Here is a 56,699-nt window from a genome sequence, read left to right as displayed (position 1 = left end):
TGAAAATTTGTCGATTAGTTGTAGCATTCATCGCGGTGCTAATCGCCATGCCCTCACTTGCTAACAGCGCTTACAATATGAGGCAAGGTGTTACAGACATTAGTCATCAAGTGTATGAGCTTCACATGACCATATTTCTAATATGTTGTGTCATTGGAGTGATTGTATTTGGGATTATGTTTTGGGCGCTTATAAAACACAGAAAGTCAAAAGGCGTTGTTGCAGCGCAATTTCATGAAAGCACCAAAGTGGAAATACTTTGGACTGCAATTCCCTTCCTGATACTCATTGGTATGGCAATACCAGCCACAAAAACGCTTATTGCTATGGAAGACACGAGTAAAGCTGATCTGACCATTAAGGTCACAGGCTCTCAGTGGAAATGGCACTATGAGTATATGGGGCATGATGTTGAGTTCTATTCTTTGCTCTCTACTTCGAAAGATGAAATTAGTGATCTTAAAGAAAAAAATGAAAATTACCTGCTTGAAGTTGATAAGCATTTAGTTATTCCTACAGATAGGAAAGTCCGCTTTTTGATGACCTCGGATGATGTCATCCATTCTTGGTGGGTGCCTGATTTTGCGGTGAAGAAGGATGCCAATCCGGGATTTATAAATGAGGCATGGGCAAAGGTAAACGATGAGGGAATTTATAGAGGCCAATGTGCTGAATTATGTGGCAAAGATCATGGCTTTATGCCAATCGTCGTCGAGGCCGTAAGTCCTGATAAATTTGATAGTTGGCTTAACGATGCTAAAGCTGAAAAAGCAAAAGCAGAGGCGGAGTCACAGGCAGTTGCGCAACAAACTCTTTCGAAAGAAGAGTTAATGGAGGTTGGGGAACAAACTTACATGGCTTATTGCGCAGCTTGCCATCAACCAACTGGGCTTGGGCTACCAGGAGTCTTCCCTGCAATGAAAGGAAGTAAAGTCGTCACTGGAGATATTAAAGCTCATATAGATATTCTACTTTTAGGTCGCCCAGGAACTGCGATGCAATCTTTCGCAAAGCAATTAACAATTAAGCAGATCGCGGGGGTGATCACCTATAAAAGAAATAGCTGGGGTAATGACACTGGCGATGTTATTCAGCCAAGCCAAATACAGCGTGAGATAGATGCACTAGAGGAGGGTAAGTAATGAGTGCCATCGTAGACGAACATTCACACCATACAGCTCCCAAAGGCTTAAAGCGCTGGCTGTTTACCACCAATCATAAAGACATTGGAACACTGTATTTATTGTTCTCACTAACCATGTTTTTAATTGGCGGTGCTATGGCGATGGTGATCCGAGCCGAGCTTTTCCAACCTGGGTTACAGCTTGTAGATCCGCATTTTTTTAATCAAATGACGACCGTGCATGGACTAATAATGGTATTTGGCGCAGTAATGCCCGCATTTACAGGTCTTGCCAACTGGATGATCCCAATGATGATTGGTGCTCCTGATATGGCGTTACCGAGAATGAATAACTGGAGTTTTTGGATACTACCCTTTGCATTTGCAATTTTACTGATGTCATTATTTTTGGAAGGCGGCGGGCCTGCTTTCGGTTGGACTTTTTATGCGCCACTATCTACAACGTACAGCAATGACAATACTGCATTTTTTGTTTTTGCTGTTCATATAATGGGCATTAGCTCTATTATGGGTGCTATCAACGTTATCGTGACCATCGTCAATCTTAGAGCTCCAGGTATGACATGGATGAAGTTGCCTTTATTTGTCTGGACCTGGTTGATAACTGCATTTCTTCTGATTGCAGTTATGCCGGTACTTGCTGGCGCCGTAACTATGGTGCTGACCGACAAGTTCTTTGGAACGAGCTTTTTTGATGCAGCAGGTGGTGGTGATCCTGTTATGTTCCAGCATATATTCTGGTTTTTTGGTCATCCTGAAGTGTACATCATGATATTACCTGCCTTCGGCATAATCTCTACTATAGTACCGACATTTTCAAGAAAGAAACTATTTGGCTATGCATCAATGGTTTATGCAACCGCTTCAATTGCACTGCTGTCGTTCGTCGTTTGGGCTCATCATATGTTTACAACGGGTATGCCTTTAGCTGGTGAGTTGTTTTTTATGTATGCAACTATGCTCATTTCAGTGCCTACTGGCGTTAAGGTTTTTAATTGGGTAGCTACAATGTGGCGAGGTGCTATTAGTTTTGAGGTGCCTATGCTTTTTGCTATTGCATTCATCGTACTTTTCACAATTGGTGGATTTTCCGGTTTGATGTTAGCGATTACTCCCGCCGATTTCCAATATCACGATACCTACTTCGTTGTCGCGCATTTCCATTACGTGTTAGTTACGGGAGCTGTGTTCTCAATAATGGCCGCCGCATATTATTGGTTACCAAAGTGGACGGGGCACATGTTTGATATCAAATTGGCTAAATTTCACTTTTGGCTCTCCTTGGTTAGTGTGAACGTATTGTTCTTCCCAATGCACTTTGTTGGTCTTGCTGGCATGCCAAGGCGGATCCCTGATTATGCTCTACAGTTCGCTGATTTCAACGCGATCATTAGTATCGGAGGGTTTGCATTCGGTCTTTCTCAACTGTTGTTTGTTGCAGTGGTTTATAAATGTATAAAAGGTGGAGAGCAGGCCTCTGGGAAAGTATGGGATGGGGCAGAGGGATTAGAGTGGCAAGTACCATCTCCGGCTCCTTATCATACCTTTTCAACGCCACCGGAGATTAAGTAATGCAACATGGCCGCCTGCTTAAGAAGCTTATTTTGTTGACGCTAGGTATGTTTGCTTTTGCCTTTGCACTGGTTCCTCTATATGACGTTTTTTGTGATGTCACAGGCCTAAATGGTAAGCCATCCATGGAAATCGCAAAGCAGAGCGAGTCAATTGCACAAAGTCGACAAGTAGATGTGAGCTTCACAACGCATAGTCAAAGCCAGGCGCCATTTAAGGTCGATGCAGTCGAGCATTCGGTTAGTGTTCAACCCGGTAAGCTAACCGATGTCAAATTTATTGCAAAAAACTTGAGTGATAGTGAGCGTGTGTTGCAAGCGATCCCTTCAGTGTCCCCGGGGAAAGCTGCAAAGTATTTACACAAAATGGCCTGCTTTTGTTTTGATCAGCAATCAATGAAAGGCAAAGAAGAAGTTGAGTTTGTCTTGAGGTTTTATGTAGATACGGAGCTACCAAGTGATGTTGAGGAACTCACGCTTTCATATACGTTGTTTGATATTACAGAGCGAGTTAGCAAACAAGACAGTGATGGACTGAATATGCTAGTTGCTCGAGAGGAGTTCAAATATGAACCATGAACAAGAAAAATATTACGTGCCTGAGCAAAGTCCATGGCCAATCGTCGGGGCTTTTGCACTTTTCTTTATCGCTGTTGGCGCTGGCTTAACGATTATTCAACTTAAATCAACCAGTAATAGTGGAGTAATGCTACTGCTCGTGGGTATTGCTGTGCTGATCTATATGATTTTTGGTTGGTTCAGGAATGTGATCCAAGAATCTCAAAATGGGTTATATTCTGCCCAAATGGATCGTTCGTTCAAGCAAGGAATGGGATGGTTTATCTTTTCCGAGGTTATGTTTTTTGCTGCTTTTTTTGGTGCACTTTTCTATGCACGAATGATAGCTGTGCCGTGGTTAGGCGGTGCAAGTAATAATGCCAGTACCAATGAGGTTTTATGGCCTCAATTTGAAGCTGTATGGCCATTGCTCACAACTCCAGATGGAACTGTCACTCAAGCTATGGGTTGGCAGGGACTTCCACTGATCAATACGATTATTCTATTAGCATCATCAGTAACCCTTAGCTTTGCTCATGTAGCTTTAGAAAAAGAGCAACGGGCGAAAGTAAAGGCGTTCTTGGGATTAACAGTACTACTTGGCGTCGCATTCTTAACCTTGCAAGTGGAAGAGTATATTCACGCTTACCAAGATCTGGGGTTAACTCTCCAGTCGGGGGTTTACGGTAATACATTCTTTTTACTGACAGGATTTCATGGCTTTCATGTCACTCTTGGCGCGATTATTCTTTTCGTTATATGGATCAGGGTGTTGAAGGGCCACTTTACCGCTAAGAACCACTTTGCTTTTCAAGCTGGGGCTTGGTATTGGCATTTTGTTGATGTTGTTTGGTTGTGCCTGTTTGTATTTGTTTATGTGTTGTAACAACGGGTGAAGAGTGTAGTTTTATAAAGCCAAATTGAGCAGCAAGACAGATTAGAAGTACGACAGCTATTGATGCATAAACTCTTTGTTGCAATAGCCTCGCCATCGACTCTTGTTGCTCTGACTTGAGCATGACTAGCATAGCTCTAAATAGATTTAGAAAAACGAGTAGTAGCAGTACAACAATAATAATTTTAATCATAAGGGGTGTCCGATGGATTTAGGTGCACTTTTTAAAGGTAGATCAAAACCCCCCATATTGGCAGCATTAATAGTTGTTCTTTTATGTGGCTCGCTCTCTTATTGGCAGTGGCAAAGAGCACAGCAAAAACATGTGTTGCAGCATAAAGTTGAGATTGAAAAATCGCTAGGTGTAGCTAATGAGCAGCAAGTAACATCCCAGCAGCTAACGCAATATGTTAATGCTGAAGTGTCGATTACAGGGAATTTTGTAGGCGATGCGGTTTGGTATTTAGATAATCAAGTCGTGAAAGGCCGAGTCGGTTTTGATGTAATTGGCATTATTAAAATTTCCGAAACTGATGAGTATCTAGCTGTGAATTTGGGTTTTGTGCCACAGCAAGCTAGTCGCGTGCCTACCGTTTTCTCTCTTCCAAGTGGTACCGTTTCTCTACCTGTCTATATCAAATCTAGTGCTAGTAAGCGGTTCACCTTAGCTAAGTCTGCGGCAGAGGAGGCAACAAAACAATCTGTGATCCAATATATTGATGTTGATTACTTATCTGCGGAGTCAGGTAAACCTCTTTTACCTCTAATTGCCTACATGACTAAAAACAGATTTGCCGGGACTGAGCCCCATTATCAACCGGTAGTAATGTCACCGCAAAAACATGAAGCTTATGCTTTACAGTGGTTGCTTATTGCCTTGGCTGCGGTAGTAATTGGCTGGAAACTTTCAAAAAAGGAGAATAAAAATGTCTAAAAGTGCGGCATGGTTTATAGGGCTGTTCGTATTCCCCTTACTGTTGGCATTTGTTGCCCTGAAGGTAGGCTGGATACCACATAGCACGACTAATCACGGTGAATTTTTAAGTCAGGAGGTTCGCCAATCAGAGCTGGTTTTAGATACTGAGTGGAGTATCGTTTACCAGCGACCAAAACAGTGTAATAAGCAATGTTCTTTACTACTAGATAGCTTACCTAATTTGTATTTAGCGCTGGGGAAAAACCAGCAGAAAGTATCGCTTGTGGTATTACAAGAGCGAAATGAAAAAGGTATTGAGTACGCTACTTCTTTGCCGATATACCTCAACCAGTTAGACGAAAATTATCTCTATTTGGTTGATAAAACAGGGTTATTTGTACTCAAGTATGCACCAGTAGCAAGCTTAGAAGAAATGCGAAATGTGCAAAAAGGGCTACTGAGTGATTTGAAGAAATTATTGAATTACTCTCGTTCAAGTTAGGAGGTAAATATGTCCAAGGTAAAAATAAAAATCGCAATATTTGCCTGTTTCGTCGCAATAACTGTAGTGACACTTGGCGCCTTCACACGTTTAAGTGACGCGGGACTTGGGTGTCCAGATTGGCCTGGGTGTTACGGCTTTTTGACAGTACCAAATGAGACTCATGAACTATCTGCGGCTAAAGACAATTTTCCACATTTAGAAGTGGAAGCAGAAAAAGCTTGGATTGAAATGATCCATCGCTATTTTGCCAGCTTCCTCGGGTTACTTATTTTGGCACTTGCATGCATAAGGCTGTTCAAAAAGCAAAATACAGAAAGCCCTAACCGTCACTACTATCTACTGCTATTGCTTGTGTTATTTCAAGGGGCACTTGGGATGTGGACCGTGACGATGAATTTACAGCCAGTCATTGTGATGGGTCATTTACTAGGTGGGTTTAGTATTCTTGCATTGCTGGTGTTATTGGTTTTAAGGCTGAAATACAACACTATTACAGCTAGTGTAACCAGCCTTACCTGTCGTTTATGTTATGTGGCTCTTGGTGTGTTGATTATACAAATTGCGCTTGGTGGGTGGCTTGCAGCCAATTATGCTGCTCCACATTGTACAGGGCTGCCACTATGTGACAACCTTCAGCTTTTCTCTTGGCAGAGCTTATTTACGCTTCCTGAAGCTTCAGCGACCTACGAGTTTGGAGTGTTACCGTTTGAATCTAGAGTATCTATTCACTTTATCCATCGGGTTTGGGCAGTTGTTACCGTTTTAACGCTACTTGCTGCATGTTGGCCACTCCTTAGAGCTGGTCAAAACCACTTACTCCGACATTCAGCGCTTGTCGTTTTAGCTTTAGTTTCTATACAAGTTTTGGTGGGGGGGGCAATCGTACACTTCCAATTTCCTCTGTTGTTGACCTTATTCCATAACTTCATGGCAGCAATGGTGTTATTAGCAATGGTGAAATTGTGTTTCTTTATCAGCTTGGCGCAAAAAGTAGGAGTAAAACATGCTTCAATTAACTAGTTTTTCAGAGCTTCAAAAAGCAACTACTTTATTCAAAGCCTACTTTGGCATGTGTAAGTTCAAAGTAGTATGTATGTTGGTTATTACCGCTTGGGTCGGGATGATGTTAGCACCACAAAGTGATAAAACATTATTGGCACAATTAATGAGTTTGTTTGGCATTGGTTTGCTTTCGAGTAGTGCAGCAGCTGTAAATCATATCGTGGATAGAGAAATAGATAAAAAGATGGCGCGAACACGAAACCGACCGTTAGCGACAGACTCTGTTTCTGTATCATCAGCTTTAATCTTTGCGATAGGCCTCGCAATTTCTGGGTATGCTCTATTAACTATTTTCGCCAATCAGTTATGTGCGCTACTTACCTTAGCCGCGCTATTCGGTTATGCCGTGATTTATACGTTATTGTTAAAACGCGCAACACCTCAAAACATAGTAATTGGGGGGTTAGCAGGAGCGATGCCACCCCTGTTAGGTTGGGTCAGTGAGACTGGTCAGCTTGGTGCAGAGCCTTGGTTGTTAGTAATGATCATTTTTGCTTGGACACCTCCCCACTTTTGGGCATTAGCTATTGCTCGTAAACGAGACTACGAAAAAGCCGAAGTCCCCATGTTACCAGTAACGCATGGAAACGAATTTACAAAACTCTGTGTGCTATTTTATACCATCATTTTGACTTTAGTCTGTTTGCTCCCTTATCTAGTGGGAATGTCTGGTTGGATCTACTTGTTGGTCTCTGGTATGGCAAATGTCGCTTTTATTTACAAAGCGACAAAGCTTATGAGAACAAATAGTTTAGAGTATGCTATGAGGGTATTTTATTTCTCTATCTGGCATCTTTTGATAGTGTTCATTGCACTTTTTGTGGATAAAGCATTTATATGAAAAAATTTCTGTTAATTATCTCTATGTTAACTTTGTTTGGTTGTGGGCCTGCACCAGATGTGTCGGAAAAAGTGGTTTGGTACCCAAAGCCTAAGGACGTTAAAGCGTTTGAATTAAGGGATCAACACGGTGCGATAGTCTCAAACCAAGACTTTACCGATAAATGGAATTTGCTATTTTTGGGCTACACGAGTTGTCCCGACGTGTGTCCGATGACGCTGTTGAAATTAACTCACGTATATCAATCTGTAAAAAATAAAGGTGACTTACAAGTATGGTTTGTATCGGTCGATCCCAACCGAGATACTGAAGAAAAGCGTTTGGCCTACATCAAGCACTTTGATCCTGATTTTAAAGCGGTATCTGCCGAGCATTCTGCTTTATTTCCGTTTGTGAGAGATCTCGGTTTAATATACGCAATAAATCAGGAACAGACAGAAGAGTATTATGTTGATCATAGTGCGTCTGTAGCATTAATTAACCCAAAAGGTCAGCTTGAGGCTATTTTCAAACCTACACATACAGTGGGAGCTGTCCCTACAATCGATGACAAACTACTTCTTGCTGACCTTGAGAAGATCATCAATTAGTCTTATAGCGACACTGGTCGACCCTAGTGTCGCTGCACTATCTTACCTCTAACGCTTTAATTATTTGCGGATTTTTAATCAATCTTTGTGGCATTTTTACCATCACGGTCTAAGCTAATTTTATTACTCATTTTTACAAGGATAGTCTTCAGCTCATGTTGAAACTTCCACCTGAAATGGCGATTAACCATGTGGAAAGCCTGTACCATCAGATTTTCCAAGACTCTATGGAAACATCAGACATCACGATTGATATTAGTGAAGTGCAAAGGGCCGATACAGCATCTATACAACTGCTCTGTGCCGTACAGAAACACTTGCTCTCGTTAGAACATAAAATTGTATGGCATGGTGAAAGTGACGCTTTAGCGCAGGCTGTCAATGAGTTGGGATTAACCCATTATTTATTCCATAGTATTGAAAATTAAGAGGTGAATATGAAAAAGATTTTAGCTGTGGATGATTCGGCGTCAATGCGCCAAATGGTTGGCTTTACTTTGAAAAAAGCAGGTTTTGATGTTACGGAAGCCAAAGATGGCAGTGAAGCGCTATCTATTGCCAAGCAACAAGGGTTCGATGCCGTGATCTCTGATGTAAACATGCCTGTAATGGATGGGATCACACTTATTAAAGAGCTGCGTAGCCTACCCAACTATAAGTTCACCCCTTTACTAATGCTGACCACCGAGTCGGGGTTAGATAAAAAAACAGAAGGTAAAGCGGCGGGAGCAACTGGTTGGATAGTGAAGCCATTCAACCCTGAACAACTACTAGCGGTATTGAAAAAAGTCATAAGATAGATACAGAGAGGCGTCGATATGAGTATTGATTTAAGCCAATTTTTTGATGTCTTTTTTGAAGAAAGCTTTGAAGGCCTAGACATAATGGAAGCTGAGCTGCTGAATTTACAGCCAGGCCATGAAGACTCAGAAACGATCAATACTATATTTCGCGCAGCACACAGCATCAAAGGTGGCAGTGGAACATTTGGTTTTACTTCTGTCGCTAACTTCACGCATGTGTTGGAAACCTTACTCGATCAAATCAGGGATGGGCGTCGACAGTTGACCGCTGAACATGTCAATTTGCTGCTCCAATCCGTTGATTGTTTAAGGGCCTTACTAACCGCATTACAAGCCGAAGAAGAGCCAGATCTTTCCAATGCGAATGAGTTGAAAGTTAAATTTGAAGAGATTTTAGGTGGTAAAGAGAGTGTTAGCTCAGATACTGCCGATAGCATACTTCAAGGGCAAGAATCTCAAACCTATCAAATAGACTTTAAACCGCTCCCCCACTTGTTTAAAACCGGTAACGAACCGCTCTATATGTTAAGTGAGCTATCAGAATTGGGGGATTTAGAAACTCATGCGTTTTGTGATGCAATACCTGAAATTGATGACTTCAATCCAGAGGATTGCTACCTCAGTTGGCGGTTATACTTAACAACCAGTCATCCAGAGTCGGCGATTAAAGAAGTATTTGAGTGGGTTGAGGATGATGCTGAAATTTCTATCACCTTATGTGGTGGTTTATTTGAAGATGATGTGAGTGTCTCCACAACGCCAGCACCAGAGAGTGAGAAGAAAGAAGCGTCGAGCAACGACACTCAAAATATTGATGTACCAAAAACATCCTCAGCGACAGCGACAAAGGCTAAGCCTGAGGCTAGCAAGAAATCAGCAGAATCGACTTCGATCCGTGTTGGGATTGATAAAGTTGATTCGCTTATCAATATGGTAGGGGAGTTGGTTATTACCCAAGCTATGTTGACTCAATTAGGCGAGCAAGAACCGACCGAAAATACGCTTGCTGCGATGCAAGAAGGCCTCGCTCAATTAGCCCATAATACGCGAGATTTACAAGAAAATGTAATGCGGATCAGGATGTTACCTATTAGTTTTGTCTTCAGCCGATTTCCTCGTTTAGTAAGAGACACATCACAGAAGTTGAACAAACAGGTTGAGCTAAAACTGCTAGGAGAGCAAACAGAATTAGATAAAACCGTGATGGAAAAAATTTCCGATCCTATGGTTCATTTAGTAAGAAACTCTTTGGATCACGGTTTAGAAACACCGGAAGACAGAATAAAAGCCGGAAAAGATCCTGTGGGTACGGTGACACTGAATGCTTTCCACCAAGGTGGAAATATTGTGATTGAAATCATGGATGATGGCAGAGGCTTGAATACCGAAAAAATAAAAAGTAAAGCAATTGCCAATGGCCTAATTCAAGCAACTGATGAGCTGACTATTGAAGAGGTTAATGAACTTATTTTTAGGCCTGGGTTTTCAACAGCCGATGAAGTGAGTGATATCTCTGGTCGCGGCGTGGGTATGGACGTTGTTCGAAGAAATATTCAAGCATTAAACGGCAGCGTTGAAGTAACTTCAGCAAAAGGGGTTGGCTCAACGTTTACAATTAGATTGCCATTAACGCTGGCCATTCTGGATGGTCAACTGGTTAAAGTTGCAAAGCATACCTACATCATTCCACTTATTTCTATTGTTGAGTCTTTACAAATAGATATTAAAAAAGTGAGCAAAGTAGGTAATGGCTTAGAGGTGCTACGGTTACGAGATGAATACATACCAATACTAAGGCTATATCAATTATTTAATCATGGTGGTGCAATAGAAGAGTTGGATAAAACACTGTTAGTGGTTGTTGAGAGTGATAATCACAAAGTGGGGTTGTTGGTAGATGATTTACTGGCACAACAACAGGTCGTTATTAAAAGTCTCGAAGCGAATTATCAGAAAGTAAATGGGATCTCAGGGGCGACAATTTTAGGTGATGGTAGAGTCTCTTTAATTGTTGATATTAGTGGCCTTATCAAGCTAAGTGGCTTAAAGCGTCCAGGAACTCAAGAATTATTAGTAGAACAAGAGTTAGATGAGGTGGTGTCATGATCACTGAAAAAGCCTCGATTAATGAACAAGTCATGCTTGCAGACAGAGATGACGATACACAATTTCTCACCTTTATGATGGCGGGCGAAGAGTATGGCATGGATATTCTGGCCGTACAGGAAATCAGAGGGTGGGAAGAAGTCACTGCAATTCCAAATGCTCCTAAGTATGTGAACGGTGCGATTAATTTACGTGGCACGATAGTACCAATCATAGATTTAAGGATTCGATTCGGCTTACCGCAAATCGAATATGGAGCTCTAACTGTGGTTATCGTTGTCTCTGTTGTAATAAAAGAGGCAACAAAAATTATGGGGTTAGTTGTTGATGCTGTTTCTGACGTATACAGCATCAACGAAGAAACAGCGAAGGATGTTCCAGATTTTCAAGACTCGGAAAATAGTCAATTTGTACAAGGACTTGTAAATGTTGGTGAAAAAATGGTCGTACTTTTAAATTTGAAGAAGATATTAGATCTTGAAGTCAAGCAGAATGAGCAATTGGTTGTCGGGGGATAACATGAGCGATCAAGCATTAGCAAGTCAACTCAACAATAGGGTTCTGATTGCGGGTGCCATAATATTTGTGGGCTTGGCAATTAGTGTTCAAATGTTGAATATTAATATGTCTACACAAGCCTATGTGGCTATGGTTATAGCAGCTGTCAGTGTGGTGCTGGCAATTTTACTACTTAAGCAGAGCGCAAATATTCTGCTTTCTAAGTTACAAGATGTTGAGGAAATTGTTCCCGCGATAGAGAGTAAAGATGCTAGCTTACTCGATGCAAGTAATGCGTCACGTCAATCATCCTTATACAAAGCGGTTGCTAATTTATTAAATGGTGACGCAGTAGATAGTCAAGATCATAGCCATAGTTTGTTGCTAGCTTTAAAGGTCTGTCAGGCCAATGTTATGCTTGCAGATGCTTCTCTCAATATTGTGTATTTGAACGATTCCGTAACCAGTATGCTGCGTAAAAATCAGGCTAAGTTACAGCAAGAATTGCCTGGCTTTAATGTGGATAGTTTGATTGGTGCAAACATTGATACATTTCATAAAAACCCCAGCCATCAGAGAGGCATCCTAGCTAATTTGACCCGTCCATATGTCACACAAATCAAAGTGGCAGGTTTGACCTTTGATCTTATTGCCACGCCTGTTTTCGATGATGAAGGGCAAAGGATCGCGACTTTAGTTGAGTGGAAAGACCTTACAAGAGAATTAGCGCTAGAGAAAAAGCAGGCGGACTTGGCGAGTCACAATGCTCGTATATCGAGCGCGCTGGACGTTTGTCAGGCAAACGTAATGCTAGCGGACGAAGGATTGAATATTATTTATGTTAATGATTCGGTTGTGCGAATGTTGAGAGACAATCAAACGCAGCTTAGAAAATCATTACCGAACTTTGATGTGGATACGCTTGTAGGGCAATGTATTGATGTGTTTCATGCGAACCCTAGCCATCAAAGAAATCTGCTTGAGAAACTGAGTGATGTATACAGTACAGATATCAAAGTTGCTGGCTTCACCTTTGGTTTAATTGCGACCCCGGTGTTTGATGAAGAGAAAAAGCGGATTGGTACCGTTGTAGAGTGGGACGACAAAACAGAGCGTTTAGTTCGTGAAGAAGAAGAGAAAACTGCCGCAGCTGAAAACTTACGCGTCCGAAGAGCATTAGACAACGTTTCAACGAATACGATGATAGCAAATGAGCAGTTTGAGATCGTTTACTTGAATCGCGCAGTGAAAGATATGATGAGAAATGCTGAGAGCGATCTAAGGCGTGACCTGCCTAATTTTGACAGTAACCATCTTATGGGGGCGAATATTGATGTATTCCACCGCAACCCAAGTCATCAACGCAGTATGCTTTCTCGGCTCGAAACTGAGTATAAAACGGAAATCGTTGTCGGCGGAAGAACCTTTGGTCTAGTCGCCAACCCGATATTTGATGGCAATAATGAACGCGTGGGCACCGTTGTCGAATGGGAAGATAGAACCAAAGAAGTTACGATTGAGAAAGAGGTGAATGGCCTCGTTCAGTCGGCTAACGCTGGTAACCTTAGTGTTCGTTTATCAGAAGATGGGAAAGATGGCTTCTATTTAAGACTAACCAAAGGGTTAAATAGTTTAGTGTCTACTGTCGATGAGACTGTTACAGACATGGGGGATATGTTAGACGCATTGGCGACTGGTAATTTGACTAGGCGTATTGAAGGCGATTATCGCGGGGCTTATGAAAAGCTTAAAAAAGACGCAAACACCACTGCTGAGAAGTTAACCGAAATGCTTGGTCGCATACGTACATCTGCAAATCTAGTTGCCAGTGGTGCAGATGAAATATCTCAAGGAAACGCAGATTTGAGTCAGCGGACCGAGGAGCAAGCCTCCTCACTAGAGGAAACCGCCTCTAGCATGGAAGAAATGACGAGTACCGTTAGACAAAATGCAGATAACGCGAAAGTCGCGAATGAATTGGCTGAAGATACTTGTGACAAGGCGACTAAAGGTGGTGAAGTAGTCACACGCGCAGTTGAAAGCATGTCTGAAATTAATGATTCAAGTAAGAAAATTGCCGACATTATAGGTGTTATTGATGAAATTGCTTTCCAGACAAACCTATTGGCATTAAACGCAGCCGTTGAAGCTGCTAGAGCCGGAGAACAAGGTCGAGGCTTTGCAGTGGTCGCGGGTGAAGTGCGTAATCTAGCTCAGCGTTCTGCAGCTGCGGCGAAAGAAATTAAGGACCTGATCAGAGACAGTGTAAGTAAGGTTGAAGATGGTAGATTACTGGTTAATGAGTCTGGTGAAACGCTAAAAGAAATAGTTGAGTCTGTTAAGCGGGTGACAAACATGATTTCTGACATTGCTGAAGCGTCGATTGAGCAGAGTTCAGGTATTGAGCAGGTTAATAAAGCAGTGTCACAAATGGATGAAATGACGCAGCAAAATGCTGCCTTAGTTGAAGAAGCGTCAGCCGCAGGGGAATCGATGGCTGAGCAAGCAAATGATATGAGAAGATTATTAAACTTCTTCACTCTTGATGAATCTTCACACCGTAGCTTAGAAATAACTGAGTCGCCGAAGAGCTTTAAAGCGCCAGAAAAGCAGTTACCAAAACGGACAATGAACTCCAGTAAGCCCCCGCAGCAAAACTCGAGAAGTAATCAGTTTGCAGATGATTCGGAAGAGTGGGAAGAGTTTTAGGGTTAGGCAATAGACCAATTCCTTAGTGGGGTTGGTTGAAGGAATACGACGATGCGAGAGTTTCTGTTGACCGATAAGGATTTTTCCGAAATTTCGGCTCGGGTCTATGACACATGCGGCATAGTACTCGGGCCGCATAAAAGGGAAATGGTTTACTCAAGGTTGGCAAGGCGCATAAGAGCCAATGGGCTAAAATCATTTGAGGCGTATTTATCTTTTTTAGAAGAAAATCAAGATGTTGAATTTAGTCATTTTATCAATGCAATTACGACTAATTTAACTTCATTTTTTCGGGAAAATCATCACTTCGAATTTCTAACAAAGAAAATAGTTCCCGAAATTATTGCCAGACACAAGCACGACAGAAGAGTCAGGATCTGGTCTGCCGGGTGCTCCACAGGTGAAGAACCCTATAGTATTGCGATGACCATTGCGAATGCTTTTCCAAGTGGTTGGGATGTCAAAGTACTGGCAACAGATTTAGATTCCAATGTCTTGGGCAAAGCGAGTCTTGGAGAATATACGGCAAATAACGTCACGGGTTTAGATGAAGATAAGCTCAAAAAATGGTTTCTTAGAAGTGCTGATGGAGCAATGTATAAAGTGAAGCCTAAATTGCAATCCTTCATCCATTTTAAACGACTTAATCTTCTAGAACCATGGCCAATGAAAGGGCCCTTTGACGTTATTTTCTGTCGTAATGTCTTAATTTATTTTGATAAAGAAACCAAAGACAAACTCTTTGAGCAATATCATGACATGTTAGTTCCCAATGGTTACTTACTTATCGGGCATTCCGAAACGATGGGGAAAGAGCACCTAGAATTTAAAAACCTAGGTAAAACCATTTATCAAAAAGGCCAGTTGAATGAGAGAGTTTAGACCTGTTCTCAGAGGATTCGAACATGTAAAACGCTTTTGGGATTCAGGACGTTCTAAAGTCGTTGCAAAAGTACTACCTGGGGAGTTTTATGTATCTAAGCAGGACGAATTGATTTCGACGGTATTAGGGTCTTGTATTGCAGCTTGCGTATATGACGAGAAATTGGGGATAGGTGGTATGAATCACTTTATGTTACCCGGAGCGAAAGCGCTACGAGAAGTACATGCGGATGACCTAAATTGTCGTTATGGTAACTGGGCGATGGAGTATCTGATAAATGAAGTACTCAAAAATGGTGCGTCTAGAAGCAATTTAAAAATCAAACTTTTTGGCGGTGGAAAAATTATTAGCGCAATGACTGATATTGGGGAAGGGAACATCAGGTTTGCTCAAGCCTATGTGGAAGAGGAAAGTTTGAATTTAATTTCACAGGATGTAGGTGGCCCCTGGCCAAGAAAAGTTATCTTTCATCCTCAAAGTGGCAAAGCGCAAGTGAAAAAGTTACGAACCATGCACAATAACACAATTGAACAACGTGAAGTGCGTTACTTACATGACATTGAGGCTCAAGACAATAAAACGGATATTGAGCTATTTTAGGTGTGAAATATGATCAAAGTTCTGATTGTTGACGACTCGCCGTTAATTCGTGGGTTGTTAAAAGAAATACTAGGTCAGGCGGATGGTATTAAAGTCGTTGGCACCGCGGAAGACCCTTATGAAGCTAGAGAGCTCATTAAATCTACTTCGCCTGACGTATTAACTTTGGATATAGAAATGCCAAAAATGAATGGCATTAATTTTCTTAAAAACTTAATGCGTTTAAGGCCTATGCCTGTTGTGATGATCTCTACGTTGACCCAAGAGGGCTCACCCGCCACGATAGAAGCACTAGAGTTAGGTGCAGTTGATTTTATTTCTAAGCCCACCAGCAATGTTGCTGATACCTTAATGTCTTATTCCGATTTACTGGTTAAGAAGATTAGAGTAGCGGCTGGTGCAAGAGTGAGGGCTTTTAAAGCACCAAAACAGGAAAGCGAATTAGAAATTGGCCGTAATTATACATTTTCGCGTAATACTATTTTAGCCATAGGTGCCTCAACTGGAGGAACTGAAGCGATCAGAGAAGTGCTTATGCGATTACCAACACACGCGCCTCCTGTTGTTATCACCCAACATATCCCACCAGTTTTCAGTACCTCATTCGCGCAAAGAATGGATCGCACCTGTGCGGTATCAGTCAAAGAAGCGGAAGATGGTGATGTTTTATTACCAGGTCATGTGTTTATAGCACCGGGAGACAAACATCTCAAGGTGGCACACACTGCAACCGGATATGTCTGCCGATTAGATGATACTGAGCCTGTTAATCGTCATAAACCTTCCGTTGAAGTGTTATTTAACTCCCTTGTGCCAATGGGGAAGCATGTTTGTGCTGCTATGCTCACGGGGATGGGTAGTGATGGAGCAAAAGCAATGCTAGCTTTGAAAGTCGCTGGTGCTAATACATTTGCACAAGATGAACTAAGCTGTGTAGTATGGGGAATGCCTAGGGCAGCGTACGAGCTTGGTGCAGTGCAAAGTCTGGTACCTTTGAGTAAAGTGACTGAAACCATGCTGAGCGCGGTTAAAAAGTAAGGGTAAGAGCTAATTTGTTCCTACCCAAAGCTGTTATTTTTCAATAACCCAAGGTTGTGAAAACCAATAATACCGTCCTGTGTATTTGATTGAAGGCGCAGTACAGTTATATCGTGACCGTCCTATGGATAGTGCTTTCGGGGTTTGGATACGTACGCTGGTTTCTGATAGCCACGTCAGCTCAGCTTGCCCAACACCTGAAACGTAGCATGCAAATTGACTCTGATGAAAATCCTTATTGTTAAAATGCAACGTGATTGCTGGGGTTTTATTGTTCGTGACGCTATCAAGGTACTCTAATTTTTGTAGAGAGAACGCTTTGGTCTCGAGCTTAGTTTTTAATGTTTCTAAGTTGCTGTAGTTTCCCGATGCGGGAAAGCGAGCGATACGTGTAAAATCTGAAGAAATACCAACCGCACCAGAGTGTTGCCCAATACCAATAAGTCCAAGCTCTGCTACTAGCTTTTGTAATTCATGATTAAATTCGCCGTACGGGTATGCGAGGTAGGGGTAATCGTGGCCAATTTCTTCTTTAATTCGCTGTTGTGACCATGTGATATCGTGCTCAACACGCGCACGCCACTGTGCCACTGTTTCATTTTTTAGTTTGAGATGGAGGTAATCGTGCTTAGCACTATGATTTGCGATAATAGCCCCGCGTTTTGCTAATGCCCTCAGTTCATCCCACGTCATGACATAGCTTTTCTTTTCGTCAATAAGTTGAGGGTTGACGAAAATCGTATAGGGAAAGCCAAAAGATTCCAGGATCGGGGCCGCCGCAGTGATATTGTTTTCATAGCCATCATCAAAGGTGATAGCTAACGTTTTTTCTGGTAAAGACTTACCCGACTTCAGGCTATCTAACAAATGTGGTAAAGGTATCACCGAAAAACCATGTTCTTTAATGTGGTTAAGATGAGATTTAAAGGTTTCTTCACTCACGCTGGTGACCGCTGGGAGTTTCTCACTCACGTGATGATACTGTAAGATAACCGCACTCCAACTATTTGCTGAAAATAGGGCCAAACCAAAAATAATATGTTGTATCAATTTCTTAAATGCCATAAAGCGCAACATCTGAGCCTCTTACTACTTGCAGGTCCGATGATACTATCAAATATTACGGTGCCACTGTTAGGATTAGTCGATACGGCAGTAATTGGTCATATGGGGGATGCGCATTTTTTGGCTGGGATTGCGCTTGGCTCTAGCGCTATCTCGGTACTATTTTGGCTTGCAAGTTTTCTGCGAATGAGTACAACAGGAGTGATCGCTCAATCAAGCGGCCAGCAAGACCATGACAAGCTAACACGTTCACTATATACCAGTATGCTCATTGCGCTGCTCTTCGCCATGAGTTTGATTGTGTTATCTCCTCTGCTGATCCAAGTTATTGCTCAGCTTTCAAATGCTTCTAGTGAAGTATTTGAGCAAGCAAAATTATATTTTCAAATCCGTGTATTTAGTGCGCCTGCAGCAATGTTAAACCTTGTGCTGCTGGGCTTTATGCTTGGGATGCATTACGGGCGAGGGCCATTCTATCTGGTGTTGTTCACAAACATAGTGAATATAGCTTTGGACATTTTATTTGTTGTCGGATTTGAGTGGGGAGTAGCAGGCGCAGCTTGGGCTTCACTGATTGCAGACTATTCGGCATTAGGCTTATCCTTGTTTTTGAGCGCATTGGTCGCAAAGCGTCACGGTATTACGTTGAAATTCACTCTACCAAAGCGCGCACAGTGGATCAGTTTACTCACCTTGAATCGTGATATTTTTATTCGTTCCTTGATCTTACAACTCTGCTTTAGTTTCATGACTTTCTATGGCGCAAGGCTTGGTGAGATCACACTAGCGGCCAACGCTGTCTTACTGAATTTTTTGATGTTAGTCAGCTTTGCGATGGACGGTATTGCTTATGCTGCGGAGGCTAAGGTCGGCAGAGCAAAAGGACAAGGCTCGTTGGGGCAATTGCAATTATGGGTAAAAGTAAGCCTGTTTTGGGGGGCCGCATTTGCGCTTTTATACAGCGCTATTTTTTACCTAGCTGGTGGCTGGATCATTAGCTTATTAACCAATATCCCCGAAGTGATAACGTTAGCAGGCACTTACTTACCTTGGTTGGTGCTATTACCTTTGATTGCCATGAGTTGCTTTTTATTTGACGGTATCTTTGTGGGGCTTACTCGTGCTAAAGAAATGCGAAACAGCATGTTAGTTTCTGCGGTATTCGGTTTCTTCTTGCCGTTTTTGATTGCATTGCCACTCGGTAATCATGCGCTCTGGCTTGCGATGAGTTGTTTTATGGGGTTGCGTGGATTGACTTTGGCATATAAATATCATCAGCTCTCTCGAGAAGCTGCTTTACTCGAATAATGGAGCTGCGTTAAGCAAATGGGTCGTTATCTTTTAGGGCTTGGCGGCGTTTTTCTCTGGCTTCTATCACTTGAGAAAAGCGATTAGAAAAAATACCAATATAACCGTAAAAGGCACAGCACAAACCAGGAAGTAAAAGCACTAAACCTGCGATTTGAAAGCGATGATCTTGATAATAACCCAGTGCGATTAAAGCACCCGCGAGTAACACAATAACAAGGCCAAAAAGGAAAAATTTGAGGCTTCGCTTAGGGTGAGACCCTAAGCGATAAATGAGGGTTTTGCTCATTAATAGTAAGAGTGTTCGCCACGCGCGTGCTCTGTGATGTCACGTACGCCATTGATCTCTTCAAACTTAGCGATCATCTCTTTTTCGATGCCCTCTTTCAATGTGACATCAATCATTGAGCAGCCGTTACAACCACCGCCGAATTGAAGTACTGCAATACCATCTGCGGTAATTTCTACTAGGCTAACTTGACCACCATGATTGGCCAATTGTGGATTTACTTCTGTCACAAGCATGTGCTCTACGCGTTCAGCTAGGCTCGCATCGTCACGTAATCGTTTAGCTTTGGCATTCGGTGCCTTAAGCGTCAACTGACTCCCCATTTTATCGGTAACGAAATCGATATCGGCTTCTTCTAAAAATGGTGCACTTTCTTCATCAACGATGGCTTCAAAACCATTAAACGGTAAGCGGATATCGCTTTGTTCAACGGCATCTGCTGGGCAATATGACACGCCACACTCAGCTTGAGAGGTGCCTGGATTAACCACGAAAACCCTAATATTGGTGCCTTCAGCCTGATCGGCTAATAGTTTCGCGAAATGGCTTTGGGCAGAATCTGAAATATGGATCATAATTCGCTCTATACTTGACTAAATTACTCGGTTAATACGTATCATACTCTCCTCGTCGTGTTGTCGCTAGTGTTCGGCGTAAAAATTTGGCAATCGGCGGTGTGCTTGTTAGCTTGAAAAGTAATCGGAATTAAAGGACATTATCATGCGGTTAATAAGCTGTATTATCGTGCTGTTGAGCTTTAGCTTGCAGGCCAAGCCCATTGCCTATTATTTTGGCGATGAAGTAAAATTTGATCCCACAATAACTACGCCAAAACAAGCATTTGGATATGAAGTTGGGCAGTGGCATTTGCGCCACGATCAAATCGTTAATTATCTACATACCCTTGCAAGCGAAAGTCCAAGACTGAGTGTCGAAACAATCGGGTTTAGCCATGAGCGACGTCCTTTGTTACTCCTAAAAGCGAGCTCGCCACAAAACCAACAAAACTTGGCGCGTATTCAGCAAGATCATATTGCTTCATTGAGCAGTAGCCAAAACCGTTCAGACCAGCCAGTTGTGATGTGGATGGGGTATAGCGTGCACGGTAATGAGTCTTCAGGAAGCAATGCCGCGGTACTCATGGCATATTATTTAGCTGCGGCGCAGGGCGAGTCTGTTACGCAGCTCCTTGATAATGCGGTGATATTGTTAGATCCAGCTTTGAACCCTGATGGCTTATCACGTTTTGCTACATGGGCAAACGCCAATAAGAGCATGTCTCTATCAACCGATCCTGCACATCGTGAGCATAATGAGTCTTGGCCTTCTAGTCGCACTAACCATTATTGGTTTGACCTCAATCGTGACTGGTTACTACTACAACATCCTGAGTCAAAAGCACGGATCAAAGCGTTCCATCGTTGGAAACCAAACGTACTGACCGATTTTCATGAAATGGGACCAAATAGTACGTATTTTTTCCAACCAGGGATCCCATCAAGAACTCACCCAATTACCCCATTACAAAACGTAGCGCTAACCAACGAGATTGGTAAGTTTCATGCCAAAGCTCTTGATGCGCAAGGGGAGTTATATTTTACTCAAGAGAGTTTTGATGACTTTTATTATGGCAAAGGTTCTACGTACCCCGACGTAAATGGTGCGGTTGGCATTTTATTCGAACAAGCGAGTAGTAGAGGGCATGCACAAGAAACTCAGTATGGCGTGTTGAGTTTTCCTGAAACGATTAAAAATCAAGTCACGACGAGTCTCTCGACATTCCAAGCCAGCATAACGCATCGACGCGCTTTACTTGATTATCAGCAGCAGTTTTATCAACAAGCGAACGAGCTTGCGAGTAAAGATGAAATCAACGGTTACGTTGTTGCTCGCGGCAAAGATAACTACCGTTTTCAAGCGTTTGTGGATTTATTGAAACAGCATCAGATAGAGGTGAAATACCTCTCAAAAGCCAAAGAAGTTGATAACACCGAATATCAGCAAGGGGATTTATACATTCCACTAGCCCAGCCGCAATATCGCTTGATAAAAGCACTATTTAGCACACAGACGCATTTTAAGGACAACACGTTCTACGATGTTTCAGGTTGGACGATGCCGTATGCTTATGATTTAGCTTTTGCCGCAGTAAAAAGTGGCTGGGGTTTAAAGCTTCAAGATGAATCGAGCACTGACTCAAATATATTGACTCCCGTTGCAGGAAGTTATGCCTACACCATAGAATGGCACCATTATCTGGCGCCACAATTAGCAAATCGACTCTTACAGGCAGGAGTGAAAGTAGCAGCTGCAATGTCACCATTTTCAGCATCAACCACCTCAGGCTCTCATGACTTTCAGGCCGGTACATTGGTGATAGCAAGTGGTATTCAACAGCAAGCGGACTGGTTTACTGAGCTTGAAACAATCGCCAGAGAGCTTTCACTTCCAGTATATAGTGTGACTACAGGCATGACACAAAGTGGTGTCGATTTTGGGTCAAGACAAATGCTGCAGCTGCAAAAGCCAGAAGTCCTCATCATAGGTGGTGCGGGTGTAAGTCAATATGAAGCGGGTGAGCTTTGGTATCATTTGGATAGGCATTTAAAACTAGCCCCGTCGATTGTGGAAAAGCAGCATATCGAGAAACTCGATCTTACACGCTACACCCATATTTTATTGGCTGATGGTAAGTATGGAGATTTAAGTGACAAGAGCAAAGCCAAGCTCTTGAGTTGGGTTGCTAAAGGCGGTGTGATTTGGGGGCAAAAGCGTGGTGCACAGTGGCTAATCGAACAGCAACTACTAGACGCTAAAATGGTTTCAAGCAAAGAAATGCGAGCCCAGTTTGACAGCAAAAATCTCACCTTTGCAGATCAAGATAGCCTTTCGGCAAAGCAGCGGATTGCCGGCGCGATTTTTGATGCGCGTTTGGATTTAAGTCATCCCTTGTCTTTTGGCTTCGAGAACCGGGAATTACCTGTCTTTAAAAATAGTACTTGGGTGATGCATCGTAATAATAAGCCATTTATCGAGTCGTTAACGTACACTCAAAAGCCTTTATTGGCAGGGTATACTGATAATATCAACGTTGAGCAGATCGCAGGTTCCTCTGTCTTGATTGCGTCAAAGTCTGGACGTGGGGTGGCTGTTGGAATGACTGACAACCCGGTATTTCGTGGCTTTTGGTTCGGTTCTAGCCGGCTGCTAAATAACGCGTTGTTCTTTGCACACGGCATAAGATAAAGTCCAGAACATTTAGCAAGTTGATTGGTATCTGTTCTAGCTATATCAATTAAATAATACGCTTTTAAGCGTCGAATGGTGTGAGGCTGATAGCCATCGCCCACACCATTTTTGCCCTATTTTGTTTACACACTTTTGCCGCTGCATTCATGGTCGCGCCCGTTGTGATCACATCCTCAAGTAATACTATATTTTTTCCTTCAACAGGTTGGCTGAGCACAAAGGCATTGTTTAAGTTACGTTTTCGTTTAGCCTTGGTCAGCTCAGATTGCGGCTTGGTGTGCTTTGTTCTTTTGAGTATTGTTTGGGTGAGTGGTAGCCCTTGCCAAATTTGCTCAACTTGATTGTAACCTCGTCGGATTAACCGTCTTCGGTGTAGTGGCAAACAACAAACAAGGTCTACAGGGAAAGCATTTTCTTCACTGAAGCGCTGCCATAGCGCCTGAGCTAGCAGGTTTAAGGCACATTGATAGGCTTTGCTGTGGTTAAACTTTATTCCTTGCAACCATGTGTTTATAGGCGTGCGGTACCAACTCGCCACGGTTAACCCATCGCAGTCTTCAAGGCTAACCATGCGTTGGATATTGGGGTAGTTAAGTAGATTAATCTCTTGTTCCATAAAGTCTAAGCAGGCTTGTAAGCAGTGTGGACAAAGCAAGGCTTCTGTTGTGCGTTGTTCACAACATACACAAGGCTGACACCACTTTTTAGGTAATAACCGATTAAGTTGGATCATTGCTTTCCATCCCGGGTTAGCTATCATGGCGTCAAGTTTGGTATAGAGAACAGATAAATGCAAAATGAAGTTGTGCTGCTCCATGGTTGGGGGATGAACAAAGCGGTGTGGCAGTTATGCGAGGAAGCTTTTGCACCTACAACACTAATTAAAGCGGTCAATCTTCCTGGATTTGGTGGTACACCAAGCGCTGAGGGCGATTATTCTCTTGAGCGTAACGCTTTACTTATTGCTGAGCAGCTGATGCCACAAAGCGTGTTGATAGGCTGGTCTTTGGGGGGCTTATTTGCATTGTATTTAGCTGCTCATTTTCCAGACAAAGTTAGCAAGGTTATTTTGGTCGCTTCAACGCCATTTTTTTGTGAGCAAGCAGATTGGCCCGGAATAGCCCCTAAGGTGCTAAACAACTTTGAGACTCAACTGCAAACCAATAGCGCAAAGACGATAGAAAGGTTTTTAGCGATTCAAGCGATGGGCAGTGAACATGCCAGAGAAGACATCAAACAACTCAAAGCGCTACTAGGCACACTGCCGGAAGCGGAGGCGAAAGCACTAGCTGGTGGACTGGAGATATTGAAATCGCAGGACTTACGAGATGAATTTTCACGGCTGCAACTCCCCACAATAGGCATCTTCGGCCGTTTAGATTCTCTTGTTCCACAAGCGGCTGTAGAGAAAATGCAGGTACTCAATCCAAATTTTAAGGCTCATACGCTTGCAAAGGCCTCTCATGCGCCTTTTATCTCTCATAAAGAAGCCTTTTTATCACTCCTTAAATCAATTGTTTAAATATTTGGAGTAATAAAGCGGCAAAAAATTGCCGCTTTTACTTTTCTTTGTTGATATTTTGCGCAATAATTAGTCAGTAAGAAAAGGTTTATCTAGGTGCGAATATGCCAATAGGTGATGTGTTAAATAATGGAATTGACGGTTATAACCGCGCTGCTCAGGGGATTGCCCAAGCAAGTGCTGATATTAACCGCGCTGCCATCGAGCAACAAAGTGATTCTGAACGTGCATCTGGGCGGCAGTTGCAAGGTGCTAGTGCCGGTGAAGCTGTGACGGCTCCAGTGAGTGAGACGCCAAGCTTGACAGAATCCGTGGTAGCCTTAAAAGTTGAAGAGTTTAACGCGAAAGCCAATGTGCAAACTATTCGCACTGCAGATGAAGTGTTAGGTACGTTGATTGATATTAAAGTGTAATGAACATAGTAACGCCACCACCGGCGATGAATTTAAACACTGCCAACGTGTACACCGAAACGGTTGTACGCGATAATCAGCTGCGTGAAGCGATCCCAAAACCTGCACCAACTAACTCTTCATTTACTGAAAACCGCAACCTTTCCGATTCTGAAAAAGGCCGCTCTTCTAACGTAGACGATGCAAAAGTTTACGGCTCTGATGGTAAAACAGAGCAAAGCAAAACCATTCAAGGCAAAGAGCAAGGTGAAAAAGGCGAAGGCCAAGAAAAAGAAAAGAATGAACAAGAGCAGCAACAAACAGAGCAAGATGAGCAGGTCGTTCAAGAATTAAAATCTCGAGATAGAGAAGTAAGATTACATGAGCAGGCTCATGCCAGAGTAGGTGGGCAATATGCCGGATCACCGAGTTATGAATATCAGCGCGGTCCTGATGGCAATAACTACGCTATTGGCGGTGAGGTGATGATCGACGTTGCGCCGCTTGAAGGTGACCCGCAGGGCACGATTGAAAAAATGCAAACGGTGAGAGCGGCAGCGTTAGCACCAGCAGAACCATCTGGCGCTGACAGAGCCATCGCAGCAGATGCGACTCAAAAACTCTCGGCGGCGCAGGCTGAGTTGGCAAAAGCTTCTATCAGTGGTGAAGAGCAAAGTGATAGCAAGCGGGTACAAAACATTCAAACTCGCCGCTTGAGTGGTGAGCAGGCAAAAGCAGAGAGTGAAGAGGAGCAAGCCAAGCTTAAGCAGGATGCAGATCCTTACGCTGTTGCGATGCCAATTGAAGCTGACCCTGAAATCCAAGCAAGATCGCTCAGGATCTCAAATTTTTATCAACATGTAGCGATGCCTAACCAACCCGCATCGCTATCAGTGCAAATTTAACCGTAGGTATTGGCCTTCTCCTCCGCGGGTCATTGCAGTGAAAACGAGTTAAAACCCCCGACAAACGAAAAGCGCGACCAAGGCCGCGCTTTTCTTTGTTCACTGTTCTGTTGAGATTACTTCTTCAGCTTTGCGAAGGCTTCAGCAAAAGCATTACCCATCGCGGCGTTACCTGCATCTCGTGACTTTGGCTTAGAAGACTTAGGCGCCGGTTTTCCTTTGTGCGGCTTAGCGTTCTGTTTTTGCGCTGGAGCTTGAGATATTTCATCGTTTAAGCGCATGGTAAAGCTAATGCGTTTACGAGGCACATCAACCTCAATCACTTTGACCTTAACGATATCTCCCGCTTTAACGACTTCACGTGGATCGGAAATAAACTTATCCGTGAGTGCTGAAATGTGAACAAGTCCATCTTGATGTACACCTACATCCACAAAAGCCCCAAAATTGGCAACATTAGAGACCACACCTTCTAAAATCATACCGACTTTAAGATCTGTGATTGTCTCAACACCAGCTTTAAACTGCGCCGTTTTAAATTCTGGGCGAGGATCTCGGCCTGGCTTATCTAATTCTTTGATAATATCAGTGACCGTTGGTACCCCAAACTTATCATCTACATAGTCATTTGCCACAAGGCCATTCAAGACTTCGCGATTACCGATAAGGGTATTCACTTCTAGATTTTGTTTTTTACAAATCGCTTTGACAACAGGGTAAGCTTCAGGATGCACTGCTGATGCATCCAGTGGATCGTCGCCATTGGCGATACGTAAGAAACCGGCTGCTTGTTCAAATGCTTTAGGTCCTAATCGCTCAACTTTTTTAAGCGCTTTGCGATCCGTGAAAGAGCCATTTTCGTCGCGGTATTTTACGATGTTACTGGCTAATGTTTTATTCAAGCCCGAGACGCGCGTTAGTAATGGTATCGATGCCGTGTTCACATCGACACCCACTGAGTTTACGCAGTCTTCGACCACAGCAGTTAGCGTTTGCCCTAACTGGCTTTGAGAAACATCATGCTGATATTGGCCAACACCGATTGATTTTGGTTCGATTTTTACAAGCTCTGCTAACGGATCTTGTAATCTTCTTGCAATAGAAACTGCGCCACGTAGAGATACATCAAGATCTGGAAATTCGTTTGCGGCAAATTCAGAGGCAGAGTACACCGATGCGCCAGCTTCACTCACCATGATTTTATTAAGTTTTAATTCGGTGGCGCTTTTTAGCAGTTCTGCGGCCAGTTTGTCGGTCTCGCGAGACGCGGTTCCGTTACCAATAGCAATAAGCTCAACTTTGTATTGGCGACACATTTGCTCTAGTGTCTTCAGCGACTTATCCCACTGGTTTTGAGGGGCATGAGGGTGGATAGTACTCGTTGCAATCAGTTTGCCTGTGGCATCGACAATAGCGACTTTACATCCGGTACGTAATCCCGGATCGATACCCATTGTCACTTTTGCACCTGCAGGCGCAGCCATCAGCAGATCTTTTAGGTTTTTCGCAAAAACTTCGATAGCATCTAGCTCTGACTTTTCACGCATTGACCCTAAGAATTCGTTTTCCAAGTGCAGGGCGATTTTAATCTTCCATGCCCACTGGACTACACCCATCAACCAATCACTGGCAGCTTTACCAGAGACGGCTAGGCGGTAATGATCGGCAATGATCTGTGCACAAAATTGAGCGGCGTCTTCTGCACTTGGTTCCGGGTTAATAGATAACTGCAAAAAGCCTTCGTTACGTGCTCTTAGCATCGCCAGCGCACGGTGTGATGGAATTTTATTTAGTAGCTCATTATGTTCAAAGTAGTCACGGTATTTGCTTCCTGCTTCTTCTTTACCTGCGATGACTCTTGCTTCGATTTGCGCGTTGTCTTTAAGGTGTGCTCGGAGCTTAGCAAGTAGTTTAGCGTCTTCTGCAAAACGCTCCATGAGAATGAATTTAGCGCCATCTAAAGCCGCTTTGCTGTCAGCAACGCCTTTGCTTTCATCAATGAAAGGGGCCGCTTGTTGCTCTGGGTCTAATGTTGGATCTGCAAATAAAGCGTCAGCTAAGGGTTCCAAACCTGCTTCTATCGCGATTTGGCCTTTTGTTCTGCGCTTTGGTTTGTATGGGAGATATAAATCTTCGAGTACGGTTTTACTGTCGGCGGCTTGTATTTCTGCACTTAGCTCAGCAGAGAGTTTACCCTGTTCATCGATGGTTTTTAAAATAAACTCGCGACGTTCATCAAGTTCTCGTAAGTAACCTAACCTTTGCTCAAGCAAACGCAGTTGAGTGTCATCTAAGCCACCCGTTACCTCTTTACGGTAACGTGCAATAAATGGAACGGTTGCCCCTTCGTCTAGCAAACTAATAGCAGCATTAACTTGCTGTTCTCTGGCGTTAAGCTCAGTTGCTAAACGTTGTGTGATATTGCTCATGCAAAATCCTTATACTCTTCTTAATCGGTCTGTGTTGCCTAGATAATACTCATCTCGGGCAAACAAAATTTAGCTCAATGTTATCATTGTTCGGTGTTTCTGCGATATTCGATTTGGTTGATATACCAAAGTCTTCGGCCGTGCGGTGTGGTGACCGTAATTTCATCATCGACTTGTTTGCTTAGTAAGGCCCTTGCCATTGGCGCATCGATGGAGATGTAGTCATTGCGTTCGTATATTTCATCAGGTCCAACAATCCGAAATGCACGAACCTCGCCTTCTTCGCTTTCTACTTCTACCCAAGCGCCAAAAAATACTTTACCTTCTTGTTCGGGACTATATTCCACGACTTTTAGTTCGGGCATACGCTTTCGTAAAAAGCGCACCCGTCTATCTATTTGCCTTAATAAACGTTTATTGAAGGTGTAGTCGGCATTTTCGGAGCGATCGCCTAAACTCGCTGCCCAATTCACAATTTTGGTGATCTCTGGGCGCTTTTCAAACCACAGATGATCATGTTCTTGCTGCAGTTGGCGGTATCCTTCGGGCGTGATCAAATTCGTTTTCATGTTTCTCAGGTATTTTGGGTTAAACCCTTGTAATGTTCGGTAACAATCTAGTATCAATGTATGGTGTCGAAAAGCACCAAATTCAATTATATTTAAGCATAATAATATCATGGTCCATTATCGCCATGAGCGTTAAATGAACAGGATGATGATTTGTGCACGAAATGTCGCAGATCAGCAAGCTTTAGTAAATTAATAAATAGAAGAAATATAAATGGGAAATGAAACCACCAAAGTGCTCGTAGTTGATGACGATATGCGTTTACGCAGTCTTTTAGAGCGTTATCTCGTTGAGCAGGGATTTATCGTCCGCAGCGCAGCCAATTCTGAACAAATGGATAGACTACTTGAACGCGAAAACTTTCACTTAATGGTGTTAGATTTGATGCTTCCTGGAGAAGATGGCCTTTCCATCTGTCGTCGTTTAAGACAAAAAGAGAATGAGATCCCAATTGTTATGTTGACGGCGAAAGGTGACGAAGTTGACCGTATTATTGGCCTTGAGCTTGGCGCGGATGATTACATTCCAAAACCATTCAACCCAAGAGAACTGCTGGCGCGAATAAAAGCCATTCTTCGTCGTCGTGCCAAAGAAGTACCAGGTGCGCCTGCGGCAGAAGAAAATGAAGTGAGCTTTGGTAACTTTACCCTTAATTTAGCGACGCGAGAGATGCAACATGGGGAAGCGACAATTTCACTTACCTCAGGTGAGTTTGCGGTACTTAAAGCACTGGTGAGTCACCCTCGCGAGCCGCTTAGTCGAGATAAGTTAATGAACCTTGCTAGAGGGCGTGATTATAGCGCACTTGAGCGTAGCATTGACGTTCAGGTTTCGCGCTTACGTCGTATGATTGAAGATGACGCCTCTAATCCTCGCTATATACAAACGGTGTGGGGTCTTGGGTATGTATTTGTGCCTGACGGCGTGAAGTAGCCAGCATGTTACCTCGTAGTGCATTTGGGCAAACCGTCTTCTTTGTCGGCGCGTTACTATTGATAAATCAAGTCGTGTCTTACATTACCGTTACCTTATACGTCTTCAAACCAACCTTTGAACAAGTGAATCTGATGCTCGCTAAGCAGGTTAAAACGGTCTTCATTGATTGGGAAGATGGTGTTGAAGTGGACAATACACTATCTCGCAAATTTTTTGAGATAACCGGCATTGAGGTGATGACACAAAGAGAGGCGTATGTAAATGGGCTGGGGCAGGCCAAAGAATATACATTGCTGTCTCGTAGTATGTCGGAGCAACTTAATGGCTCTGCGCGAGTCAGGATAAGCCAAGGAGATCCGGTTGTTTATTGGGTTGAGCCACCACAAGCGCCAGGATATTGGGTAAGAGTGCCGCTTAGCGGACTCAGTGAAACAAAAATGGAGTTTTTAGTTTTCTACCTCTCCAGTATTGGTTTCTTAAGTGTGTTAGGGGGTTGGCTTTTTGCTCGGCATCTAAATAAACCGCTAAAATCACTACAAATTGCTGCTAGTCGAGTAGGGGTCGGGGACTTTTCAACCCGGCTTGTTGAAGAAGGGTCCACGGAAGTCATAGAGGTGACTCGGGCGTTTAATAAAATGTCTAAAGGTATCGCAGACCTAGAAAGTGATAGACGATTGTTAATGGCTGGCGTTTCACACGATTTACGTACGCCCTTAACCCGAATTCGTCTAGCAACTGAAATGATGTCGGATGAAGAAGACTACCTGCGCGAGGGGATAATCGACGATATTGAAGATATGAATGCGATTATTGACCAATTCATTGAATATCTCCGTCATCACAACGGTGCGGAAATGTCGCCAGATGATGTTAACACGGTTATTGAAGAAGTTGTTCATGCAGAGCAGCAGCATCAGCGACCAATTCACCTGCAAGCAGAGGAATACTTACCAGCGGTAATGATGAATGCCGTCGCGTTAAAGCGAGTGTTTACTAACATGATTGAAAATGCGATCCGTTATTCTGAACAAGATATTGAGGTGACGACAGAGTATAGCCCCAAGCACCGTGCTGTTATCGTAAAAGTAATGGATAGAGGGCCTGGTATTCCTGAGTCAGAGTTAGAGTCTGTATTCGAACCATTTAAACAGGGAGATCAGGCTAGAGGGAGTGAGGGGAGTGGTTTAGGGCTTGCCATTATCAAACGTATCGTGACCACACACGGCGGTAAAGTAAGACTACGAAATCGAGATGATGGTGGTCTGATCGCGGAGGTTTCTTTGCCAGCTTATCGGGGAAAGCTTGAGGAAGCATGATTTTCAATAGGGTAGGCGAGCAAGTTGAGCACAATAAAGCATAGGGATTTAAGCTATCAAAAGGGAGTGTTAGATACACAGTATTTAAACCAATTGAAGCGAGTGATAGCGACAAGCTTTTCCAATGTCGAGGTAGAGCATTACTTTGCTTTGTACTTTGAAAAAGGCGAAAGCACAAAGCGCAGACTCCGGTTGTTTTTATCAGGCGGTGACATTGTCGGCTATTGCTTATTGACCTTTGATGATAGCAACAAGGATGTTTGCATTGTTGGCGCTTCAGCTGCTTTTTTGCCTGATTTTAGAGGGAAAAACAGTACCTTTAGGTTTTCTCTTATCGAGGTATTAAAACGTTATATACGTAACCCTCGTAGAAAACTGTTATATGCAGATACCATGCTCAGTCCCGCCATGTTCAGGGCCATGGCAAAAAATATCGCCGAAGTTTATCCAAATAACTTGCCTCAAAATAGCGCGATAGCAACGCTCTATGACACCATCAATCCAGTTGGCTTGGTAAGCCCTCATAATAGCCTAAGGTGTTTGAAGGCTGTTGGACGCAAAACCAATTACAGCGAGGCTGAAATCGCACGCTTTAGAGAAAGCAGCAAAACTGAGATTGCACTTTACTGTTGTGTTAACCCTGACTTTGATAAGGGAATTGCGCTTGTGGCTATCATTCCAATCACAATGAAACAATTTGTATTAACCTTTAAAAAGTTGGTGCTAAATAAGCTTTGGAGTACGTCGTAATAGGGCGAGTTTTCGCCCTATTAAAGGACTTGGTTATCGCGTTATTAGCAGATATCTACTGAACGACAAAGTCCCATTGACTCACAAATCGCAACGTGAGTATCACAAATTTGCCAACTGCCACAATCAACTCTAGAGCCAAAAGTCGCGCCCGCGGCAGCAATTTTTCTGGTCGCCTGATTGTTTAGATCTTTCGCTTGCAGCGATTTTAGTTGTTTCTTTTTTAATTGTAATTTCATGGTTTTCCTTATACGTGCTGTTTAAATAACCAGCAATATATAAGCATGTATGTACCTAAATGTTAATAATAAGTTTGTTGAAAGATATTCATGTGTAAAAAATCAGGCACAAAAAAACGCCCAAACAAGGGGCGCTTTTGATAAAGGAATCTTTCTTAGGTTAGCCGCGAGGGCCTGCTGCTTTGATTGCTTCAGAAACATCGTATTTAGCGAAGTTTTCTTTGAAGTCAGCCGCAAGTTTAGCTGCATATTCCGCATACTTAGCCTGATCTTGCCATGTATTTACCGGATTAAGTAGCTTGCTATCAACACCTTCCACTGCCACTGGTACATCTAAATTTAGTGCCTCAATGTGCTGTGTCTCAACGCCCTCTAATGTATCGTTTACGATTGCATCAATCACGGCGCGAGTTGTTGGAATGTCAAAACGCTTACCAATGCCATAAGGACCACCAGTCCAACCTGTGTTTACTAGGTAAACTTTAGCGCCAAACTCACGCACGCGTTTCATTAGTAGCTCAGCGTACACGCCTGCTGGACGCGGGAAGAAAGGAGCACCAAAACAAGTTGAGAAAGTTGATTCGATATCAGAAGTTGAACCAATCTCAGTTGAGCCTACTTTCGCTGTGTAGCCACTAAGGAAGTGATAAGCCGCAGCTTCTTCACTTAGGATTGAAACTGGAGGTAATACGCCGCTCACGTCACAAGTTAAGAATACAACTGCACGAGGCTCGCCCGCGCGGTTTTCAACTTTACGCTTTTCAACATGCTCAAGAGGGTAAGCTGCACGCGTATTTTGCGTTAAGCTTGAATCGGTATAATCAGGAGTACGCGTTTCATCTAGCACGACGTTTTCTAAAATAGTACCAAAACGGATTGCATCCCAAATAACAGGCTCGTTCTTTTGTGACAGGTCGATACATTTCGCATAACAACCGCCTTCAATGTTGAATACGCTACCAGGTGCCCAACCGTGCTCATCATCACCGATAAGAAAACGCTTAGGATCCGCAGAAAGCGTAGTTTTACCTGTTCCTGATAGACCAAAGAATAACGTTGTGTCACCAGCTTCGCCAACGTTTGCACTACAGTGCATAGGTAGCACACCTTTTGCTGGTAGTAAGAAGTTCTGTACAGAGAACATCGACTTCTTCATTTCACCGGCGTAATGCATACCTGCGATAAGCACTTTGCGCTGTGCAAAGTTGATGATAACGGTACCATCGCTGTTTGTACCATCACGCTCAGGATCACAAACAAAAGAAGGAACGTTCATCACCTGCCATTCAGGTAAATCAGTTTTGTTATAAGAGTTAGGTTCGATAAACATGTTTTTAGCGAAAATGTGGTGCCAAGCAGTTTCAGTCGTTACAACGACTGGTAAATAGTGCTCTGGATCCGCACCGACTTCTAAGTGAGAGACGAAGTGGTCATTTTCAAGAACGTGCGCTTCTACGCGAGCCCATAAAGCATCAAACTTAGCACCTTCGAATGGGCGGTTTACGTTACCCCATTGGATGTCATTTTCTGTGCTTGATTCTTTTACGATGAAACGGTCGTTTGGTGAACGTCCAGTACGACGACCAGTTTTTGCAACAAAAGCTCCATTTGCGGCTAAAGTGCCCTCGCCACGACGGATAGCGTGTTCGACAAGTTCAGCTGCGGTTAAATCGACAAAACGAGTAGCGCTTGAAGTCATGTTTATACCTAAAAAGTGAGAGTTGAACGGGATAGCTCTGGGGTACTCTTGCCCTTAGCTAAATTTATAGTAACAGATGAAATTGAGATATTCGAGCCTTTAGAGTGCTTAAAATTACATAAAAACGTCAAAAAACTTGAATAATTTCAATGATACCGGTGTCATAACTTTTGTATGTTTTATGACACCGGTATCACCCAATAGCCATAAAAAAACCGCCAAAAATGGCGGTTTCATTTTGTAATTAAGGGCTAAAGCGCAACTTAATTAAATAACGATTTAATATCTTGCTCGTTAAAAACGTAGTTTTTCAAGCAGTAATGACAGCTAATATTGACCTCGCCGTGTTTTTGCAAGTCTTCCATCAAGGCTTCTAGTCCGACATTGGCCAGCGCATTCTCGGTTTTTTCTCGGCTACATCCACATACAAACGAGATAGCTTGCGGTTCAAAAAGTTGAGGATTGTCTTCGTGATACAGTCTAGTTAGTACGGTATTGGCGTCTAAATCTAGTAGCTCTTCATCTTTAATCGTGTCGCTTAGTGCTTCAAGATGTTGGAAATCGGCAACAGACTTTTCTTTATTGACGGGCAGTACTTGTAAAAACAGACCTGCCGCTTTCACTTTATCGCCGACTAGGCTTGTTGCGAACCATAAACGGGTTTTCAATTGCTCAGATTGCTCGAAGTATTCTTCTAAACATTCGGCAAGTGATTCTTTAGAAAGGGGAACTATGCCTTGATAGCGTTCGCCTTTTGTCGGTGTAATGGTGATAACCATATACCCTTTGCCCATGAGCTCAGGTATAGATGATCCCAAAACCTCAGATTGCAGCCTTGCCACGCCACGCATCTGTTGTTTGTGATTACCATTGATCACCGCATATTTTACTGGACCATCACCTTGGAGCTGAACCGCAATGTCACCTTCAAATTTTAACGTAGCGGTCAGTAAACTGGTTGCAACCAATAACTCGCCTAATAGCTGTTGCACAGGCTCTGGGTAGTTGTGACCGCTAATGATGTCAGTAAAAGTCTGTTCTATTTGTACAAGCTCACCACGTACGTCTAGCTTGTCAAAAATATAACGATGAAGTAAATCAGTCTGCATCAATGAAAATCCTAGTTTGATTTCAATTTAAGTAATTCACGGCGTTGTTTCTTGTCCGGCTTAGTGGCAGGACGAGGCGCAAACAAGCTATTGTTTTGGCGCGCCAACGCGTTTTGCGTTCGTTTTTCAATGCTTGCTTCAGACTCTTCATAAAGAGTTTGAGCAATTGGAGCCGCTTGTCGCTTTTCCATGATTTTGAGTATGGTTACTTCTTTCTCTTCATATCCTTGGGCTAATTTCACTACCGCGCCGACTTCAACCGTTTTACTTGGTTTACAGCGTTGACCGTTGTAATGTACTTTGCCACCTTGGACCATATCGCGAGCAAGCGCTCGTGTTTTGTAAAAGCGAGCAGCCCATAACCACTTATCAATACGAACTTTCTGTTCAGATTGGTTGTTTTCCTGTTGGAGTTTTGTCACAATTCGTTAACTATTTGCTAGTGTGAAATTTAACCTAACAAATTTAGCATATTTCGTTATGCAAACAAAGTAGATGACAGGCACTAAACTTGTGAGTTAATCGCACTTTACCTAAAAAATGAACTAATATGTGTGTCTATGTTCCAAGGTTAAGTTTAGATTCAGTTAATTGGCCTACGGTGTACCTATTTAATTAAAAGTTTAACAAATGCACGCTTGTTGAAAAAATTTCGAGGCGGTACACTGGGGCGTTCAAGAAAATAAGAAAAGTATTATATGGAATTACAGTTACAACAGCTTCAGAAGTTTTGGCTTGGTTTGCCTCACGCAAAATTGAGTCGTATCATTGTTGTCCTGTCGGTTGTTTACGTTGCGTTTCTCTTTTCGCAATTATTTTGGTTGTTATGGCCAGTGCCACAAACACAACCCTTGCTTCCAGCATCACAACTGTATAGTCAATCAAGTAGCGGTATCACAAGCCAAGGAATTGTCGCTCAAAATTTGTTTGGTGAGGCAAATGCTAAGCCTGATACCAAACCACAGCCCGTGGTTTCTGATGCACCAGAAACAACGCTTAACGTTAGGCTAACCGGTATCGTAGCGGTAAGCCAAGATGATGGTGCGGGTCTTGCTATTATCGAGTCTCAGGGTCGCCAGGAGACCTACTCAGTTGATGCACCAATCACAGGCACTCGCGCTAAGCTTGCCCGAGTGTTACCTGATCGTGTGATTTTGGATGTCAGTGGGCGTTTTGAAACGCTGATGTTAGATGGTATAGAGTTTAGTCGCACTGTGGCGATGCCAACAAAGTCAAAGAAAATCGTCAACAGCATAACTTCACCAACCCCATCTCGAAATGAACTAGCAAATCGTCGCCAGGAATTAATAAACGAGCCAGGTAAGTTGTTTGATTATATTAAAATTTCGCCAGAGCGCCGCAATGGAGAACTAATCGGTTATCGCCTTACACCAGGTAAAGATCCTGAGCTATTTAAACAAGTCGGTTTACAAGCGAATGATTTAGCAATCGCAATTAATGGGTTTCAGCTCACGGATATGAAACAGGCTATGTCAGCTATTAATGAACTTAGAACGAGCACAGATGCGAACATCACGATTGAGCGAGACGGTCAAGTGATGGATGTGCAGTTTAGCCTGTAAAGTTACTAATTTTGGAGTTTTAGAATAATGGGTAAAAAGCTACACCTCACAAAAACCAAAAAAGGGTTAGCTAAGTATGCAACGCTCTTGATTGCTGCTGGTATTTCACTTTCTGTTTCTGCGGTTGAATATGCCGCGAACTTCAAAGGCACTGATATTAATGAATTCATTAATATCGTTAGTGATAAGCTGAATAAAACTATCATCATAGACCCTAACGTGCGCGGTAATATCAATGTTCGCAGTTATGAGCTGATGGATGAAAAGCTTTATTATCAGTTCTTTTTGAACGTGCTGGAAGTGTATGGTTATTCTGTTATTGAAATGGATAGCGGTGTGCTTAAGGTAGTTCGTAGTTCTGATGGTAAAAAGTCAAATGTACCTTTGGTATCTGGTGAAGAGCTAGGTAATGGTGACGTAATGGTAACACGCGTTGTTCGCGTGAAGAACGTTAGCGTGCAAGAGCTTGGTCCACTTATTCGTCAGTTCAGTGACCAAAAAGATGGTGGTCACGTAACCAATCTAAATTCAGCAAACGTGATGATGCTAACTGGCCACGCGTCCTCGGTGAATCGCCTAGTTGATATAATCAAAACGGTTGACCAAGCAGGTGATAAACGTGTTGATATCGTTAAGCTGAAGCATGCCACTGCTGAAGACGTTGTTAAAGTCGTTGAAAAGATTTTCCAAGACTCAGGAAAAGGCGGTGTACCTGACTTCCTTATCCCGAAGATTGTATCTGATACCCGTACTAATAGCGTCATTGTTAGCGGCGAATCACAGGCCCGTAGCCGAGCTGCTGAGCTTATAAAGCGTTTAGACGACGAGTTGCAATCCCAAGGCAATACTCAGGTCTTCTATCTGAATTACGCAAAAGCTGAAGATCTGGTTAAGGTTCTTCAAGGTGTGAGTAAATCGATTGAAGAAGAGCAAGCCGGAGGTCAGCAAGCAAGAACTCGCAGTAGCAGCAAAAATGAAACCAGCATTGAGGCGCATGAAGACTCAAACTCATTGGTGATAACGGCGCAGCCAGACACTATGCGTTCACTGAGTCAAGTTATTAAAAAACTGGATATCCGTCGTGCCCAAGTATTGGTTGAAGCGATTGTTGTTGAGGTTTCTGAAGCCGATGGTATTAACCTTGGCTTACAATGGATCTCTGAAAAAGGCGGTATGCTACAGTTTAATGACGGTACAACTGCACCAATTGGATCCATAGCGGTTGCTGCTGAGCAAGCACGTGACAAAACAGTCACTAAAAATATAACAGGTACAGAATCTGGAAAAACAACGGAATATGATGAGACTGTTAAGGGCGATTTGACTGGGCTTGCCAAAGTTCTAGGCGGTATTAATGGGTTAGCCGCAGGTATTGTCAAGAATGATTGGGGTGCAATCATTCAAGCGGTAACTACTGATACCAACTCAAATATTCTTGCCACGCCATCGGTTACGACTATGGATAACGAAGAAGCGTCCATGATCGTCGGTGAAGAAGTGCCAATTGTTACGGGTTCAACGGCGAACGACAATAATTCAAACCCGTTCCAAACGGTAGACCGCCAAGAAGTGGGTATTAAATTAAAAGTAACCCCTCAGATTAACGATGGCACAGCGGTTCAACTGACGATAGAACAAGAAGTATCAAGCGTGAAAGGTGCGACGTCGGTGGATATTCGAGTGGCTAAACGTGCTATCAATACCACGGTTATCGCTGATGATGGCGGCATGGTTATCTTAGGTGGTCTGATTGATGAAACCGTTCAAGAAAGTGTATCTAAAGTACCACTATTGGGTGACATTCCAATATTAGGTCACCTATTTAGATCAACAGGGACTAAAAAGGAAAAACGCAACCTATTAGTATTCATTCGTCCGACTATTGTACGTGATAGCCGCAGTATGAATGAAATTAGCCATTCAAAATATAACTTTATCCGTGGTGAGCAGCATAAACAAAGAGAGGATGGCATTGAGCTAATGCCATTTGAAGACACGCCAATCTTACCTAAGTGGGATGATAAGCTTACTCTGCCTCCAACGTATGAAGAGTTCTTAAAAGAACAAAACAAAAAAGAGCGTGAAAATGATTGATGAGAAAGTCACGCCGGATTTAGGAGCTGAAGCTGAAGAGATGGCAGCGCAGCTGCAAAGCGCTGAGCCAATACTAGGTGAGGTGGCTGAAATGCCGCCCGTCCCAGCAATCACTTTACGTTTGCCATTTTCGTTTGCACGTCGCAAAGGGGTGTTACTCAGCCCTGATGGCGATCAGGCTAAGCTCTTTCACAAAGGTACGCTTGATCTTGAAACGCTGATGGAGGTACGCCGAGTTGCAGGAAAGACATTACATCTCGAAGCTTTAGATGAAGAACGCTTTGAGCATATGCTTGAGGCGTCTTATCAAAGAGACAGCTCTGAAACACAACAGATGATGGAAGACATCGGCAACGAGATGGACTTGTTCTCGCTTGCTGAAGAATTGCCACAAACAGAAGACCTGCTTGCCGCGGATGATGATGCGCCTATCATCAAGCTAATTAATGCCATGTTGAGTGAAGCGATAAAAGAAGGTGCATCGGATATTCATATCGAAACATTCGAGCAAGAACTAGTTATTCGCTTTAGGGTTGATGGTGTACTGAAAGAAGTCTTGAAGCCAAACCGTAAATTGTCTTCATTATTAGTTTCTCGTATCAAAGTAATGGCTAAGCTCGACATCGCAGAAAAACGTGTGCCGCAAGATGGTCGTATTAGTCTGCGGATCGCGGGACGAGCCGTGGATGTGCGTGTATCAACGATGCCATCAAGCTTTGGTGAGCGAGTGGTGCTGCGTCTACTAGACAAAAATAATGCGCGATTAGATCTCGAAGATTTGGGCATGACCCAAGCAAACCGCGATGCGTTTGCAGAGATCATAGCCAAGCCTCACGGCATCATACTGGTTACCGGTCCAACGGGCTCAGGTAAGAGTACGACCTTGTACGCAGGCATGACACAAATCAATTCTAAGGATCGCAATATTTTAACGGTTGAAGATCCGATTGAATATGAAATCCCAGGCATTGGCCAAACACAAGTAAATCCAAAAGTGGATATGACATTCGCTCGAGGTTTACGTGCGATCCTACGTCAAGATCCCGATGTGGTGATGGTTGGTGAGATCCGAGATTTAGAAACCGCGCAAATTGGTGTTCAAGCATCTTTGACCGGCCACTTGGTATTATCCACACTGCATACGAATACGGCCGCTGGTGCTATCACGCGTATGGAAGATATGGGGGTTGAGCCATTCCTTTTAAGTTCATCACTACTAGGCGTGCTGTCACAGCGATTGGTAAGAACGCTTTGCCCTAACTGTAAAGAAGCGCATTTGGCGGATGAACGAGAATGTGAACTACTGGGTGTGGCCAAAGACAGTGGCACGCAAATCTTCCGTGCAGTCGGCTGTGAAGAGTGTAATTTCAATGGTTACAAAGGCCGTACGGGTATTCATGAGCTTCTCATCGTTGATGAGCCCATCCGTGAACTTATTCATAACGGTAAAGGTGAGCAAGCGGTAGAGAAGTATATTCGTAAGCGTACGCCAAGCATCCGACAAGATGGCTGTTCGCGAGTACTTGCTGGCCAAACAACCTTAGAAGAAGTAATGCGTGTAACGCGTGAGGAAGGCTAATGGCTGCGTTTGAATACCGCGCCTTAGATGGTAAAGGCAAAGAGAAGAAAGGAATTTTAGAAGCAGACACGGCGAAGCAAGTTAGGCAGATGCTAAGAGAAAAAGCCATGATGCCACTTGAAGTTTTGCCTGCTGCGGAGAAAGATAAAAACCAAAGTAGTGGTGGTTTTACGCTTTTTAAAGGCTACCGTCCCTCGGTATCAGATCTTGCCTTGATCACGCGCCAGTTGGCAACCTTGATCCAATCCTCTTTACCTGTTGAAGCTGCGGTGATGGCTGTAGCTGAGCAATGCGAAAAGCCAAGACTAAAGCGTATGCTGATGGCGGTAAGATCAAAAGTCGTTGAAGGTTATACACTTGCAGATGGTATGTCGGAGTTTCCTCACGTATTTGATCACTTGTACCGCTCAATGGTTGCCGCTGGAGAAAAGTCAGGGCACTTAGATGAAGTACTAAATCGCTTGGCCGATTATACTGAACAGCGCCAGCATATGCGCAGCCAAATTACGCAAGCGATGGTGTATCCCATTATTTTGGTCATCTTTGCTATCGCGATTGTTTCCATTCTATTGGGAACGGTAGTACCAAAGATCTTGAAGACCTTTGAGAAATCTAAGCAAGCACTGCCTTGGACAACAGAGTGGGTTATGGCTGCCAGTAATTTTGTACAAAACTACTGGATGATCACATTGGCAGTGGTTGTCATTGGCACCTACGCGATTAAAAAAGCATTACAAAAACCTAAGATCCGCTTTTGGTATGATAGTAAGCTGCTGAGTTTACCAGGTCTTGGTAAGGTAACTCGCAGTGTCAATACTGCACGATTTGCGCGTACCTTAAGTATTCTCTCATCGAGTTCTGTTCCGCTACTTGAGGGCATGAAAATCTCAGGCCAAGTACTTGAGAACGAAAAAATCAAAGCCTCCGTTGCAGAAGCGGCGACTCGGGTGAGTGAAGGTGCAAGCCTTAGAGCGTCGTTGCAACAGACCAAAATGTTCCCACCTATGATGCTGCACATGATTGCCAGCGGTGAAAAGTCGGGTGAATTAGAACAGATGCTTGAGCGTGCAGCGAATAACCAAGAAAGAGAATTTGAAAGTATGGTAAATGTCTCGCTGAAGTTGCTAGAACCTGCGATGATAGCGACGATGGCAATTATTGTACTGTTTATAGTTATGGCGATTCTTCAGCCGATTATGGCGATGAACAAAGCCGTAGGATTGTAGTCAAAAAGGAAAGGCCATCGCATGTTTTTGCATGGTCATCAATAACAGCATTGAGGTAAACATTGTGAAAAAACAATCAGGTTTCTCACTACTAGAAGTGATGGTGGTACTTGTTATCATCGGTATGATCTTATCTATCGTTGCGCCTAACGTGATGGGTCAACAAGAAGAAGCAGCAAAAGAAAAGGCACGTCTAGATATTCGTCAGATTGAAGACGCAATGAAGATGTACAAACTAAAAAACAAACGCTATCCAACTACAGAGCAAGGCTTGGAAGCTTTGGTAACGCAAACCAATATTGACCCGGTACCAAAACGTTTCCCTGAAGGTGGCTTTATTTCTAAGCTTCCAGAAGATCCATGGGGTAATCCTTACCAATTAGTAAGTCCTGGCGAAATGAGCCAAATCGATATCTTTTCAATGGGTCCGGATGGCGAAGTTGGAACTGATGATGATATCGGTAACTGGGATACGGAAGACGAACGTTAATCTATGTTAGCACCTCTGCATAAACCGGCATTAGCTAAGGTAAAGGGCTTTAGTTTACTAGAAGTCCTTATTGTCTTGGTGATCATTGCTTTTTCAGTAAACCTCATTACTTATACCGTCAGTGATAGTGATGAGGAAGAGCTCGAAACCATGGCTATGCGTGTGCAGGGGACGATTAATCTTGCATCAGAATTTGCAGTACTAAATCAGGTTGAACTTGGTTTTCACTTAGATAAAGGTGTGATTGAGTTTTTGGTTTTTGACGGTGAGAAGTGGCGAACTTTCGAAGCCGACGATATCTACAAACCAATTGAGCTGCCTGAGCAGTACAAAGTGGAATTAATCTTAGAAGATCTACCTTGGTCTCAAGATAACTTACTTGAGCAAGCAAATTGGCGAGAGTTGATGAGTGGCGGCGACGACGACAATTTGCTTGAACTTAAAAAGCTCAAGATCCCGCAAGTACTTATTTTATCTTCCGGTGAAGTCAGCGCATTTAGATTAAGTGTGGAAAATAAAGAGCTTCAAGAGCCAATATTTTTTGTCGAAGGTGAATTTATGGCACCAGTAGGGCTGAAGCGGGAACCTGAAGAATGAACGCTAAAAAAAGCGTAGGCTTTACCTTACTTGAAGTCATGGTTGCGCTCAGTATTTGTGCTGTCGCTGGTATTGCTGCAATGCAAGCAACAAGCGAACATATAAACCATATCGGCTCGCTTGAAGAGCAGACCTATGCGTCGTGGGTGGCAGAAAATCGCTTGGTATTTTTGCGTGCGCAAGGCGATGACTGGCATGGGAAGAATGGTAACAAAGGCGAAGAGGAAATGGCCGGGGTCACTTGGTATTGGCAACAGCATATCCAACAAACCGCAGATCCTAGCTTTGTAAAGCTCACCGTGCACGTTTTCCGCGAACCTGAACTCAAAAACTCAGTGTATGACATCACCACTTTTATGTACCGGAGTAAGTAGTGACAGTGCGTACACCTCAGCGTGGTTTCACGCTAATAGAAGTATTGTTGGCACTGGCTATTTTAGCGGTGGTGGTGACGGCGACTCACCAAATTTTAGATTCAACGCTGAAGGCCCAAGCTGCATCAGCGGAAAAAATTGCCGAAATTGAAGGTCTACAAACGACTTTCCGCTTGATGGATCAGGATTTTAATCAGATCACTAAGCGAGAAGTCAGAAATGAAGCAGGGGATTTTAGCCCAACTTATATCATCCATGGCCGGTATGAGCTTGAGAGCCAATATGATGGTATCGCTTTTGTTCGTGATGGTTGGACTAACCCTATTAGTTTATTGCCTCGCTCTGAACTGCAGGCAGTGGGCTATCGGGTTATCGATGACAAGCTTGAGCGTATTTATCGAATATACGTTGATCAGCTAGATGGAACAGAGCCACGCGCGCAGGTCATCTTGGAAGATGTCGAAGAATTAAAGTTTGAATTTTTGGACGACAAACTAAAATGGCAAGCTGATTGGAAGTCGAAATCGTTACCTAAAGCGATTAAAGTGACGTTGCAAAGAAAAGACTCGGATCCAATAAGCCGTTTATTTTTAACGCCAGGCAGTGGTGTCGCTGATGATAAGGGGCAACAGCCATGAAGCAGCAAGGTGCAGCGCTTGTTATCGTACTTTTCATCGTTGCATTGGCAGCGACAATTGCCGCTGAAATGGCGAGTAGTTTAATGGTGCAGGTACAAAAGGCCTCGAATATTCAAACTCAGCAACAAGCCAAGTGGTATAGCTATGGTGCTGAGGAATTAGTCAAAAGAGCGTTGATACAAGCGAAAAAAGATGATCCTGATACCGTTAATCTAGACCAGCCTTGGGCTCGTGAAGAAGTGCCTTACCCCGTTGACCATGGTACGTTGAGCGGTAAAGTTACAGACTTACAGGCATGCCTAAACCTGAATGCCTTGAGAGCAAAGTCACAAACAAATGGAAATAACCAAGGTGGTCAGCAGATTGGTGGAAAGAATACTAACCCAGCCCATGCTGCGCTATTGGAGCTTTTGAAGAATATTGAGGATTTGCCGAGTAACGAAAGCGAGGAAGCCCTTGCTGATAGTGTCTACGATTGGCTTGACGAAGATAGCATTACTTACCGCTCAGGGGCAGAAGAAGACGAGTATATGTCTAATCAGACGCCTTATTTAACGGCTAATAATTTGATGGCGTCTGTTAGTGAGCTACGCGTGATTAAGGGCTTTAACCCACTGGTGATGGAAAAAATTAAGCCTTATGTTTGCGTGATCCCCGGTAGTGAGGAGCTCGCGGTAAACGTCAATACGATATTGCCAGAACAAGCGCTTTTACTCAGTGCGCTTATGCCTGGTTTATCGAAATCAGGTGCTGAAGCTATTATTTCTGCAAGGCCGAAAAAAGGTTTTACCGATATCAATGAATTTTACACGGAAGTCGCGAATCAAGGGGTCAAAGACCCTAACAAGACTTCCAAAATTTTTACGATTAACAGCAATTATTTTCAGTTGCGAGCAACAGCTGTGTTTGATGAGCGACGCTTTTCTCTCACATCAATTATAGAAACAAAAGATGGTAAAGCGTACGTGCTTGCTCGTAAATTTGGAGGCGTAGAGTGACAGAACAATTATTGATCCGTGTGGATCAGTCACACCAGGCGACAATACACTGGTTAGTGTGGTCAACAGAACAACAACAAATTATTGCCAGTGGTGAATTAGAAGGGAGTGAACAGCTTGGTAGCCTTGCCGAAAAAGCGCAAACGAGACCAGTTGTTTTGTTACTACCAGCGACAGCGGTGCAGTTACGCACGCTAGAATTACCAGCAAAATGGAATAGGAAACTAGAGCAAGCCTTACCATTTATGCTTGAGGAACATGTCGCGACCGACATCGATGCGCTATTTATCGCAATTGGTAAACCGGGTATGAAAGCCGACACACATACTATCGATGTTGCGATTTGTGATAGCAGTTGGCTACAAAGCTGGTTTAGTGCCTTCGATGACGCAGGGATCAGTGTAAGTAAAGCGCTACCAGACGCCTTATGTCTGCCGCTTCATGAAGAGATGACTAGTGCCGTGCAGTTAGGGCTGCAATGGCTATTCAAACACAATGCTTGGCAAGTTGGCACTGCTGAACTTAGCTGGGTTAACGAGTACCTCGCCATTGCGGGTGTTGAGCAGCTGGCGCATTTTAGCCCTGCAAGTGATTTCTCAGAAACGATAGCGCTCACTGCGCAACAACAAGATTACGATTTACCTTTAGCCATCTTCGCGAAATCATTATCAAATATTGATTTTAATTTGCGTCAAGGTCGGTTCGCTGCGAAGAAAAAGCAACCGCAGTGGTGGCGTGATTGGCGCAGTGGCTTAATAGCGGCGAGCGTGGCAGTAGTGAGCTTTATCGCAATTAAAGGCACTCAACTGTATGTAATAAGTCATCAAGCTAATCAGCTAGAAACCCAAGCGGTTGCTATGTATCAACAGGCATTTCCAAATAAAGTAGTGCGTCCGCACTTATTGAAAAAACAGATCCAAAATGAGCTTGATGCTTTATCTGGTACGGAGCAAGGCGGCTTGCTCGAATTAACAAATCATTTTGTGGCCATTTATGAAGAGGTTGATGCTTTCGCTCCTGAAACGCTACGTTACGACAAACGTAGGAATGAACTCAGAATTAGAGCGCGCGCAAAAGAGTTCCAGATATTTGGTCAGGTCAAAGCAATTTTAGAGCAACGCGGTGTAAGCGTTGAACAGGGGGCCCTGAACAATGATGGTGACTTTGTGGTGGGTGAAATTCGTATTCGAGGTGCAGCATGAAGCAGCAAGCAGTTAACTATTGGCGTGGTTTAAAAGAGCAAGAACAAAAACTGCTGATCGTTGCCGGCGTTATTTTTGTCGTTTTTGTTCTGATAATGGGTATATTCAAACCTTTAAATCAGGCTGTCAGCGATGCCGAAGCTAAGCTAAAACGTAATCACGAGCTCGTAAATTGGGTTGGTCAAAGCGTGAATAAGCTGAAATCTAACAGCCCTGCACAGGTGATTAGCGGCGGTAATATCAGCCAGATAGTCAATAACACCCGTGGCCGCTTTCAAATCGATATCAGTAAAATGCAACCTAGTGGCGAAAGCCTGCGTTTAACCATCGATGATGTGGAATTTAATAAACTTGTTGCTTGGATAGATGAACTGACAAATAAGCATGGAGTAAAAGTAGAAAACCTAGACCTTACACAAGGGAATTTACCTGGCTTTGTGCGTGTTAGTCGCTTGGTTTTAGAGAAATAATTATGAAAAAAACACTATCTCTACTCATTATATTTTTACTCGCATTTATTATTTTTAGTGCTTTTACTATGCCAGCAGCGGTGTTGCTGCAAGTTTTTAAAGGTCAATTGCCAGCTAATTTGCAGCTAGGTGCAGTAAATGGTTCTGTTTGGCATGGTCAAGTGAGCGGTGTGAGATTCAATAACATTCAATTGAATCAGGTTCAGTGGGAGCTTGAACCGTCGGCTTTACTACTCGGTGATCTGGCAGGCAATGTACAGTTTGGTAATGCGAGAGATAAAAATGAGATCTCAGGAAAAGCTAATTTCTCATCGAATTTAGTCAGTAAATCAGTGATGGTAAATAATGCCTCACTTCGTTTCAGTGTTGAGCAGGCTATGGATCAAGTAACCCTGCCATTGCCGGTTGATGCCAAAGGGCGTGTTATCGTCAATGTGAAAAAGTACCAAAGTGGTGCACCATACTGTGAAGGACTAAATGGTGAGATAAGTAGTCCAAATATTGATGTTAAAGGCATGAATGGTTGGTTTAGTATCGGCGACCTTAGTGGCCAGCTCGATTGTAAATCAGGAGATATTGCCGTGCTTGTTGACCCTGAAAATCGTCTGGGCTTACAGGCTGATGCGACACTTGCTGCCAATTTCCAGTTTCGCGTATCTGGTAATATTAAGCCAGATGCAAGTCTACCAAAAGAAGTACACGATGCGGTTAAGTTTTTGGGTAGACCGGATGGCGAAGGTCGTTACCCGGTAAATTTATAATATACTTCCGTCATATCAGACTTTAGTTATACCAATTTGCTTAATTAAGTGACCTATTTTGAGGCGAGAAAATCTTGTCGATAACACCGCTTACGCGTCCTGCTATCGCCAAGGTACCTACATCCATGTAGGCAAGGCGAAAATTTTGCTATTTAGTTGTTCTAAATGAGAAATTTTTAACGCAGTTAGCGTCAGATTTGCTCCTTCAAATTGAGCAAGTATTAAGACTAATTGGTATTAATCTAATCTCAGCTTAGTTATTAATATAAAAGTATTTTTGTAGGCGCTGATACGGCGCCTAAGTTCAAGGCAACACTATGCACGACTTCTCTTTTACTGCAGCTGATCAGCTGAATTTAGAAAACTACTTTTCTGCGCGCAAGCTTTCTATTGATATTGCTTTTTTACAAGGATATTTATTTGCTACCTGCATAGACCCAAACGGTATTGAGGTTGATAAGTGGCTTAAGACTTTAACCAATGCGGATCCAGAATTAGATGAGAGTATTGCGTTTGCATTGATGGCCTTACATCATGAGATTTCTGAGCAGGTATACGAAACTGAATTTCAATTGCCTTGGAATGGTGAAACACCACTTGAGCAAAAAATTAATTGGGCCGAAGGATTTTTAATGGCGGCAACGCCCTTTTACGAGCAATTGATGTCCAGTCCGCTCGCCGACGATATTAAACAAGCTTTGCAAGTGAGCACAGAACAACTAGGACTTTTTGCACTTGGTGAGCAACAGTTAACGATTTACTGTGACAAAATAGGACAGTCACTGGCCGAGTTTCAACTAACTCAAGCGCAATTGGCTGACGAGTTTGCCGCATCTTATGCTGAGTTAGTCGAAGTTGCCGCAGTGAATAGTGGACTATTTGAATAATCTTTATGCGAGATCTAACTCGATAAATGTGCAACCCTGCTGGCATTGCGCCACAGCTCTATTTGACGTCGATTGGCTTAAACTGAGTGCTATGGGTTGCTGACAGCTTGGGCAATTGACATCACGTCCCTGACTAAGCTTTTTAATGAGTGCTTTTTGATCATTAAAGGATTTTGCCGACTTTTTATTTAATTGACTAAAGTCCATTATAATCCCTTTGCTTCATGAATGGCTTGCTCTGCAATTTCACAGATTTTGACGAGATCGGGGCCGTAAAAATACAAGTTATAGTCGTTTTCTTTACAATACTTGAGGTGGAAAAGTCTTACTTTTTCATCTGTTGCAAGGGCTTCATCAATATAGCGCTTTTCGTCATCTGTCATGGTAATTGCTTTTACGACGTTGGCTCTGGCGATTCTTGCAGCCGTACTGCGTTGTACTTTGCTGGACTCGCTTAGCACTTCAACGCCTTGACCGAGTAACCTATCTCTTGGCTCTTTAATCAATGGATGATCCACAGTAAACAGAGCAACGACTATAATGGCTAATACTAAGAATTTTTTCATAATCTGACGCTGATTTGATCTAGCTAACAAAAATCTTGTTCCTAGTGTAATAAACTTGTCTGTCAGGTCGCAACAAGTCTCTCATCATTTATGGTGGGTTTTAGCTCAACTTACTATTAATCATAAGGTTTCAAAGCGTATAATAGTAAGCGCTAAACTATGTCATGGGGCACATTGCAATAGTTTAGCCTGTATTTTTCAAGGTCACTGTAGCAAGTGCATCTCGTTCCAAAGCACTAAGGAGCTTCCATGGAGAACGAAAGAATCAAGGTTAAAAACATACCGTCTGAAGTAAAAATTCAAAAGCCAATAGGTGGCACTGAAGGGAAATCGCTCAATAGCTCTACGCCCGATCGTTTTAATCCTCGTAATCGCATATATGTCCGGGCGGTGTCTGGCCTACATCAACTGCTAAGAAGGCGTATCGGCTTTATTGGTATGTTGGCATTTATGGCTTTACCTTGGTTAAACTTTCACGGCCATCAAGCGGTGTTGTTCGATATTTTTGAGCAGAAGTTTAATATTTTTGGCATGACACTATGGCCACAAGATCTGACTATCTTTGCTTTTATTCTGATGATAGCGGCATTTGCTCTGTTCTTGGTGACCACCTTCTATGGCCGGGTATGGTGCGGCTACACCTGTCCGCAAACCGTTTGGACGTTTATTTTTATTTGGTTTGAAGAAAAATTTGAAGGAACAGCAAACCAACGGAAAAAACTAGATCAGAGACCGATGGATTTTGACAAGTTTTGGCGAAAAACGGCAAAACACGGTAGCTGGATACTCTTTTCACTGTATACCGCAATCACTTTTGTTGGTTACTTTACCCCGATCCGCTCATTGCTCCCTGATTTACTTACTTTTTCAGCAGGTTTTTATTCCGTCATTAGCATCATCGTGTTTACCATTTGTACTTATGGTAATGCCGGTTGGATGAGGGAAATTATGTGTTTACACATCTGTCCTTACTCTCGCTTCCAATCAGCCATGTTTGATAAGGATACGTTTACCGTCGCTTATGATAGCGAACGAGGTGAAAGTCGCGGTCCTCGAGGACGCAAGCAAGATCCAAAAGAGCTAGGTCTAGGAGATTGTATCGATTGCAACCTGTGTGTTCAGGTGTGTCCTACCGGTATCGATATTCGTAATGGTTTGCAATATGAATGCATCAACTGTGGTGCGTGTATTGATGCCTGTGATGGTGTTATGGATAAGATGAACTACCCGCGCGGATTAATTGCTTACACTACAGAGCGTAATTTAGAATCATCTAGCGAAAAGACCAAACCAGTACGTGGTAAATTAATCGGTTATTTAATGATCCTGGTCGTTATCACTGGTGCATTAGTTGCGAATATTGCGATGCGTAAGCCGATGGATCTTGATATTATTCGGGATAGAAATCAACTTTATCGTGTCAATATTGAGGGATTGGTAGAAAATACCTATACCTTGAAAGTGATAAACAAAGCGCAAGTTGAGCAGAAATTTTCTATTGCAATAACGGGTCTAAGTAATTATCAGGTGATCGGTAAGCATGAGGTGCACTTAGCTGCAGGCACGACATTAGATGTGCCACTCTCTGTTGTGATTGATCCATATGATTTGAAAAAGCCAGTAACCGAATTTGAGTTTGTGCTTATTAACCAAGACGATCCTGAAGAGCGGCTGGCGCAGCCGACCAATTTCTTCAAAGGAAGATAATAGAGTAAGGTAAAAGCGAGGTATAAAACCTCGCTTTTTTATAAACATTATGAACGATTTTAGTTTTAACGCACTGACACCGGATCTTATTTTAGATGCGATTGAGGCACTTGAGATATATCCTACAACGGGGTTATTGGCCCTGAACAGCTATGAAAACCGTGTTTATCAATTTGGTGCTGAGGACGGCAAGCGTTATGTAGTGAAGTTTTACCGCCCAGCGCGTTGGACGGATGAACAAATTCTTGAAGAGCATGAGTTCGCGCTGGCAGCGAAAGAAGCTGAAGTGCCAGTTGTGGCACCTTTAATTATTGCTGGGCGTAGTCTGCACTTTCATGAAGGTTACCGCTATACGTTGTTTCCAAGCGTTGGTGGACGCCAGTTCGAACTCGATAATCTAGACCACTTAGAAATTTTAGGTCGCTATCTAGGGCGCTTGCATTGTCTGTCGGCTGAGCGAGCATTCGAGCATAGACCACAGCTCAATACCCAGCGTTTTTTGGTTGATGCGCAACAAACACTGCTAAAAAGCCAGCTAGTACCTAGTCATCTACATACTCCATTTGTTACTATTCTTGAGCAAGTTATTAACAAAGCAACCTCAAAGTATCAAGTTGCCAAAACACTTCGGCTTCATGGGGATTGCCATGCTGGAAATTTATTGTGGTCTAGAGATCAATTGATGTTGGTGGATCTTGACGATTGTCAGCAAGGCCCTGCAATACAAGACTTGTGGATGATGTTAAATGGCGACCGCAACGAGCAATTGGTACAGTTAGACACCCTGCTTATGGGTTACGAAGAATTTATGCCGTTTGATTCAAAAGAGCTTGCGTTAATTGAGCCGCTACGTGCCATGAGAATGGTGAATTATATGGCTTGGTTGGCACAGCGCTGGCAGGATCCTGCATTCGAACGGAACTTTTCTTGGTTTGCGACAGACAAATACTGGGAACAACAGATCCTAGCGTTAAAAGAGCAATTTGCCGCATTAGATGAACCAAGTTTGAGCCTATTTCCTTAAAATTAGAGAGAGTAACATGCTAAAGAAATTCAGAATCGCATTAGTCGCACTATTTTTGCCTATTGCAGCAATGGCTTCAGACTTTACCGAAGGTGAGCACTACACGACCTTAACAACCGAACAGAGTAAATCAGAGAAAGTTACCGAGTTTTTCTCTTTTTACTGTCCTCACTGTTTCCGCTTTGAGCCAATTGCAAAAGCGATTGAAAAGAATTTACCAAAGGAAGCTCGCTTTGAAAAAAGCCATGTAAACTTCCTACGAGGTATTCCTACAGAGACGCAAAGTAATCTTAGCTATGCCTATATTATTGCCGAGCAAGAAGGCAAAGCGGATGTGATTGCTGAGAAGATTTTTAATGCTATTCATGTTGAAAGAAACAAACTGTTAGACATTAAAGATTTGAAAACACTAATGGAGTTAAATGGGATTTCTGCTGAAAAGTTTGAGCAGGCTGTAACGAGTATGCCTGTCGTGAGTGCTGAAAATAACATGCTTAAAGCACAAAATAAGTTTTCTGACGCGGGTGCACTAACAGGCGTTCCAACTTTTATCGTAAATGACAAATACAGAATCGAAATGAAAGGTATCAAGAGCCAAGAGCAGCTTGATGAATTGATCGCATATCTATTAAAAAAATAAGGACTGGAGAAAGTTAGTATGTTGAAAGTATTAAAAGGCTTAGCGGTTGCACTAATGCTTCCTCTTCTTGCTCAGGCTGCGCCATTTGAAGAAGGTGTGCATTATGAAGTTATTGCCGAGCGTGGCACGAAAAAGCCTGAGGTAATGGAGTATTTTTCTTTTTATTGTCCAGCCTGTAACGCAATGGAAAATTTAATCGTTGACGTTAAACCAAAGCTGGACGAAGGCGTTAAGTTTAAAAAGAGCCATATAGATTTTGTTGGTCCAAGAGAGCCTGAGATCCAACAGGTGTTGGCACAAGCACTTGCAACTGCTGAAGTGCTGCCACAAAAAGACAAGATAGTTGCAGCCATGTTTAATCATATCCATGGCAAGCGCGCAAAAATCAATGAACTTGCTGATGTAAAAGATATCTTTATTGCACAAGGTGTTGAAGAAGAGAAGTTTGATAAACTTTATGCCAGTTTCTCTGTTCGTACTAAAGCTTCAAAAATGCAACGAATGCAGAAGACACTTTCTGATAAAGGCGCGCTAACAGGTGTACCAATGTTCGTGGTAAACGGTAAATACAAGCTATTGCTTCGTGAGTCTGGTACGACTAAGCCTGAGCAAATTGCAGCTTTGGTGAATTATTTAGCAAAGAAATAAAATCTAATTTGTATTAGACTAGCCCTGCAATTGTTGCGGGGCTTTTTTATGTTTAAAGTTTTAGTTTCTAGCTGTTTATTAGGTTATCCGGTGAGGTATGACGCCTCTTCACAAAGCCTTCAAGACAATACGTTGCAGTATTGGCGGCAAAAAAATTGGGTCTTACCGCTGTGCCCCGAAGTATCTGGTGGTTTACCAACACCTCGCCCATCGGCTGAAATAGCAGATGGTAAAGTTTTGAGTAAACAAGGGGATGATTTTACCACCGCGTTTGAACTCGGTGCTAAAAAAGCGCTAGCGGCTTGTCTTCAGCACGATATAAAGTTTGCGTTGTTAAAAGAGTCCAGTCCGTCTTGCGGCAGCAATCTGATTTACGATGGTAGTCATACAGGTAAAAAAATAGTAGGGCAGGGGCTAACGGCGTCTTTATTACAGCAATCCGGTATTCAAGTCTTTAGCGAAACTCAACTGCCAGCACTTATCACAGCGATGGCAGCCAGTCGTTAATCGTTAGAGATCACTTTCTCACTAAGTAAACGCCAGATTCAATATGATGGGTATAAGGGAACTGATCGAAAATTGCCATGCGTGCGATTTTATGTGTTTCACATAACAAGGCTAAATCACGCTCTAATGTGTCTGGATTACATGAGATATAAATAATGTTGTCGTAGTTGCTGACTAAGCGACAGGTTAATTCATCCATACCAGCACGAGGCGGGTCGACAAGAATCGTTTGGCAATCATAGGACTGTAAATCAATACCATCTAATCGAGAAAACTTCTGCCCTTTCATGGCTTGTGTAAACTCTTCACTCGACATGCGAATAATATCTAAGTTATCGACTTTGTTTGCTGCAATATTAAATTGTGCAGACTTTACTGATGATTTAGAGATCTCCGTAGCCAGCACTTTATTGAATGAACCAGCCAATGCAATTGAAAAGTTACCGTTACCACAATAAAGCTCAAGTAGATCGTTGCTTAGCGGTTCACTGATGGACTGCGCCCAAGCTAGCATTTTCTGATTCACTTCCGCATTCGGTTGCGTAAAGCTGTTCTCAACCTGCTGATAAATATACTCTTTACCGTTAACGCTTAGTTTTTCAGTTACATAGTCGTTGCCAAACACAACCTTTTGTTTTCTAGCACGACCGATAAAATCAACTTTATAGGTTTGTTGCAACTCGGCTCTCAATGTCTGCATCGCGGTTTGCCACGCTTCATCTAACTGCTTGTGATAAAGCAAGCTGATCAGTACTTCACCACTCAGTGTCGTGAGGTAGTCGATCTGAAACAGTTTACGACGCAATATTTCGTTGCCTTTCAGCTGATGTATCATCACCTGCATCATTTCATTGACAAGCGGCGCACCAGGATCAAAGCTATCAACACGGATCTTTTCTTTTGTTTGCTGGTCAAACATGATGTGAAACAGATCTTCACCCTCATGCCATACTCTAAATTCACAGCGCTGGCGGTAATGGCGAGTTGCAGATTCATACACTTCAAGTGCAGGTGCATCAAACTGTGCAAATTGTGTTGTGATACGCTCAGCTTTATCTGCTAACTGTTGCTCGTATGCTGAATCATCAATTTTTATTACTGCCATGCTAAAACCATCTATGTTGAATTAAGAGGCGCTATTTTAGGGAGCGTTGCTAATTTGTCCAGTCTAGCATCACTGATGCGTCTGGTTTGCTGTTTTTTTAATCATTATACTTTAGCTTTGCGCAAATATGCCGATAATCTAACTAATATATTGGAGGGCATACCATGAAAATCGGGCAATTAAATCAGTTGCTCAATCCAGCTATGCAGCATAAGCCTGGAAAGAGCAAAGGGATAGGACCAAATATCCAAATTAATTCAGACAGCTATGCGGGGAATAAATCTAAGCTAGCAGCTAAAATTCTTGATGATAAGCTTGCAGAAGCGTTGGGGATTGAGAAGCCGACACAAGATAAAAAAGACAAGCCACTATTTGATTTTGAATCTATTGTCAAAAATGTACTCGATTTTGTTCAGGGTGCAGTGAAGAAAGCCAAAGTCGACGGCAAAAATGATGACGAATTGAAATCCATGCTAGATGGGGCACGTAAGGGCGTGCTTCAGGGTATTGATGAAGCCAGCGAAGAGTTAAAAGGCATGGGCGCTTTCAATTCCGACATCGAAGATGGTATTGAAAAATCACGAGAAGGGATTTTTAAAGGTTTAGATGATTTTGAAAAAGAATTGTTTGAAGAAAAGTCGCCAAAGGCATTAGCGATCAGTGCCGCACAGTTTGCGAGTCTTTCTAATCAGGCTGAATATGCATTTACTACAGCTGAAGGGGATGAAGTCGTTATTTCATTCTCCGATGCGTATGCTCAGGGAGCCGCTGCGAGTGTTGCGCAAAAAGGTAATGATTATGGCATGGCATATGGCACTAAGTCCTCTCACGAAGTCAGTTTCTCAATTAAGGTAAATGGTGAGCTGAACGAAGAGGAGCAGCAGGCAATTAACGATATGATGGAAGATATCCGTAATGTCAGTGATTCCTTTTTCGGTGGTGAATACGATGAAGCTTTCGATTTGGCAAAGTCGCTTAGCTTAAACTCAGATCAGATCACTAATTTCACGATGGATTTAAGACAAAGTAAAACATCTGCTGCGATTGCTCAATATCAGCAAGGCAATCCAATGAAAGACTTAGAGAAGGCATTTATGCCACTGAATAAGCAGTTAGCAGATGTGCAAGAGCAAGCTAAGGGACTCAATGCCGATAATGAGTTGCCAAACCTGCTTGCTTGGATGAATGAAGGTCAGTCGAGACTAAATGAATTTTTGGATTATGCTAGTAGCTTTTTTAGTAAACTGAATGAACTAAATAAAGAGCAAGTTGAGCAAAAACAAACAAGCTAAGCCAGTTTATTTTCGCGAGGACTCATGGCAAACTTCATACTTCATTGATTTGAGGTATGAAGTTTGTCGCATATTTTGGTTTTCGATTCGGGGATCGGTGGCACCAGTGTGCTGTCGCACTTAAAGGTATGTTTGCAGGGGGGTTCATTTAGTTATGTTATGGACAACGCTTTTCTCCCATATGGCCTTCAGCCTCAAGAGCTAATCAAATCACGTATCAAGGGACTTATTCGTTGGCAACAGCAATACTTGGGCAATGTTGATCTTATCGTTATTGCATGTAATACCGCTTCAACATACGCATTAGAAGAAGCCAGAAAACATACCCAGATACCAATTATAGGTGTGGTTCCTGCTGTTAAGCCTGCTGCATCTAGTTCAAAGACCAAGCACATCGCACTATTAGCAACACCGGCAACGTCAAATAATGCTTATACGCATAAGCTCATCATGGATTTTACCTCAGGTTGTAAAGTTGAAACTTTGCATTCAACGGAGCTTGTAAGGATCGCTGAGCACTTTTATTGGCATAACGAGTTGGATAAAGAGGCACTTTGCGCGGAAATAGACCGGCTTAACATTCCAGCCACTGTTGATAGGCTAGTGTTGGGATGTACACATTTTCCGTTGATAGCTCACGATATCAAGAATTGCTTACAGAAGCATGTGGAGTTGGTTGATTCTGGCAAAGCAATAGCCAATCGCGCAGTGTCATTGTTGGGAAGTCAAATAGTAGTAGGAGAAAAGGTGCCGAGTGCATCGGAAGTGCGTTTCTATGCAACGGCACCAGTAATGGGTAGTAAAGAAGTAATCTCTATTATTAATTTAAATAAAGATTAATTAAGCGGGTGAGTGATCCATCTCACCTTCAGGCTTTTGCTTTGCTTCTCTTACTTTTAATGTACGCTGTTGAAATTCACGTTCATTGAGTTGAGTAATCGCCTTTTCTGCATCTTGCTTAGACATCTCAACAAAACCAAAACCACGTCGTTTGCCTGTGTTTTTATCCTTAAGTAGGCGAACTGAAAATACTTGCCCTTGCTCTTCGAAAAGCTCGCGGACAACATGTTCGTTGGCTCGATATGGTAGATTACCTACATATAATGTAGTGGTTGATAAGTTTGATTGTTTTTCTTGTTGTGTATCACTTTTTAAAAACTGGCTTATTACGCCACCGATGATAATACCTACGGCAAGCATAAGAGCAGCGTCGAGCTGAGTAGAGCTTAATGCAAGATCAACAATGAAAAAGCTCGCTACTGCAATAACCAAAGTGATCAAAATTGCTTTATGATCAAAAGACTTCATATAAATATACCAATTGAAAGAAGGTTAAACATTAATTTAACAAGTGAGTTAGCTATCTTAACGAGTTAATTAAACTTCGCAATAATTAATATAGTTCTGATAGTAAGATTTGTCCTTTTTTGCATGGTTTTTATACTAAAAAGTGGGTTTTGGTTAATGTTTGTTCGAACGATCAAAAAGATCGAAAAAAGAGTTGCACTAAAATCGGATCGCCCTATAATGCGACCCCACTGACACGGGGTGCTACTACGCTGAAAAGCAAAGCAGCAACGAGTTAGCGTCAAATAAAACTTAAGTTCGAAACTTCTTCTCAAGAAATTCAAAATTAAGTGTTGACAAAAAATTGGGAATGCTTAGAATGCACACCCCTCGAAACAACGAAATGTTTCGAAATGTTCTTTAAAAATATGAAGCAATCATCTGTGTGGGCACTCGTACAGATTGAGTTCTAACAGCAGATTCTAGTTCGCTAGATGACGCAAACAAATTTAGAGTCTCAATTGTAA

General features: G+C 42.8%; 59 protein-coding genes (1 of these 59 running past the window's edge). 45 read left to right on the top strand and 14 right to left on the bottom strand.

The window, feature by feature from the left end; all coding sequences use genetic code 11:
- The 17 genes from coxB to L3V43_RS21790 all read left to right on the top strand — a co-directional run.
- On the top strand, positions 1–1,142 hold the 3' portion of the coding sequence (gene coxB / locus L3V43_RS21870) for a cytochrome c oxidase subunit II (protein WP_010604340.1). 1 nt of this gene lie to the left of the window's left edge; the window shows 1,142 of its 1,143 coding nt (coding positions 2–1,143); the start codon is cut by the window's left edge — 2 of its three bases fall inside, at positions 1–2; its stop codon occupies positions 1,140–1,142.
- Positions 1,142–2,716, top strand: coding sequence for a cytochrome c oxidase subunit I (ctaD, locus tag L3V43_RS21865; RefSeq protein ID WP_102057672.1), 1,575 nt, complete (start codon positions 1,142–1,144; stop codon positions 2,714–2,716). The genes coxB and ctaD overlap by 1 nt, the downstream gene beginning before the upstream one ends.
- Complete coding sequence (locus tag L3V43_RS21860) at positions 2,716–3,294, top strand: cytochrome c oxidase assembly protein (RefSeq protein WP_102057671.1); 579 nt, start codon at positions 2,716–2,718, stop codon at positions 3,292–3,294. Before ctaD ends, L3V43_RS21860 begins: the two co-directional genes overlap by 1 nt.
- The gene (locus tag L3V43_RS21855; protein WP_102057670.1) at positions 3,284–4,159 is read left to right on the top strand and encodes a cytochrome c oxidase subunit 3; all 876 of its coding nucleotides are present in this window, start codon (positions 3,284–3,286) and stop codon (positions 4,157–4,159) included. The genes L3V43_RS21860 and L3V43_RS21855 overlap by 11 nt, the downstream gene beginning before the upstream one ends.
- Before the next feature lie 214 nt (positions 4,160–4,373).
- Positions 4,374–5,102, top strand: a complete 729-nt coding sequence (locus L3V43_RS21850) for an SURF1 family protein (protein ID WP_010604343.1) — start codon at positions 4,374–4,376, stop codon at positions 5,100–5,102.
- The gene (locus L3V43_RS21845) at positions 5,095–5,586 is read left to right on the top strand and encodes a transmembrane cytochrome oxidase associated protein (RefSeq protein ID WP_102057668.1); all 492 of its coding nucleotides are present in this window, start codon (positions 5,095–5,097) and stop codon (positions 5,584–5,586) included. Before L3V43_RS21850 ends, L3V43_RS21845 begins: the two co-directional genes overlap by 8 nt.
- 9 nt (positions 5,587–5,595) lie before the next feature.
- On the top strand, positions 5,596–6,609 hold the full coding sequence (locus L3V43_RS21840) for a COX15/CtaA family protein (protein ID WP_237117380.1): 1,014 nt from the start codon (positions 5,596–5,598) through the stop codon (positions 6,607–6,609).
- Entirely contained in the window at positions 6,593–7,492 is a 900-nt protein-coding gene (cyoE, locus tag L3V43_RS21835; RefSeq protein WP_029215745.1) for a heme o synthase, read from the top strand. Before L3V43_RS21840 ends, cyoE begins: the two co-directional genes overlap by 17 nt.
- Positions 7,489–8,082: an SCO family protein gene (locus L3V43_RS21830; RefSeq protein ID WP_010604347.1), complete on the top strand. Its 594-nt coding sequence runs from the start codon at positions 7,489–7,491 to the stop codon at positions 8,080–8,082. The genes cyoE and L3V43_RS21830 overlap by 4 nt, the downstream gene beginning before the upstream one ends.
- Positions 8,083–8,237: 155 nt before the next feature.
- Entirely contained in the window at positions 8,238–8,510 is a 273-nt protein-coding gene (locus L3V43_RS21825; protein ID WP_010604348.1) for an STAS domain-containing protein, read from the top strand.
- Between the two features lie 9 nt (positions 8,511–8,519).
- Positions 8,520–8,882, top strand: a complete 363-nt coding sequence (locus L3V43_RS21820) for a response regulator (RefSeq protein WP_010378447.1) — start codon at positions 8,520–8,522, stop codon at positions 8,880–8,882.
- A gap of 18 nt (positions 8,883–8,900) precedes the next feature.
- Positions 8,901–10,991, top strand: a complete 2,091-nt coding sequence (locus L3V43_RS21815) for a chemotaxis protein CheA (RefSeq protein ID WP_237117381.1) — start codon at positions 8,901–8,903, stop codon at positions 10,989–10,991.
- Positions 10,988–11,509, top strand: a complete 522-nt coding sequence (locus L3V43_RS21810; protein WP_010604350.1) for a chemotaxis protein CheW — start codon at positions 10,988–10,990, stop codon at positions 11,507–11,509. Before L3V43_RS21815 ends, L3V43_RS21810 begins: the two co-directional genes overlap by 4 nt.
- A gap of 1 nt (position 11,510) precedes the next feature.
- A complete protein-coding gene (locus L3V43_RS21805; RefSeq protein WP_237117382.1) occupies positions 11,511–14,198 on the top strand; it encodes a methyl-accepting chemotaxis protein in 2,688 nt (895 codons plus the stop codon).
- Positions 14,199–14,249: 51 nt separating this feature from the next.
- Positions 14,250–15,080, top strand: coding sequence for a protein-glutamate O-methyltransferase CheR (locus tag L3V43_RS21800; protein ID WP_237117383.1), 831 nt, complete (start codon positions 14,250–14,252; stop codon positions 15,078–15,080).
- Positions 15,067–15,681, top strand: coding sequence for a chemoreceptor glutamine deamidase CheD (gene cheD / locus L3V43_RS21795; protein ID WP_010604353.1), 615 nt, complete (start codon positions 15,067–15,069; stop codon positions 15,679–15,681). The genes L3V43_RS21800 and cheD overlap by 14 nt, the downstream gene beginning before the upstream one ends.
- A 9-nt stretch (positions 15,682–15,690) precedes the next feature.
- A complete protein-coding gene (locus tag L3V43_RS21790) occupies positions 15,691–16,719 on the top strand; it encodes a chemotaxis response regulator protein-glutamate methylesterase (RefSeq protein WP_237117384.1) in 1,029 nt (342 codons plus the stop codon).
- A gap of 33 nt (positions 16,720–16,752) precedes the next feature.
- Here the strand turns inward: L3V43_RS21790 and L3V43_RS21785 are convergent, their stop codons facing one another.
- On the bottom strand, positions 16,753–17,796 hold the full coding sequence (locus L3V43_RS21785; RefSeq protein ID WP_237117385.1) for a polysaccharide deacetylase family protein: 1,044 nt from the start codon (positions 17,794–17,796) through the stop codon (positions 16,753–16,755).
- Positions 17,797–17,823: 27 nt separating this feature from the next.
- Between L3V43_RS21785 and L3V43_RS21780 the strand changes: the two genes are divergently transcribed.
- A complete protein-coding gene (locus tag L3V43_RS21780) occupies positions 17,824–19,092 on the top strand; it encodes an MATE family efflux transporter (RefSeq protein ID WP_010604356.1) in 1,269 nt (422 codons plus the stop codon).
- A gap of 10 nt (positions 19,093–19,102) precedes the next feature.
- Here the strand turns inward: L3V43_RS21780 and L3V43_RS21775 are convergent, their stop codons facing one another.
- Both L3V43_RS21775 and nfuA read right to left on the bottom strand, forming a co-directional pair.
- Entirely contained in the window at positions 19,103–19,381 is a 279-nt protein-coding gene (locus L3V43_RS21775) for a hypothetical protein (RefSeq protein ID WP_102057664.1), read from the bottom strand.
- A complete protein-coding gene (nfuA, locus tag L3V43_RS21770) occupies positions 19,381–19,956 on the bottom strand; it encodes a Fe-S biogenesis protein NfuA (protein ID WP_010378467.1) in 576 nt (191 codons plus the stop codon). Before nfuA ends, L3V43_RS21775 begins: the two co-directional genes overlap by 1 nt.
- Positions 19,957–20,101: 145 nt before the next feature.
- Between nfuA and L3V43_RS21765 the strand changes: the two genes are divergently transcribed.
- Positions 20,102–22,627: a M14 metallopeptidase family protein gene (locus L3V43_RS21765; protein ID WP_237117386.1), complete on the top strand. Its 2,526-nt coding sequence runs from the start codon at positions 20,102–20,104 to the stop codon at positions 22,625–22,627.
- A 64-nt stretch (positions 22,628–22,691) separates the two neighbouring features.
- Here L3V43_RS21765 and L3V43_RS21760 read toward each other — a convergent pair whose 3' ends face one another.
- Complete coding sequence (locus L3V43_RS21760; protein ID WP_237117387.1) at positions 22,692–23,363, bottom strand: ComF family protein; 672 nt, start codon at positions 23,361–23,363, stop codon at positions 22,692–22,694.
- 57 nt (positions 23,364–23,420) lie between these two features.
- Between L3V43_RS21760 and bioH the strand changes: the two genes are divergently transcribed.
- From bioH to L3V43_RS21745, 3 genes are all read left to right on the top strand, one after another.
- Positions 23,421–24,152, top strand: coding sequence for a pimeloyl-ACP methyl ester esterase BioH (gene bioH, locus L3V43_RS21755; RefSeq protein WP_237117388.1), 732 nt, complete (start codon positions 23,421–23,423; stop codon positions 24,150–24,152).
- A gap of 104 nt (positions 24,153–24,256) precedes the next feature.
- On the top strand, positions 24,257–24,565 hold the full coding sequence (locus L3V43_RS21750) for a hypothetical protein (RefSeq protein WP_237117389.1): 309 nt from the start codon (positions 24,257–24,259) through the stop codon (positions 24,563–24,565).
- On the top strand, positions 24,565–25,449 hold the full coding sequence (locus L3V43_RS21745) for a putative metalloprotease CJM1_0395 family protein (protein ID WP_174171056.1): 885 nt from the start codon (positions 24,565–24,567) through the stop codon (positions 25,447–25,449). The genes L3V43_RS21750 and L3V43_RS21745 overlap by 1 nt, the downstream gene beginning before the upstream one ends.
- A gap of 116 nt (positions 25,450–25,565) precedes the next feature.
- Here L3V43_RS21745 and L3V43_RS21740 read toward each other — a convergent pair whose 3' ends face one another.
- Both L3V43_RS21740 and greB read right to left on the bottom strand, forming a co-directional pair.
- The gene (locus tag L3V43_RS21740) at positions 25,566–27,878 is read right to left on the bottom strand and encodes a Tex family protein (RefSeq protein WP_102057659.1); all 2,313 of its coding nucleotides are present in this window, start codon (positions 27,876–27,878) and stop codon (positions 25,566–25,568) included.
- An 83-nt stretch (positions 27,879–27,961) separates the two neighbouring features.
- Positions 27,962–28,447: a transcription elongation factor GreB gene (gene greB, locus L3V43_RS21735; protein WP_010378480.1), complete on the bottom strand. Its 486-nt coding sequence runs from the start codon at positions 28,445–28,447 to the stop codon at positions 27,962–27,964.
- A gap of 214 nt (positions 28,448–28,661) precedes the next feature.
- Here greB and ompR point away from each other — a divergent pair, with 214 nt between their 5' ends.
- From ompR to L3V43_RS21720, 3 genes are read left to right on the top strand one after another with little or no spacing between them, the layout of a single operon-like run.
- The gene (ompR, locus tag L3V43_RS21730) at positions 28,662–29,381 is read left to right on the top strand and encodes a two-component system response regulator OmpR (protein ID WP_010378483.1); all 720 of its coding nucleotides are present in this window, start codon (positions 28,662–28,664) and stop codon (positions 29,379–29,381) included.
- Between the two features lie 5 nt (positions 29,382–29,386).
- On the top strand, positions 29,387–30,700 hold the full coding sequence (gene envZ, locus L3V43_RS21725) for a two-component system sensor histidine kinase EnvZ (RefSeq protein WP_237117390.1): 1,314 nt from the start codon (positions 29,387–29,389) through the stop codon (positions 30,698–30,700).
- A 24-nt stretch (positions 30,701–30,724) separates the two neighbouring features.
- Positions 30,725–31,450, top strand: a complete 726-nt coding sequence (locus tag L3V43_RS21720; RefSeq protein ID WP_237117391.1) for a hypothetical protein — start codon at positions 30,725–30,727, stop codon at positions 31,448–31,450.
- A gap of 44 nt (positions 31,451–31,494) precedes the next feature.
- Here the strand turns inward: L3V43_RS21720 and L3V43_RS21715 are convergent, their stop codons facing one another.
- The 4 genes from L3V43_RS21715 to hslR all read right to left on the bottom strand — a co-directional run bounded on the left by L3V43_RS21715 (position 31,495) and on the right by hslR (position 34,919).
- Positions 31,495–31,689: a hypothetical protein gene (locus L3V43_RS21715; protein ID WP_010604365.1), complete on the bottom strand. Its 195-nt coding sequence runs from the start codon at positions 31,687–31,689 to the stop codon at positions 31,495–31,497.
- A gap of 160 nt (positions 31,690–31,849) precedes the next feature.
- Positions 31,850–33,388, bottom strand: a complete 1,539-nt coding sequence (locus tag L3V43_RS21710) for a phosphoenolpyruvate carboxykinase (RefSeq protein ID WP_010378491.1) — start codon at positions 33,386–33,388, stop codon at positions 31,850–31,852.
- Between the two features lie 263 nt (positions 33,389–33,651).
- The gene (gene hslO, locus L3V43_RS21705; protein ID WP_237117392.1) at positions 33,652–34,497 is read right to left on the bottom strand and encodes an Hsp33 family molecular chaperone HslO; all 846 of its coding nucleotides are present in this window, start codon (positions 34,495–34,497) and stop codon (positions 33,652–33,654) included.
- Between the two features lie 11 nt (positions 34,498–34,508).
- Positions 34,509–34,919, bottom strand: a complete 411-nt coding sequence (gene hslR, locus L3V43_RS21700; protein WP_010378496.1) for a ribosome-associated heat shock protein Hsp15 — start codon at positions 34,917–34,919, stop codon at positions 34,509–34,511.
- A 276-nt stretch (positions 34,920–35,195) separates the two neighbouring features.
- On the opposite strand from hslR, the gene gspC reads away from it, so the two are divergent.
- The 13 genes from gspC (at position 35,196) to L3V43_RS21635 (ending at position 47,396) form a co-directional block, all read left to right on the top strand.
- Positions 35,196–36,080, top strand: a complete 885-nt coding sequence (gspC, locus tag L3V43_RS21695; protein WP_237117393.1) for a type II secretion system protein GspC — start codon at positions 35,196–35,198, stop codon at positions 36,078–36,080.
- Positions 36,081–36,107: 27 nt separating this feature from the next.
- Positions 36,108–38,174, top strand: a complete 2,067-nt coding sequence (gene gspD, locus L3V43_RS21690) for a type II secretion system secretin GspD (protein WP_237117394.1) — start codon at positions 36,108–36,110, stop codon at positions 38,172–38,174.
- Between the two features lie 91 nt (positions 38,175–38,265).
- Positions 38,266–39,753, top strand: coding sequence for a type II secretion system ATPase GspE (gene gspE / locus L3V43_RS21685; protein WP_174171065.1), 1,488 nt, complete (start codon positions 38,266–38,268; stop codon positions 39,751–39,753).
- Positions 39,753–40,979, top strand: coding sequence for a type II secretion system inner membrane protein GspF (gspF, locus tag L3V43_RS21680; RefSeq protein WP_010378505.1), 1,227 nt, complete (start codon positions 39,753–39,755; stop codon positions 40,977–40,979). Before gspE ends, gspF begins: the two co-directional genes overlap by 1 nt.
- 64 nt (positions 40,980–41,043) lie before the next feature.
- Positions 41,044–41,469 carry a type II secretion system major pseudopilin GspG gene (gene gspG / locus L3V43_RS21675; RefSeq protein WP_026001105.1) on the top strand — a complete coding sequence of 142 codons (426 nt, stop codon included), beginning with the start codon at positions 41,044–41,046 and terminating at the stop codon, positions 41,467–41,469.
- A 3-nt stretch (positions 41,470–41,472) separates the two neighbouring features.
- Positions 41,473–42,066, top strand: coding sequence for a prepilin-type N-terminal cleavage/methylation domain-containing protein (locus L3V43_RS21670; RefSeq protein WP_010604370.1), 594 nt, complete (start codon positions 41,473–41,475; stop codon positions 42,064–42,066).
- The gene (gene gspI, locus L3V43_RS21665) at positions 42,063–42,440 is read left to right on the top strand and encodes a type II secretion system minor pseudopilin GspI (protein ID WP_102057656.1); all 378 of its coding nucleotides are present in this window, start codon (positions 42,063–42,065) and stop codon (positions 42,438–42,440) included. Before L3V43_RS21670 ends, gspI begins: the two co-directional genes overlap by 4 nt.
- Positions 42,440–43,078, top strand: a complete 639-nt coding sequence (gene gspJ / locus L3V43_RS21660) for a type II secretion system minor pseudopilin GspJ (protein ID WP_095728107.1) — start codon at positions 42,440–42,442, stop codon at positions 43,076–43,078. The genes gspI and gspJ overlap by 1 nt, the downstream gene beginning before the upstream one ends.
- Positions 43,075–44,076, top strand: coding sequence for a type II secretion system minor pseudopilin GspK (gspK, locus tag L3V43_RS21655; RefSeq protein ID WP_102057655.1), 1,002 nt, complete (start codon positions 43,075–43,077; stop codon positions 44,074–44,076). The genes gspJ and gspK overlap by 4 nt, the downstream gene beginning before the upstream one ends.
- Entirely contained in the window at positions 44,073–45,278 is a 1,206-nt protein-coding gene (gene gspL, locus L3V43_RS21650) for a type II secretion system protein GspL (protein ID WP_102057654.1), read from the top strand. Before gspK ends, gspL begins: the two co-directional genes overlap by 4 nt.
- On the top strand, positions 45,275–45,748 hold the full coding sequence (locus L3V43_RS21645; protein WP_010604375.1) for a type II secretion system protein M: 474 nt from the start codon (positions 45,275–45,277) through the stop codon (positions 45,746–45,748). Before gspL ends, L3V43_RS21645 begins: the two co-directional genes overlap by 4 nt.
- A gap of 2 nt (positions 45,749–45,750) precedes the next feature.
- Positions 45,751–46,509, top strand: coding sequence for a type II secretion system protein N (locus tag L3V43_RS21640; RefSeq protein WP_010604376.1), 759 nt, complete (start codon positions 45,751–45,753; stop codon positions 46,507–46,509).
- Between the two features lie 317 nt (positions 46,510–46,826).
- Positions 46,827–47,396: a UPF0149 family protein gene (locus tag L3V43_RS21635; RefSeq protein WP_010604377.1), complete on the top strand. Its 570-nt coding sequence runs from the start codon at positions 46,827–46,829 to the stop codon at positions 47,394–47,396.
- A gap of 3 nt (positions 47,397–47,399) precedes the next feature.
- Here L3V43_RS21635 and L3V43_RS21630 read toward each other — a convergent pair whose 3' ends face one another.
- Entirely contained in the window at positions 47,400–47,603 is a 204-nt protein-coding gene (locus L3V43_RS21630; protein ID WP_102057653.1) for a hypothetical protein, read from the bottom strand.
- Complete coding sequence (locus tag L3V43_RS21625) at positions 47,603–47,962, bottom strand: hypothetical protein (RefSeq protein WP_026001103.1); 360 nt, start codon at positions 47,960–47,962, stop codon at positions 47,603–47,605. The genes L3V43_RS21630 and L3V43_RS21625 overlap by 1 nt, the downstream gene beginning before the upstream one ends.
- 249 nt (positions 47,963–48,211) lie before the next feature.
- Here L3V43_RS21625 and ccoG point away from each other — a divergent pair, with 249 nt between their 5' ends.
- From ccoG to L3V43_RS21600, 5 genes are read left to right on the top strand one after another with little or no spacing between them, the layout of a single operon-like run.
- Positions 48,212–49,669 carry a cytochrome c oxidase accessory protein CcoG gene (ccoG, locus tag L3V43_RS21620; protein WP_237117395.1) on the top strand — a complete coding sequence of 486 codons (1,458 nt, stop codon included), beginning with the start codon at positions 48,212–48,214 and terminating at the stop codon, positions 49,667–49,669.
- Between the two features lie 49 nt (positions 49,670–49,718).
- Positions 49,719–50,693: a serine/threonine protein kinase gene (locus L3V43_RS21615; protein ID WP_235368860.1), complete on the top strand. Its 975-nt coding sequence runs from the start codon at positions 49,719–49,721 to the stop codon at positions 50,691–50,693.
- Positions 50,694–50,709: 16 nt separating this feature from the next.
- On the top strand, positions 50,710–51,333 hold the full coding sequence (locus L3V43_RS21610) for a thiol:disulfide interchange protein DsbA/DsbL (RefSeq protein WP_010604381.1): 624 nt from the start codon (positions 50,710–50,712) through the stop codon (positions 51,331–51,333).
- A gap of 18 nt (positions 51,334–51,351) precedes the next feature.
- Positions 51,352–51,981, top strand: coding sequence for a thiol:disulfide interchange protein DsbA/DsbL (locus L3V43_RS21605; RefSeq protein WP_010604382.1), 630 nt, complete (start codon positions 51,352–51,354; stop codon positions 51,979–51,981).
- A 48-nt stretch (positions 51,982–52,029) separates the two neighbouring features.
- A complete protein-coding gene (locus L3V43_RS21600; RefSeq protein WP_010604383.1) occupies positions 52,030–52,488 on the top strand; it encodes a DUF523 domain-containing protein in 459 nt (152 codons plus the stop codon).
- A 10-nt stretch (positions 52,489–52,498) separates the two neighbouring features.
- Here L3V43_RS21600 and trmA read toward each other — a convergent pair whose 3' ends face one another.
- Complete coding sequence (gene trmA / locus L3V43_RS21595) at positions 52,499–53,593, bottom strand: tRNA (uridine(54)-C5)-methyltransferase TrmA (RefSeq protein WP_010604384.1); 1,095 nt, start codon at positions 53,591–53,593, stop codon at positions 52,499–52,501.
- Positions 53,594–53,757: 164 nt separating this feature from the next.
- Here trmA and L3V43_RS21590 point away from each other — a divergent pair, with 164 nt between their 5' ends.
- Both L3V43_RS21590 and murI read left to right on the top strand, forming a co-directional pair.
- Positions 53,758–54,885, top strand: coding sequence for a DUF5610 domain-containing protein (locus L3V43_RS21590; protein WP_010604385.1), 1,128 nt, complete (start codon positions 53,758–53,760; stop codon positions 54,883–54,885).
- 63 nt (positions 54,886–54,948) lie between these two features.
- The gene (murI, locus tag L3V43_RS21585) at positions 54,949–55,725 is read left to right on the top strand and encodes a glutamate racemase (protein WP_237117396.1); all 777 of its coding nucleotides are present in this window, start codon (positions 54,949–54,951) and stop codon (positions 55,723–55,725) included.
- Here murI and L3V43_RS21580 read toward each other — a convergent pair whose 3' ends face one another.
- The gene (locus tag L3V43_RS21580; protein WP_102057648.1) at positions 55,726–56,193 is read right to left on the bottom strand and encodes an RNA-binding protein; all 468 of its coding nucleotides are present in this window, start codon (positions 56,191–56,193) and stop codon (positions 55,726–55,728) included.
- Positions 56,194–56,699: the final 506 nt, after the last annotated feature.

The organism is Pseudoalteromonas sp. L23 (assembly GCF_021728455.1).
In the GTDB taxonomy this organism is placed as follows: Bacteria; Pseudomonadota; Gammaproteobacteria; order Enterobacterales; family Alteromonadaceae; genus Pseudoalteromonas.
This window is presented reverse-complemented; position numbering and strand designations above follow the sequence as displayed.

Excerpts from the sequence above, each read along its gene's own strand:
- ctaD (WP_102057672.1), top strand. The coding sequence starts at position 1,142 with ATGAGTGCCATCGTAGACGAACATTCACACCATACAGCTCCCAAAGGC.
- L3V43_RS21860 (WP_102057671.1), top strand. The coding sequence starts at position 2,716 with ATGCAACATGGCCGCCTGCTTAAGAAGCTTATTTTGTTGACGCTAGGT.
- L3V43_RS21855 (WP_102057670.1), top strand. The coding sequence starts at position 3,284 with ATGAACCATGAACAAGAAAAATATTACGTGCCTGAGCAAAGTCCATGG.
- L3V43_RS21850 (WP_010604343.1), top strand. The coding sequence starts at position 4,374 with ATGGATTTAGGTGCACTTTTTAAAGGTAGATCAAAACCCCCCATATTG.
- L3V43_RS21845 (WP_102057668.1), top strand. The coding sequence starts at position 5,095 with ATGTCTAAAAGTGCGGCATGGTTTATAGGGCTGTTCGTATTCCCCTTA.
- L3V43_RS21840 (WP_237117380.1), top strand. The coding sequence starts at position 5,596 with ATGTCCAAGGTAAAAATAAAAATCGCAATATTTGCCTGTTTCGTCGCA.
- cyoE (WP_029215745.1), top strand. The coding sequence starts at position 6,593 with ATGCTTCAATTAACTAGTTTTTCAGAGCTTCAAAAAGCAACTACTTTA.
- L3V43_RS21830 (WP_010604347.1), top strand. The coding sequence starts at position 7,489 with ATGAAAAAATTTCTGTTAATTATCTCTATGTTAACTTTGTTTGGTTGT.
- L3V43_RS21825 (WP_010604348.1), top strand. The coding sequence starts at position 8,238 with ATGTTGAAACTTCCACCTGAAATGGCGATTAACCATGTGGAAAGCCTG.
- L3V43_RS21820 (WP_010378447.1), top strand. The coding sequence starts at position 8,520 with ATGAAAAAGATTTTAGCTGTGGATGATTCGGCGTCAATGCGCCAAATG.
- L3V43_RS21815 (WP_237117381.1), top strand. The coding sequence starts at position 8,901 with ATGAGTATTGATTTAAGCCAATTTTTTGATGTCTTTTTTGAAGAAAGC.
- L3V43_RS21810 (WP_010604350.1), top strand. The coding sequence starts at position 10,988 with ATGATCACTGAAAAAGCCTCGATTAATGAACAAGTCATGCTTGCAGAC.
- L3V43_RS21805 (WP_237117382.1), top strand. The coding sequence starts at position 11,511 with ATGAGCGATCAAGCATTAGCAAGTCAACTCAACAATAGGGTTCTGATT.
- L3V43_RS21800 (WP_237117383.1), top strand. The coding sequence starts at position 14,250 with ATGCGAGAGTTTCTGTTGACCGATAAGGATTTTTCCGAAATTTCGGCT.
- cheD (WP_010604353.1), top strand. The coding sequence starts at position 15,067 with ATGAGAGAGTTTAGACCTGTTCTCAGAGGATTCGAACATGTAAAACGC.
- L3V43_RS21790 (WP_237117384.1), top strand. The coding sequence starts at position 15,691 with ATGATCAAAGTTCTGATTGTTGACGACTCGCCGTTAATTCGTGGGTTG.
- L3V43_RS21785 (WP_237117385.1), bottom strand. The coding sequence starts at position 17,796 with ATGTTGCGCTTTATGGCATTTAAGAAATTGATACAACATATTATTTTT.
- L3V43_RS21780 (WP_010604356.1), top strand. The coding sequence starts at position 17,824 with ATGATACTATCAAATATTACGGTGCCACTGTTAGGATTAGTCGATACG.
- L3V43_RS21775 (WP_102057664.1), bottom strand. The coding sequence starts at position 19,381 with ATGAGCAAAACCCTCATTTATCGCTTAGGGTCTCACCCTAAGCGAAGC.
- nfuA (WP_010378467.1), bottom strand. The coding sequence starts at position 19,956 with ATGATCCATATTTCAGATTCTGCCCAAAGCCATTTCGCGAAACTATTA.
- L3V43_RS21765 (WP_237117386.1), top strand. The coding sequence starts at position 20,102 with ATGCGGTTAATAAGCTGTATTATCGTGCTGTTGAGCTTTAGCTTGCAG.
- L3V43_RS21760 (WP_237117387.1), bottom strand. The coding sequence starts at position 23,363 with ATGATCCAACTTAATCGGTTATTACCTAAAAAGTGGTGTCAGCCTTGT.
- bioH (WP_237117388.1), top strand. The coding sequence starts at position 23,421 with ATGCAAAATGAAGTTGTGCTGCTCCATGGTTGGGGGATGAACAAAGCG.
- L3V43_RS21750 (WP_237117389.1), top strand. The coding sequence starts at position 24,257 with ATGCCAATAGGTGATGTGTTAAATAATGGAATTGACGGTTATAACCGC.
- L3V43_RS21745 (WP_174171056.1), top strand. The coding sequence starts at position 24,565 with ATGAACATAGTAACGCCACCACCGGCGATGAATTTAAACACTGCCAAC.
- L3V43_RS21740 (WP_102057659.1), bottom strand. The coding sequence starts at position 27,878 with ATGAGCAATATCACACAACGTTTAGCAACTGAGCTTAACGCCAGAGAA.
- greB (WP_010378480.1), bottom strand. The coding sequence starts at position 28,447 with ATGAAAACGAATTTGATCACGCCCGAAGGATACCGCCAACTGCAGCAA.
- ompR (WP_010378483.1), top strand. The coding sequence starts at position 28,662 with ATGGGAAATGAAACCACCAAAGTGCTCGTAGTTGATGACGATATGCGT.
- envZ (WP_237117390.1), top strand. The coding sequence starts at position 29,387 with ATGTTACCTCGTAGTGCATTTGGGCAAACCGTCTTCTTTGTCGGCGCG.
- L3V43_RS21715 (WP_010604365.1), bottom strand. The coding sequence starts at position 31,689 with ATGAAATTACAATTAAAAAAGAAACAACTAAAATCGCTGCAAGCGAAA.
- L3V43_RS21710 (WP_010378491.1), bottom strand. The coding sequence starts at position 33,388 with ATGACTTCAAGCGCTACTCGTTTTGTCGATTTAACCGCAGCTGAACTT.
- hslO (WP_237117392.1), bottom strand. The coding sequence starts at position 34,497 with ATGCAGACTGATTTACTTCATCGTTATATTTTTGACAAGCTAGACGTA.
- gspC (WP_237117393.1), top strand. The coding sequence starts at position 35,196 with ATGGAATTACAGTTACAACAGCTTCAGAAGTTTTGGCTTGGTTTGCCT.
- gspD (WP_237117394.1), top strand. The coding sequence starts at position 36,108 with ATGGGTAAAAAGCTACACCTCACAAAAACCAAAAAAGGGTTAGCTAAG.
- gspE (WP_174171065.1), top strand. The coding sequence starts at position 38,266 with ATGCCGCCCGTCCCAGCAATCACTTTACGTTTGCCATTTTCGTTTGCA.
- gspF (WP_010378505.1), top strand. The coding sequence starts at position 39,753 with ATGGCTGCGTTTGAATACCGCGCCTTAGATGGTAAAGGCAAAGAGAAG.
- L3V43_RS21670 (WP_010604370.1), top strand. The coding sequence starts at position 41,473 with ATGTTAGCACCTCTGCATAAACCGGCATTAGCTAAGGTAAAGGGCTTT.
- gspI (WP_102057656.1), top strand. The coding sequence starts at position 42,063 with ATGAACGCTAAAAAAAGCGTAGGCTTTACCTTACTTGAAGTCATGGTT.
- gspK (WP_102057655.1), top strand. The coding sequence starts at position 43,075 with ATGAAGCAGCAAGGTGCAGCGCTTGTTATCGTACTTTTCATCGTTGCA.
- L3V43_RS21645 (WP_010604375.1), top strand. The coding sequence starts at position 45,275 with ATGAAGCAGCAAGCAGTTAACTATTGGCGTGGTTTAAAAGAGCAAGAA.
- L3V43_RS21640 (WP_010604376.1), top strand. The coding sequence starts at position 45,751 with ATGAAAAAAACACTATCTCTACTCATTATATTTTTACTCGCATTTATT.
- L3V43_RS21635 (WP_010604377.1), top strand. The coding sequence starts at position 46,827 with ATGCACGACTTCTCTTTTACTGCAGCTGATCAGCTGAATTTAGAAAAC.
- L3V43_RS21630 (WP_102057653.1), bottom strand. The coding sequence starts at position 47,603 with ATGGACTTTAGTCAATTAAATAAAAAGTCGGCAAAATCCTTTAATGAT.
- L3V43_RS21625 (WP_026001103.1), bottom strand. The coding sequence starts at position 47,962 with ATGAAAAAATTCTTAGTATTAGCCATTATAGTCGTTGCTCTGTTTACT.
- ccoG (WP_237117395.1), top strand. The coding sequence starts at position 48,212 with ATGGAGAACGAAAGAATCAAGGTTAAAAACATACCGTCTGAAGTAAAA.
- L3V43_RS21615 (WP_235368860.1), top strand. The coding sequence starts at position 49,719 with ATGAACGATTTTAGTTTTAACGCACTGACACCGGATCTTATTTTAGAT.
- L3V43_RS21610 (WP_010604381.1), top strand. The coding sequence starts at position 50,710 with ATGCTAAAGAAATTCAGAATCGCATTAGTCGCACTATTTTTGCCTATT.
- L3V43_RS21605 (WP_010604382.1), top strand. The coding sequence starts at position 51,352 with ATGTTGAAAGTATTAAAAGGCTTAGCGGTTGCACTAATGCTTCCTCTT.
- L3V43_RS21600 (WP_010604383.1), top strand. The coding sequence starts at position 52,030 with ATGTTTAAAGTTTTAGTTTCTAGCTGTTTATTAGGTTATCCGGTGAGG.
- trmA (WP_010604384.1), bottom strand. The coding sequence starts at position 53,593 with ATGGCAGTAATAAAAATTGATGATTCAGCATACGAGCAACAGTTAGCA.
- L3V43_RS21590 (WP_010604385.1), top strand. The coding sequence starts at position 53,758 with ATGAAAATCGGGCAATTAAATCAGTTGCTCAATCCAGCTATGCAGCAT.
- L3V43_RS21580 (WP_102057648.1), bottom strand. The coding sequence starts at position 56,193 with ATGAAGTCTTTTGATCATAAAGCAATTTTGATCACTTTGGTTATTGCA.